Source organism: Roseibium aggregatum IAM 12614 (genome assembly GCF_000168975.1).
Classification (GTDB): Bacteria; Pseudomonadota; Alphaproteobacteria; order Rhizobiales; family Stappiaceae; genus Roseibium; species Roseibium aggregatum.
Map to the genome: position 1 here is coordinate 112,716 of NZ_AAUW01000015.1, position 56,026 is coordinate 168,741.

A 56,026-nucleotide genomic window follows, 5' to 3' on the forward strand; every position below is an offset into this window, starting at 1 on the left:
CTGGCTCGCGATTGCCTGCCTTGTCGTCACGCTGGTGATCGGCGTTCCGGCGGCCTACGCCCTTGCCAGAAATCCCGGCCGTCTGTCGCGCATGCTGGAAGAATTCATCTCGCTTCCCCTCGCCATTCCTGGCCTTGCGCTGGCGCTTGCGCTCTTGCAGCTTTACGGGACCTTGTCCGGCTTCCGCACGTCCTGGACCTTCATCCTGGTCGGCCACGTTCTCTACACGCTGCCGTTCATGGTGCGCTCTGTCCTGGCCGTTCTGATGGCCATGGATTTCCGCAGCCTGGAAGAAAGCGCGGCAACGCTCGGTGCGTCCGCCTTCACGCGGTTTCGAACGGTAATCGTGCCCAATGCCATGCCGGGCATCCTGGCAGGTGCGCTGACCGTGGTGACGCTTTCCATCGGCGAGTTCAACCTCACCTGGATGTTGCACACGCCTTATCTGAAAACCCTGCCCGTCGGCCTTGCCGACAGCTACGCCTCCATGCGGCTGGAGGTTGCCTCCGCCTATACGCTGGTCTTCTTCGCGATGATCGTGCCGCTGTTGATGGCCATGCAATGGGCCTCCGCCAGAGCGCAAAGGATCGCTCAATGACCCTGACAATCGAAACCGCCGCCAAGACGTTTGCTGACGGCACGCGGGCGCTGTGCCCGACCGACCTGACCGTCGGCCCCGGTGAAATCCTGTCCCTGCTCGGCCCCTCCGGCTGTGGCAAGACGACCCTTTTGCGCATCATTGCCGGACTGGAACGCCCAGACGCAGGCAGCCGGATCCGGTTCGACGAGACCGACGTCACCGGGCTTGCCGTGGAACACCGCAATGTCGGCATGGTGTTCCAGTCCTACGCGCTCTTTCCAAACATGAGCGTGCGCGCGAATGTCGGCTACGGCCTGAAGGTTAGAAAAGTCCCGGCGGACGAACGCCGGCAACGTGTAGACGAGGTGCTGCGCCTGTGCCGCCTCACCGACTACGCCGACCGGCCGACCCATGCCCTTTCGGGCGGCCAGCGCCAACGGGTGGCCCTGGCACGGGCCGTGGCACCGCGCCCGAAGATCCTGCTGCTGGACGAACCGCTGTCAGCCCTGGACGCTGCCTTGCGCGACAGCCTTCGCGACGAACTTGCCGCCATGCTGCGCCAGTTCCGGATCACGGCTGTTTTCGTGACCCACGACCAGAGCGAAGCCATGGCGATAGCGGATCGGATCGCGGTGATGTCGAGCGGAACAATGCTGCAGGTCGGCCGCCCTGAAGAGCTCTACCACGCACCGGCGAATACCTTCGTCGCCCGGTTCATCGGCAACGCCATGCCTCTGGCAGGACAGATGGAAAACGGTGTCCTTCACCTGCCAGGTGGACGCCTGGAGCTTCCGGCAAGCGCCGCCGGCAAAACGGCCTACATACGGTCGGAAAACATCCGGCTCGACCAGGCAGGATCACTGGAAGGAAAGGTGGAAACCGTCACCTTCTCCGGCGGTCATTTCCGTCTTGCCGTCGGTGGTGTCCTGCCGGACGGCAGCCTTCTCTATCTTCAGCACCCGGGCAGAACAGCCCCTGAAAGCGGCAGCACCGTGCGCCTCACCATCGACCCTTCCGACCTCATCTATCTCGCAGACCAGACATCGACACATTCATGACCAAGATCATTCAGATTTCCGATACCCATATCGTTCCCGAAGGGACCCTCGCCTACGACCAGGTCGACACTGCCGCAGCCCTTGCCGAGACAGTCGCCACAATCAATCGCCTGCTGCCCCGGATCGGGCCAGTCGATCTCGTGATCGTCACCGGTGATCTGACGGAACATGGAACACCGGAAGAATACGACCGCTTCAAAAACCTGATGGCGGATCTCGAACTGCCCTATCGGGTCCTGCCGGGCAACCATGATCGGCGCGAGCCGATGCGGGAAAGCTTCTCCGGCGAAAACTGGATGCCCCGGACGGGCCCCGTCAACTGGCAGATCGACCTTGAAGACTTTGCCGTAGTCGGGCTCGACAGTCTCACCGAGAATGCCGCACACGGCACCCTTGAAGCGGCAACCCTGTCGTTCCTTACGGATGCTCTGACAGACATTGGCGACAAACCGGCCCTTGTCGGATTTCATCACCCTCCCTTTGCCGTGGGCATCGAGGCGATGGACGCGCAGAACCTGCACGATGCGAACAGCCTCGGCAGCGCCCTCTCCCTGCACTCCGGGCAGGTCCGGCTTGTCTGCGGGCATCTGCACCGCTCCATCGCCGGGCTTTTTTCCGGCAGCCTGTGCCAGGTCTGTCCCGGCACTTCGCATGCGGTCACGCTGGACCAGCGTGCCAATGCCGGCAACAGCCTGACCAAGGAGCCAGGCGGCATGCTGCTTCACGAATGGCGTGACGGCGGATTTCTGACCCACCTCATTCCGGTCGGGACCTATCCGGGGCCTTATCCCTTCCTGGGTGTTTCCTGAGGGACTCCCGCAGAGATAATTCGACCTTCGCTCCGATGCCTCATGGCCCCGGAAACGTCGACCGCCAGCGGCGCAGAAACGTTTCCCGGGTCAGGGCATCGAGCGCGACCATGAGGGCGGGTGACAGCCCGATAGGTCGCAGCGCGGTCGAACTCAGCGCCTCGCCCTCGTTGCCTTCCTCCGTTTCCAGAAGCGGACTGATCAGCAAGGCCGTCCTGAGCGCAAGCGTACCTTCCGAAGACAGGAGGTAATCCAGAAACGCAGCTGCCTCTGCCTGATTTTGCGCCTGTTTCGGGATCATGAAGGTGCGTGACAGGACCAGCGTATAGTCGGACGGCAGCACGATGCCGATCCGGTCGTCGTTAAGCTGATAGCCCTGGGCGTAAGACCCCAGCACGTTGTAGGCAATCAGGTAGCGCCCCTCGGCCACCCCCCTGATAATGTCGACCGAGCAGCAGGTGGAAATCGCCTGCGACCGGCCGAAGGATTCCTGCAGCGCGCCGAATGTGGTCGCCTCCTGCGCGTCGGCGAACGCGAACAGATAGCCGAGCCCGGACTGCTCGATATCATAGGTCGCGACCCGCCCGGCATAGGGCGTGCCGGACGGTCTCAGAAGGTCGAGCAGGTCGAAGCGCGTTTGCGGAATATCCTCCACGGGCACGAGCTGGCGGTTATAGACGATCACCGCAGGTTCCCGGGTGATGCCCCACAATTCGTCGCGCCAGCGAAGGGCTTCGGGCAACTGTTCGGTCAACCGCGAGCGGTAGGACGCCGCGCAGGCTTCGTTGACGAGTTGCACCATCTGGTGAACGCCGGAGCTGATGACGATATCGGCACCGGCAACGCCGTCACGGCACTCCCGGCGTGTCAGCCGGTAAAGCTCGTTCGAGCCCCATTGTTCATAGCGTACCTGCAGCCCCGGCCGGGTGCGCAGGAAGCTTTCGACCACGGGCCCGAAGATGGCGATATCGGTAGTCGAGCGCAGCACCAGCACCCTGTTGGGGGTCTGGGGCCCGAAAACTTCCACCAGCTCCTGGGCCGAAACGGCCCGACCGGTGGTGAAGAGAACGGCCAGTGCGGCAAGGCACTTCAGGACAGGCACCAGCTTCATGTGCGTCCCTCCGGCAGGGCCGCAAAAACCAGGGCGGCGCGAAAACTGTTGCTGGTGGTTTTTTCCAATAGCAATTCACCATCGAAGGAATGGGCGACCGAATGCGCGATCGCAAGACCGAGACCGGAACTGCTTTGCCGTGACCGGGCGCCCTTGTTGAAGCGGGACCCCAGTTCGGCAAGAACACCATCCACCGGCCCGCCGCCTGCATCTTCCACCCAGATGCTGGCTCTCTCGCCTTCCAGGGAAGCCCCGATGCGCACCGGCGAGCGGCCGTATCTGAGCGCGTTGTTCAAAAGGTTCTTCAAGGCTTCCTTCAGGGACTGCGCATCGGCCAGCACTTCGACGGGGTCCTCGCCGATATCCAGGATGACGTCGAACTCCGGATTGAGAACCGCGTGATCGCCTTCCTCGAAAACATCGAGCGCAATATCGCGCAGGTCTACCCTCTCCCGCCGGGCGCTGTCACCCCGGTGGATCACCAGGGCCTGGCTGAGAAGCTGGTCAAGCAGACGGCCGAGACTGGCCGTGCGGGCCTGGATCCGCTCGACGATCTTTTCTTTGCGGGCAAGCTCCGGCTCGTCGGTAAAGAGTTCTGCCTGCGCCCTCAGGGCCGCCACCGGTGTCCTGAGCTGATGCGCGGTGTCGGAGATCAGATGCCGCATGGAATTCATCTGCCTGTCGAGCCGGGCCATGAAGCCGTTGAGGGCATTGATCATGACCGCCGTTTCCCGCGGCACCGAGGTATCGAGCGGCGTCAGGTCGTGCGGATCACGCGCGGTGAGGCCACCTGCGATCCGCTCCAGAGGCTGCAGCACCGAGCGCACGACGACCACCGACAAGAGCACCATCGCAAGCCCGGAGGCTGCCAGCACATAGAGCGCCTTGCGGGTGATGTCATAGGCCATCTCATTTCGTGCGCGCAGCGTCTGGCCGACAACCACCTTGACCGTGCCATTCAGCGTGCGTTCGGCGAACCGGCGAGAGACGACGGCAAACCGGGCCTGTTCGCCGAAGAACGCACCGTCGAAAAACCCGCCCCGGATATCCCGCCTGCCCGTGGGCAGGGTGATTTCGTCGTAGCCGGTCAGGGTTTCCCCCTCTACGCCGATGATGCGGTAGCCGATCCTGTCATCGGGAGCGAGGGCCAGCAGCTCGAACGCGGAGACCGGCAGCTCGATGACGGGCCTTCCATCCTGAACGGTGATGGATGAGGCAATGCCGGTCGCCGCGCCCAGCAGCAGCCGGTCATAAGCGCTTCGGGCAGCTTCCCGGCCATAGGCAAAGGCGGCGATGGAAACGATCACCCCGCCGGAGATCAGCAGAAAGGCGATACCGAAGGCGACACGCGCGGTGAGCGAGGAGGACGCCAGCCTGCGAATGAGATCAGTCATCGACTTCCAGCTTGTAGCCAAGCCCTCTCTGGGTCTCGATCCTGACAGACCCGCCCGAGAGTTTCTTGCGCAGCCGCGCAACATAAAGCTCCAGCGCGTTCATGCTGACATCGGTATCCTGAAAACTGAACACGCCCTCGAACAGACGTTCTTTGCTGACGGTCTTGCCGCGATTGCGGACCAGGATCTCCAGCAGCGAGAATTCACGCCGGGTCAGAGTGATCGGGCTACCGTCCTGCCGGACAACCCGCGCGGAGGCATTGAACGTCAGGCTGCCGAGCGTCAGTTCCTCCGCCTTGTCGCCCTGCTCACGGCGATAGAGCGCGCGGATGCGCGCTTCCAACTCGCGGTGGTCGAACGGTTTGACCAGATAATCGTCCGCGCCGGAATTGAGCGAGGAGACCCGGTCGTCGACGGAAAACTCGGCTGTCAGCATCAGCACCGGCGTGCGCTCGCCCCGGGCCCTGATCTCTTTCAAAAGCTCGGTGCCCAGACCATCCGGCAGATTGATATCGAGAACGATCACGTCGTAGCGCTGGACGGTGACGCAGGCCCGCGCCTCTTCCAGCGTCTTGGCCAGATCGCAGGCGACACCGGACCGGCCCAGCCGGATCATGATCGCCTCCGCCATATCAAACGTGTCTTCAACGAGCAAAAGACGCAAAGATTCTTTCCTCCCGGTCCAGTCTTGCCCCGCAATTTCGCCGCTTGCAAGCAATGTGCGCTCTGTTGACAGGTTGGTGACAGGGTTTGGCGCTAGGCTCCCTGTCACGTCCGTTGGGAGGGCCCGTACAAAGGCAGCACAACGGATATCAAGGGCTAACCAAAAGCCTTGCACATGTGGAGGAAACACAACATGGCATTCAAAACGACCCGCCTTCTGATGGCGGCCGCATTCCTTGGCGCGTCCGCGTTCGGCGCAACCGCTGCCGATTTCACACCGGAAAACCCGGAATGCATTGCACCGGCCAACCCGGGTGGTGGCTGGGACTTCACCTGCCGCCAGGTCGGCAAGTCTCTTCAGGACCTGAAGCTTCTCGACAAGACCATGCAGGTGGTGAACCTGGCTGGCGGCGGCGGCGGCGTGGCCTATGCTGAAGTGGTCAACAAGCGCGGCGACGACAACGACCTGATCGTGGCAGCTTCCTCGGCCACCGCGACCCGTCTCGCCCAGGGCGCTTACCCGGGCAACACCATGGACCAGGTCCGCTGGGTGGCTTCCGTCGGCGCTGACTACGGCGTCATCGCCGTTGCGGCCGACAGCCCGATCAACACGCTGCCGGAACTTCTCGACCAGATGAAATCCGATCCGGCCTCCATTTCCGTTGCAGGCGGCTCCGCCGTTGGCGGCTGGGACCACCTGAAGGTTCTGATCGCAGCCAACGCTTACGGTATCGAAGACGTCCGCACCGTGAAATACATCGCCTTCGATGGTGGCGGTGAAGCCGTGACCCAGCTTCTGGCCGGTTCCGTCCAGGCTTTCACCGGCGACATTTCAGAAGCCAAGGGCTTTGTCGACAGTGGCGACATCAAGGTGATCGCCGTTCTGGCGCCCGAGCGTCTGTCCGGTGAATTCGCCGACTTCCCGACCGCAAAGGAACAGGGTGTCGACGCGATCGGAGCCAACTGGCGCGGTTTCTACGCACCGGGCAACATGTCCGACGACGCCTACAACGCGTGGGTGTCCAAGATCTCCGAACTCTACGCAAGCGAAGAGTGGAAAGGCATCATGGCTGCAAACGGTCTGGCGCCGCTCGACCTGCAGGGTGAGGCATTCCAGGAATTCGTTGCCAACTCGGTTCAGCAGATCCAGGACATCTCCAAAGAAATCGGCATCATCAAATAAGAATGCCGCTTTTCCGACTGGGGGGCGCAGTCCATGTGCCCCCCTCTCTTTTACAAATTCCGACTGACCGATCCACATACACACCCTCATCCTGAGGTGCGGAGCAACGCGAAGCCTCGAAGGATGGGTCACGAGTTCGGCATCCGCCGCCCATGCTTCAAGACAGGCCTTCGGCCTTCATCAGCATGAGGGAGGTGGTGTGGCGCGTCAGAAAACCGGGTGGCACCGCAAGTGCCGTTTCCGATAGACCCCGTTTCAGGCGACCGCCGTCACCGGCAAGGACCGCCTGAAGGAAGGTATCCATGAGCGACCGTATCTTTGGCGCGGTCGGGCTTTTTCTCGCGCTGGGATATGCCTGGGCCGCTCTTGTCATCGAAGAAAGCTTTCTGTCCGACGCCGTCGGCCCGAAGGCCTTTCCCCTCATCATCGCGGCGGTTCTGGGCCTTGCCTCCGTTGCAATTTTCCTGAAGCCGGACACCGCGCCGGAATGGCCGTCGCTGCCGCGCCTTCTCGAAGTCGCCATGGCTGTGCTGGCGATGATCCTCTACGCGATCCTTCTGCCGGAAGCCGGTTTCATCCTGGCAACCGCCGTCGCCGCGGCCTACCTCACCTGGCGCCTCGGCTCATCGCCCATCGGCTCGCTTGTCACCGGCTGCCTGACGTCGGTCGGTATCTACGCCGTCTTCCATCTCGTTCTTGGCCTGTCTCTGGCCAAGGGCCCGTTCGGCTTTTAACGGAGCATCGCCATGGAAACTCTCTCTTCACTGGCCGACGGCTTCGTCATCGCGCTGACCTGGCAGAACCTGCTGCTGGCCCTGCTCGGCTGTTTTCTCGGCACCATCATGGGCGCTCTGCCGGGCCTTGGCCCGTCGAATGGCGTCGCCATCCTGATCCCGCTGGCCTTCACCCTCGGCCTTGGCGCCACGCCCTCGCTGATCCTGCTGACCTCGGTCTATTACGGCGCCATGTACGGCGGGCGTATCTCGTCGATCCTCCTGAACATTCCCGGTGACGAACCGGCGATGATGACCTGTCTCGACGGTTACCCGATGGCCCAGCAGGGCCGCGCCGGCGAGGCCTTGTCCCTGTCGGGCGTCGCCTCCTTCGTCGGTGCGTTCATCGCAACCTGGGGCCTGATCCTGCTGGCGCCTCAGCTCGTCAAGATCGCGCTTCTGTTCGGTCCGGCGGAATATTTCGCCCTGTTCACGCTGGCCTTCGCCACCCTGGGCGGCGTTGCCTCGACCAACCAGGCCAAGACCGCCTTTGCCGCGGCGCTCGGCATTGGCCTGGCCACCGTCGGTGTCGACACCCAGACCGGCGTGCCGCGCTTCACCTTCGGCGAAGTGCACCTTTACGACGGCATCGACTTTCTGGTTGCCATCGTCGGCCTGTTTGCCCTGTCCGAGGTCTTCCTGTTCCTGGAACACCGCCACGGCAATGCCGACGCCAACTCCAGCAAGATTTCCGTCGGCCGGCTGATGCCCAGCTTCGCGCTCCTGAAATACTGCACCCCGACCATGCTGCGCACCAGTCTGCTCGGTTTCGTGGCCGGTGTTCTGCCGGGTGCCGGCGCATCGCTCGGCTCGTTCATTTCCTATACGTTCGAGAAGAAACTCGTCGACAAGGAAGGCACCTTCGGCAAGGGCGACCCGCGCGGCGTTGCCGCCCCGGAAGCCGGCAACAACGCCGCCGCGGGCGGCGCACTTGTGCCGATGCTGGCGCTCGGCGTCCCCGGCTCGGGCACCACGGCCGTCTTGCTGGCGGTTCTTCTGGCGCTCAACATCACCCCGGGCCCGCTGTTGTTCACCCAGCAGCCGGATGTGGTCTGGGGCCTGATCGCGGCGCTGTTCATTGCCAACTTCATGCTGCTGGCCATGAACATTCCGATGATCGGCCTGTTCACCCGGGTGCTCCTGATCCCGCCGCGCATCCTGATGCCCATCGTTGCCATGGTCAGCTTCGTCGGCATCTACGGCATCTCCGGCTCCTCCTTCGACCTTATGGTCATGGTCGGCTTCGGCGTGCTCGGCTGGGTGCTGCGCAAGCTCGACGTGCCGCTGGTCCCCATCATCCTCGGCACGCTGCTCGGCAACGCCATGGAAAACAACCTGCGCCGCGCCATCAGCATCAGCAACGGCGACTGGTTCACCCTGATCGACAGCCCGCTCTCCATCGCGCTGTGGAGCCTGGCGGCCATCGGCTTCGTCCTGCCGATCCTCTTCGGCAAGGTCCTGAAAGCCCGCATGCGTCACATGAAAAAGGACGAAGAAGGCTCAACCATCGACTGATTGCTGCCAGTACTGCAAACAACCGAAAACGCCCTCTCCTGCCGGACGAGGGCGTTTTTGGTTTGCTCTTCTGCCTCTGACACTCCGTGCAACTGGAGAGCCAGACCCGCCCCCCGTACATCTGCTCGCACCGCAGGCGCATTCATTCTCAAAAACTTAGATCGCGAACCGCCTTTTCCCCTACCGCTAATTTCGACAGTTTTGCGGTGGCCCGAGTGAGACGTCAGGCGGCCACAGGCCTTCAGCTTGACTATCAACGGGTCTTCGGCCAGTGATGGCGCGAATACCAATGACAAGCCTTTATAATAACATCGGAATTTTTGAACCTGCTTCAGCAGCAGGCGGTAGATCAAGAGACGTGACGTGTTGAATTTCGAGAGTTTGACCGAGAATATGGTCGCTCTTCCCAGCGGCAGCCTCCTGTTGCGGGATGATCGGCTCGGGACATCCTGGACCGTCGATATCAAGCCCTTTTCAATCTGCCGCTATCCGGTCACCCGGACCTTGTTCGCGAAGGTGACGGGTGCCTCGCCATCATCGAAAGCAGCGGAAAATCATCCCGTCGACACGATCTCCTGGCTGGAGGCCGCGCAATTTTGCAATCGGCTGTCGGCGCTGTTCAACGTGCCCAACCACTATGTTTTTTCTGCAGACGGCCAGGAGGCAACTGCCGAGGCGACCAGTGATGGGTTCCGGCTGCCGAGCGAAGCGGAATGGGAATTTGCCTGCCGTGCCGGCACAAAGGAACCGCGCTACGGGCCGATCGACGACATCGCATGGTACAAGGAAAACTCTGGTGGCGGCTCCAGGCCGGTAGGCACCAAGCGCCCCAATGCGTGGGGGCTCCATGACATGCTGGGCAACGTCTGGGAGTGGTGTCAGGACATCTACGATCCGGCCGTCTATGGCACGTACCGCGTCTTTCGTGGCGGAGGCTGGGCCGACCATGAGCGCGGCTGTCTGGCAACAAATCGCCGACGAAGCCACCCGACGTTTGCAATCGATGATCTCGGGTTTCGCATCGCGAGAGCTTGCTCTTAGGGCTTGTGTCACCAAGGCCCTGCAAAGGCCCCAACAAAGACCAGGCATCACAATGCGCTGCCATTTGGGTCGTTCGCAGGAATTCGGCCTAATCTGCTAAGCGGTCGTATTCGTGGTCGTTCGGTATGTCGGCAATCTCTGACCCAATGGGCAGATCCGTTTGAAATAGACACTGGCTTGGCGTCGGGCTCAATGCTGGCTCCTGTCCGGACTCGGCTTTCGCGTCGCGACGGACGATGAATCTTGACTGGCCGATCGCTCACGCTGCGGAGTAGCGCGTGAAGACCTCCGTGCTGCCATCCCCGCGGATCAGGAACACCTCAAACGCGTCTCGTTCGTTTTCCGGCCCCATGCCAGGCGAGCCGTAGGGCATGCCGGGCACGGCAAGGCCGACGGCATCAGGACGTTCATCGAGCAAGCGACGAATGTAGGCCACAGGGACGTGACCCTCAATCATGTAGCCCTCGACGCGCGCGGTGTGGCAGGAGGCCATCTCCTGCGGGATGCCACTGTCCAGCTTGTAGCGCATGAGCGCGGTCCCGGCGCTCTGCTCGGTCGTGACCGCGAAACCATCATTTTCCAGGATCTCGATCCTGGCGGAGCAGCAGCCACAATTCGGATCCTTCATCACATGAATCGCCAGTCCGGCGCCTTGCGACAGCGCCGCCACGGGCGATGCAGCCAGCATTACCACCCCACCGATCAGGAGCGTGCGGCGGAAAAAGCTGTCTTGGATCATCTGATTTTCCTTTTGAGGTTGCATGTGTGTGGCAGGTCAGAGATCGACGCGTCTGAGCCGCAAGGCGTTGGTGATCACCGAGACAGAGGATAGGCTCATCGCCGCTGCCGCGATCATCGGCGAAAGCAGCAAGCCGGTGACGGGGTAGAGCAGTCCTGCCGCGATGGGGACGCCAAGAGCGTTGTAGGCGAAGGCGAAGAACAGGTTCTGCTTGATGTTGCACAGGGTGGCGCGGGCCAGTTTCCGAGCGCGCACGATGCCCATCAGGTCACCGCCCAGCAGGGTGATGCCTGCGCTTTCCACCGCAACATCGGCCCCGGTGCCCATGGCGATGCCGACATCGGCAGCGGCAAGCGCGGGCGCGTCGTTCACCCCATCGCCCGCCATGGCGATCTTGTGGCCGTCGCGGCGCAACTGGTCGATCAGGTCCTTCTTGGCCTCGGGCAGGATGCCCGCCCGCACTTCGTCTATCCCGAGCTTGCCCGCCACCGCCTGCGCCGTGCGTTCGTTGTCGCCCGTCGCCATGATCACCCGTAGTCCCTGCTCGTGCAGTTCGCGGATAGCCTGAGCTGTCGAGTCCTTTATCGGGTCGGCCACAGCCACGATTCCGACAAGCGCGTCATCGACGGCAATGAACATGGCCGTCTTCCCTTCGGCGCGCAAAGCATCGGCCTTTGCGTCGGCCGCACCTGTGTCCAGTCCCATCTCCCGCATCATAGCCGCATTGCCAAGCGCCACCGCGCGTTCGCCAACCCTGCCGCGCACGCCCTTGCCGGTGACGGCATCGAAGTCCGCAGCCTCCTGACGCGGAGCGCCCTGCGCCTCGGCGCCCTCTACGATCGCCTCGGCGAGCGGGTGTTCGGAGCCGCGCTCCAGCGCCGCGGCCAGCGACACCAGGTCCGTCTCGGTCAGAGCTCCGAGCACGACCGTATCCGTCAGTTTCGGCTTGCCCATGGTCAGTGTGCCGGTCTTGTCGACGATCAGCGTGTCGACCCCCGCCATACGTTCCAGCGCCTCGGCGTCCTTGATCAGCACGCCCGCTTGTGCGCCGCGCCCCGCCGCCGTGGTAATGGAGATCGGCGTCGCGAGACCGAGCGCACAGGGACAGGCGATGATCAGCACCGACACAGCCGAGGCGATGGCGAATACCAGCGCGGGCTCGGGGCCAACGATCAGCCAGACGACGAAAGCGACGATTGCGATGGCCACGACGGTTGGCACGAACACCGCCGACACCCGGTCGGCCAGACCCTGGATCGGCGCGCGGGACCGCCGCGCGTTTGACACCATCGCCACGATCTGCGCCAGCACGGTATCGGACCCGACCTTGCCCGCCTCGATCACGAGGGAGCCGTTCTTGTTGATCGTGGCGCCGGTCACGTCATCGCCCGGGCCTTTTTCGACCGGCATAGACTCGCCGGTCAGCATGCTTTCATCGAGAGACGAGCGGCCTTCCATTACCGTCCCGTCGACAGGGACGGCATCGCCCGGGCGCACGCGCAGACGGTCGCCCTTCATGATGTTCTCGAGCGGCGCGTCGTATTCCGTCCCATCGGGCAGGATCCGCCGCGCGGTCTTCGGCGCCAGATCCAGAAGCGCGCGGATCGCGTCGCCGGTGCGTTCGCGGGCGCGCAGCTCGAGAACCTGGCCCACGAAGACCAGCGCCACGATCACGACCGCCGCCTCGAAGTAGGTGCCGACGCCATGGCCCATCCGGTACTGTTCCGGAAACACGCCCGGAAGGAAGGTGGCGACCAAAGAATAGAGATAGGCCGCCGCCACGCCGAGGCTGATCAGGGTCCACATGTTGGGGCTGCGGTTCACGATCGAATCCCAGCCGCGCCGGAAGAATGGCAGCGCCGCCCAGAGGATGACCGGCGTGGCCAGCACGAATTCCAGATAACTGGCCGTCTGGTGCCCGATCCAGTCGCGCACCGGCAGCGCCACCAGTTCGCCCATCGTCAGGATGATGAGCGGCACCGCCGCGGCAGCCGAGATCCACATTCGGCGGGTAAAGTCGGTCAATTCCTCGCTGGGTTCATCCGAGGGTACCATCGGCTCGAGCGCCATGCCGCAGATCGGGCAGGATCCCGGCGCGTCGCGAACGATCTCGGGGTGCATCGGACAGGTGTACTGGACGTTGGCCGGAACAGCCTTCTTTCGCCCGGCCGCGCGGCCCGAAGCATAGAACCACGGATCCGCCTTGAAATTCGTCTGGCACTTCTCCGAGCAGAAATGGAAGGTCTCGTCCTGGAACTCGGCGTTACGCCCGTCCGGCTCGACCGCGACCGTCATCCCGCAGACCGGATCCTTCGCCGTCTCCGTACCCGCCGGGATGTCAGGCCCCCCGTGATGATGATCGTGCTCCATGGTCTGCCAGCCTTTCGATCTCTTGTTTCAGCTTGCGGCTTCCACTCGCTGGAAGCTCAAGCCCATTTTTATTGATGGTCGTGAGCGCCTTCCCGAACCGGATTGCGCGCCAGAAACACCCCGACGCCGAGGATTGGCACCAGCACGCTGTCCGGATCGCCGCCAAATGCCCGCAGCGTATAGGCGCTGAACGCGGTCACGATGGCGCCCACGACGAAGGAGAGCGGGAAGAGCGGCCCTGCAAGCTCGGCGATCTGTCCGGTCAAGGCGAAGATGCCCGCGCCGATCACGACCTGCACCGGCCCCCAGAGGCCCACGCGCGCGACAAGCATCTCCAGGCGCTCGCCGTCCATCAGGCCGCGCTGATCGGCCAATACTGCAGGCGCGAACTGCCAGACACTGAGCATGGCGATCCCGAGGATCGCCATCGCCACGAGAATGATTGCGCGCGGGCCCATCTCAGATCGCCGCGACGGCCTTCGCCAGAAGGTCGCGCACCGTGCCCGCGACGGCCGTCAAATCGGTGTTCTCGATCGCCTGCATCGATGCCACCGGGTCGATTGCGCTGACCTCGACGCCGCCCTCGACCTCGCGCAGGATCACGTTGCAGGGCAGCATCGCGCCCACCCGAGGTTCGATCCCGATCGCCTGATGCGCCATCTTCGGATTGCAGGCGCCAAGGATGCGATAGGCCGGCATCTCGACATCGAGCTTCTTCTTCATCGTCGCCTTGACGTCGATTTCGGTCAGGACACCGAAGCCATGGTCCGCTAGCGCCTTGCGCGTGCGGGTGTCGACATCGTCGAAACCGGTGTCCGGGATCATGCGATTGATTGTGTAAGCCATTGAGAAGTCCTTTCTCTTACTTTTGAAGATATTTGATCAGCGCCGCTATGGCCAAAACCACCAGCACGAGGATCAGCAGGCCGAAGAGCCAGCCAAACCCCATTCCGAAACTCATTCCGGAGCCCATGTCGTTCCAGTTCATCATCTCATCCTCCTGATTTTCACCCGTAGGGTACGCCTTTTGACCGGCCCTCACGACAACATGGGGCAGGACAGCATAGGATCGGTACCGGGACGTCGGGGCGCCCTGTCCTGACGCCCCACCCGGGTCAGGCCGATGCCGTGACCGCGAACTCGGTTATCATGCCGGTCGCAAGGTGCGGCATGTGATGGCAATGCAGCATCCAGCGCGCAGCCTCGCCGGCATCAAGGGCGACATCGACCATCGACATCGGCGACACGTGAACCGTGTCGCGCAGAGCCCCGGCGACGCGCCGCCCGTTCAGGCCGACGACCTGGAACACATGCCCGTGCAGATGCATCGGGTGGGCCATCATCGACATGTTGTGCAACGACAGCACGACCCGCTCGCCGCTGCGCACGATGATCGGCTGGTGCTGGCCCTTTTCGGTCATTCGTTCCGCCAGCAGCAAATGTCAGCTTTGGGCGGGGAGCGGTCGTTTACCGCGATTAGAACGAATGTCCGAAACGGGGCTGGATGCGGCCGGTCCGGTTCCGCATCCATTTTGAGGTAGGTCGCCGTTCGAGAGAACGAGAGTTAAGGTGGCCCGCCAAAGCTTCGGATTGCTATTGCTCGGGAGCGTGGCGGTTGCGCTGACGGAGTAGATCAACAACTCTTACAGTCGATCAGGAAAATTAATCGGATTCCACTACATGTCGGTAGCAAGAGCCGCGCGCACCTAATCGTTTGGAAATGATCAATGTTGTATGTTGTCCGGTTAGTGAATGCTTATCTCGGCGGCGCAATCGCCGTGCGAGATTCCGGCGGAGTCGAGTACAAGTTGGCGGTCTTCGCCGACGCAGTCGTTGAGGACTTCGCCTTTGCGGGCGATCACCTTTGTGTTCTGATCTCGCGCAAAGGCGGTATTGCGCTGCTCGATCTGCATCGGCGGGAAGTCGTCGCGCGAGCGCGTCTTTCCTTTCAGCCTGAGGGGATCGTCGTCTCGCCGGACGGCGGCCGTGCCGTCGCATGGGCCGCAAAACCTGGCAGGATCGGGGTCGTCGATCTGCCGTCGCTGACGGAGGCGCTGACGTTTAATCTCGCCGAACGCAGCGCCGATGGTGGCTACAACCTCGTCCATCGCACGGCTGAGGAGTTGCAAAAACAGCGTCTCCGGCTAGTCGACCTGCCTTATGTAGATGCGCCCCTGTGCCAGATGCGGTTCTCAAAGCGCTTGCGCCCAGCCTTTCGTGCCGATGGCCGCGTTGTCATGCCGATCGAATACAACGAAAGGGGTCCAGACTTCGTCTGGGAACACAGCGACGGGAAACCGCTGTCGTCCAGCTTCTTCCAGTGGACAGTCGGCATCGCCGAGCTCGACCTTGATGCCGCGCGCATCGACTTTCGTCCATTCCGTAACGTCATGGAGCAGATTTCGCAATGCCATTTCGAGGTTCGTGCCATCAGCCCCGACGGTCGGCTGGCGGTGTTACATTCGGCAAGCCCAATTGCCAGTCCGGCTAAAGACCGTCCTGAAGGTGGAGCACTGGCGCGAGTCTTCGGTCGCAGGGGCACTGAGCGTTCCTGGGCCTACGGGCTCGAACTTTGGGACATTGCCGGCAAACAGCCCATCCGCAAGGGCGTCACCACCTTTCATGCATTCCGCGACGACGGCATCATGCATCCGACGAGTGCCCGGCTCACGCCGGCAGACGCGGAGACGCTCTGGCCTGAGATCGACCTCGTCATGCCCGGTTTGCTCGCGGTCCTGTCCGGGCGCCGAGCGGAATGGCAAACCAGCGCCCAAAAGCGAGCCGAGGACGCCTACTTCGTTCCGCGTGAAACCGCGGCGACGCGGCCGGCTTTTCGACCGGGATTCGGCAGGGTCGCCGATCCTCTGCTCTTCGGTCCGGTGATGCGTCAGCTGCTTGAGGTGCAGCCTGGCACGCCACAGGAGATCCCCTGGGCCGACCTGTCTAACCGCCAGAAATGGTTCCTGAGCCATTTCATCAGAGGCTGGGGTTTTCACGCCAGGACGCCCGTCATGGCAGTGGTGTGGACCTCTGATCCCGACAGGGTCGTCGTGCTTGGCCGCAACGGCATTGTGCGCGAAATCTCTTTCGCACAAGGTCCTGGTGTGGCGTTCGAGGTCAGGGATCCACCGCACCCGAGTCACGGCTTTGATTGGAGCAGGCAGGACGCCCAGTTGATCCCGCTCGGAAACCGCTCCTTCGCAGTCGATTACTATTCAGCACGGTTCGAGTTCGATCTGCCCGAAAGCACCGACTTCGGTTTCCACAATCTGGAGGGAACTCGACAACTGCCGATCCGTGTGATCACCGACCACCAACAGTACGCGAAGGAATCGGCGTCCGCGGACCGCCTCACCCGCGCCATCCGACCAGGCTACATTACCATCGATGGACGCGCGCCTGCGCAGATCGTCGTTGGCCTCGAAAAGCTCGCGCCCGAATTGCGCGCGAACTTCGATGAGATCGTCGTCGACAACCGCTGGGCCCCGGCTCTTTTTCATCGTGGCAAGCCAATCGAGGAGATGGAGTTCTGCGATATCCTTGTCCGAGACGGCTCGCAGGCCGCGCGCACGGCGCTGGAAACGCTGCTATTAGCGTGGCTAGAGCGGACGAGCGGAACCGTGCAACCGGTCTGGCACCCCGACGACGAGACGCCGACCATGGGACCCGTTGCCCTCGCACTCGTCCAGCTTTGCGATCCGGTTCCGGACGTGGTCATGACGTTTTTCTCCCGAAGGGATCCAGACCACGACAATTGGACGCCGGAAGCCTGGCAAGCACTCGCCCTTTCACCTTACCGCCTAGCCCAGCCCGAGTTGCTTGCGCTTCGCATGCGACTGGCGCTGCAGGACATCTCGACCGGCAATATCGGCCCTGACCTGTTCGCGCTCTATAACCTCGACCAGGATCGTAAGAAACTGCGCGCCGACCTCTCCCAGGTGGAGACCTATGCGCATGTGGTCGCCGCCCAAATGAGGGGGCAGTGGCCCGATCTTGCCTCGGCCGGCAATTCACGAGGCGCATTTCTACTCGAGAGGATTGTCGGCGCGATGGACCTGACGGCCCCCGCTGAAGCCGCGCTCGTCGCGGCCCTGCGCGGGCAGCTACCTCACGCTGACTCACCGGTGTAGGTACCTTCGGTTTGAATAGCGTGGCCGACTGCTTCGGGCGCGGCCGCGAAATTCATGTCTGCTTTCAGACAGAAACAAAACTGACTGCAACGACCGTCTTTAGGACGCGAAGCCGCCATTGATTGAGAGCATGACCAATGGCAGGTTCGGGCCGGATTTGCATAAGGCGTGGCTTGTGGAATTATAGTTTCCAAACTCTGATATGAGCGCAACGGTTGCCTGCTAAGCGTCCAAACTGGAGACCGGCGGTATTGTCTGCGTATTAGGGATGCTGACGAAGCCCGGTACAGACTAAAACCTTTGATGGTCCATCTTCCTGGCACCTACGAGCACCCATGTCTGATAGCCTTCGGGGAAGACAAGGCTTCTCCAGTCGTCGTATCCAGGTTGTTCGACTTCCTGTCCGGTGCGGGCAATGTCGGTTGTCAGATCGCCGACGGGACTTGACGATGCTTTGGCGAATGCCAGGCCTCCCAAAGCGAACGTTTTGCCTAAAATTTGGCCGTTCATGGTTGGTTGTTTTCAGGGTTGGTTTCGGCTTCGAAGGCGATAAAGCCAACTCTCACGCAGAGCCACGCCGTAGGCCCCGAAATCAACGCCACCAAGACAAGCAGGAGCGGGCCGGACAGCATCAGGTACCCACCTATGGCCCACACCATCAGGAAGGCGAATACGAGGATCAGAGTGTTAATGAGTATGGTGGCGCACGCCACGCTGAACAGACTGCTCGCAGTGATTACCCGGCGGCGGTCGACGAAATCTTCATCTTCGAATTTCAGGGACATGATCTTCAATCCAGATCCGGCCGCGGCCTGGGCGGGCCGGAAAGACACCGTGGCGATCGCCTGGAGCGAGCTGAGCACCAGCGCGGTCGCTGTTCGGATCGCTGCTGATCGTATGCGTTCCACAACCGCTGGCAACTAGACTAAAAATATTTATTCGGCGACAACTTTCGCCTCAAAAGCGCCGTGTTTGCTTCCTGCACCTCAGAAAAAGGAGAAAATATTCTTAAATTATCTTATATACCTGAGCGTTTCTAATGAAAAAATTTAGACCGTGCTTGAGGTCTACTTGTAATGTCAAAATTCGCGCCCTACCTGCCTTCCGCGCGATCCAGGCGCACGCTGCACGGCAAACCAGCCTTGTTCCGTGCTCGGTGTCAGACGTTGGCGCTGGCGGAACACCAATCATGAACCTGTTGCTGAGCGAGGTGATGGGTGAAGCGGTATGGATGTGGGGAGTCTTCCTCGCGCTCGTGCTCGCTTTGCTGGCCTTCGACTTGGGCGTGCTCCATCGCCGCCCCCACGAGATAGGCATACGGGAAAGCCTGCTCCTTTCAGCGTTCTACATAAGCCTCGGATTGCTCTTCAGCCTATGGATCTGGCTGATGCTCGGTGCGCGTGAAGCCGCCATGTATCTAACGGGTTTCGTCGTCGAAAAGAGCCTGTCTCTCGACAACGTCTTCGTCATCGCCGTCATCTTTTCCTTCTTCGCGATCCCCAAGCAGTACCAGCACAGGGTCCTCATTTACGGGATCCTGGGTGTCATCGTGCTGCGAGGGCTGATGATTGGCGCCGGCACGGCAATCGTTTCCAGGTTCGAATGGGTCCTCTACCTGTTTGCGGCATTCCTCGTCTTTACCGGCGTGAAAATGCTGTTCAATTGCGAGCGCGAATGTGACGTGGCCGCAAACCCGGTCCAGCGAATGCTGCGCAAATGGCTTCCTCTGACCGCAAGTCTTCATGGAGACCGGTTCTTCGTGCGGTCCGGTTCTCGGTTCCTGGCAACGCCGCTGCTCCTGGCTCTGGTGACCGTTGAATTCACCGATCTGATTTTCGCGGTCGACTCGATCCCCGCCATCTTCTCGATCACCACGGACCCCTATATCGTCTACACATCCAACATCTTCGCGATCCTTGGTCTTCGGGCTCTCTATTTCGTTCTGGCCGTGATGATGGATCGGTTCACCTATCTGAAATACGCGCTGTCCCTGGTGTTGGTCTTTATCGGCAGCAAGATTTTTGTTGCCGATCTCTTCGACTGGGAGAAATTCCCGCCGTCTCTGTCACTTGCAATCACACTCCTCCTCATCTGCGGGGGCATGTTGATATCCCTGTTTGTACCGCGAGCGAGCACGCCGCAGCCGACTGTGATCGACCTGCCACCTCATCCCACAACCGGCATCTCAAATTGCCGGACTGTTCCGAAGGTGCCGCGGCGTTCGTGATCGGCGATAAAGAGGTCAATTCCCGAGATGTCAGACTTTCTTCTCTTCGTGGCCGTTGGTTTCGCCGCGCAGCTCATCGATGGCGCCATCGGCATGGCCTACGGCCTCGCGAGCACGGCCGTGCTCCTCGGACTCGGATTTCCGCCGGTGACGGCCAGTGCCAGCGTGCACGCGGCGGAAGTGTTCACGACCGGGGCTTCAGCGCTTTCGCATTGGCGGTTTGGAAACGTGCGATGGAACATGGTCGCCCGGCTCGCCATCCCTGGTGCGATTGGCGGCTTTTGCGGCGCCATGGTCCTTTCCTTCATTGACGGCGACAAGGTGAGACCGGTCATCGCCATTTACCTCGCGATCATGGGTTTATGGATCGTGGCCAAAGCCGCGTTCCGCAAACAACGGCCTCCCGCTGAGCCACGTATGCTGCCAGCGCTCGGTCTTGCCGGCGGACTTCTTGACTCGATCGGTGGGGGAGGGTGGGGCCCGATCGTTACCTCGAGCCTGATCGGTCAGGGCGGCGCCGCGCGCACGGCGATCGGCTCGACGAACGCGAGCGAGTTTCTGGTCACGCTCGCAATCTCCGGCACCTTTGTGCTGACGGTCGGGCTGGAGCTCTGGCCGATCATCCTGGGTCTGATCGTCGGCGGTGTGCTCGCCGCGCCCCTGGCGGCGCTTGTTGTCAAGCACATGCCCGACCGCCCGATAATGCTGATGGTTGGTGCTTTGATCCTGCTCCTGTCGGTGCGCGAGCTCGCGCAAATGATCGGGCTTTGAGAGGGGCAAGTAAGCGGTAGATGGGTTGTGCTGGTTCGAACCTGGATTCGCAGAATCTGGCAGACAACTGTCTTTGCAGACGCAGCGAATGGCGACTTCAACGGGTTGCGTCGCAGCATTCTATCAGCGGGTGAATGTCGGCTAATGGGATGTACCGGCTGCTTCACCCAGCAGGTTAGGCTTGGCCTATTTCTGCATGATGGAGAAGTAGCATGGCGAAGACAGACTTTGATGAGCTGATGTCGATTGGCATCGATATTGGCAAAGACACGTTTCACGTCGTTGGTTTCGATACGGACGGGCAGCTTGTTTTGCGAAGGCAGATCAAACGCCTGGCGTTAATTGCGGTATTCGAGAAGCTGCCGCGATGTATCGTCGGGATGGAGGCGTGCCTGAGCGCCCATTTCGTGAGCCGGTCTCTGCGTAAGATGGGCTTCGAACCTCGGATCATTCCTGCGATCTACGTGAAGCCTTTCATCAAAGGGCAGAAGAACGATTACAACGATGCGGAAGCGATTGCCGAAGCAGCATTGCGTCCCAACTTGACCGTCGTTCCTGAGAAGAGTCAGGAGCAGCTCGACTTGCAGGCGCTCCATCGCGTTCGTTCGCGTCTGGTGTCGCGCCGGACGGCAACGATCAACCAGATCCGCGCCTTTTTGATCGAGCAGGGCATCACGGTGCGCAAGGGTTTGCGCGCCCTGAAAAACTCCTTCGAAGCGATCCTGAAGGAACGCGAGGACGAGATTTCACCGCGCATGCGCACGATTTTAATCGGGCTCTATGGCGATTGGCTATGGCTGGACGAGCGGATCGACACGGTTTCGAAGGAGATCGAACAAATCAGCCGAACCGAAGAGAACTGCGTCAACGTCATGACCATCCCCGGCATTGGCCCAATGATCTCGACGGCTATGGTTGCAGCTGTCGGCACAGGTGAAGCATTTGAGCGAGGTCGCGACTTTGCGGCCTGGGTTGGGCTAGTGCCTCGTCAATACAGTACCGGTGGGCGAACGGTCCTCGGACGTATCACCAAACGAGGCAGCCGATACCTTCGAATGCTCTTCGTCCAAGCCGCCAAGGTCATTCTGATGAGAACAAACAGGTGGCCGGATTTCAGTTTCGGCGGGTGGTTGACCAAAGCGGCGGAGAGGATGAACCGAAACAAGCTCGCGGTCGCTCTGGCGAATAAGCTGGCCAGAATGGCTTGGAGCATCCTGAGACACAAATCGGCGTTTGATGCGCCAAGAGACGAGGTCGCCATCGGCGTTTAGGCCGGATCGGCCCAAAGGAGTTCGCGATAGATAGAAAGCATGGAACGGAATAATTACGCCCCCAGAGTCTGACGGCCCTTTCGGTCAACTTGGACCTTGCCGCTAATTAGATCAAGGCGCGTGCGTAACCCCAACAAGGCCACGACCCGCGTGTCGATCAATAGGCCGGATACATATGAGCGACTTCCGAGAACATGCTAAAAAGATCCTATGAGAGCGGCTCTGGCTCTCGGATAGGCTGACCGCGTTAATTTGATACGGGAGGCACACTATGGATCAGTATCACGACGCAAACTCGACGGCCTACGTAGCGATTGAGCTCAGCAAGCGCAGCTGGATCGTCGGCATCGCCCATCCGGACCGCGACAAGCCGTCGATACATCGACTTTCTGGTGGTGACACGAAGGGGCTTCTTCGACGACTGGCCGCTACACACAGCAGTGGGCGTATGATCATTTGCTTTGAGGCCGGGCATGACGGTTTCTGGCTTGCCCGCTTTCTGATCGCCCAAGGCTTTGATGTTCGCGTGCTCGATCCAGCAAGCCTGCAGGTCAATCGCCGGGCGCGACGGGTCAAGACGGATCGTATCGATGCTTTGGCGATGCTCAGGGCGCTGGCAGCACTTGATCGCGGGGAACGTCATGTCTGCGCGCAAGTGCGCATATTGAGCGTCGAAGAAGAAGACGCACGCAGGTCACATCGCGAGCGGGACAGGCTCATCCATGAGCGCACAGCCCACGTCAACCGGATCAAGGGGCTGCTCTTTGCCCAGGGCATTCGTGACGTTGAACCAAGGCAGCGCCGAAACCGCATTGACTTCACCCAACTCCAGACAGCGGAGGGACACAGGCTCCCACGACGTCTTCTCGCGGAATTAAAGCGCGAATATGCCCGCCTGATCATGGTCGAAGATCAACTGCGTGAGGTCGAGAAGGAGCGCGACACAGCCGATGCGCAGTCCCCAGCAGTCGAACAGAAGCGACTGGATCTTGAGCAGCTTCATGGTATCGGCGGAACAGCCTCCGCCATTCTTGCCCGCGAAGTCTTTGCACGAACGTTCGCATCGCGCCGCCATTTGGCGTCGTATCTTGGCCTGACACCGAGCGCATACGACAGCGGAACTGTGACCAAATGCCAAGGCATTTCCAAGGCTGGCAACGCGTGGGCACGGCGCATTCTGATTGAGATCGCCTGGCTCTGGATCAAATATCAGCCAGACAGTCCCCTTTCGCGCTGGTATCTGACTCGAACACAAGGCCAGGGCGGCCGCATGCGCCGGATTATGCTGATCGCACTGGCCCGCAAGCTTGCCATTGTGCTGTGGCGCTACGTGGAAACAGGCGTTCTGCCAGAGAGGGCACGACTGTCACCAACCATGGCATAAACTGAAGAACGAAAGAGCTTCAGACCTCCGGCCAGAGGTCTGAGGGCGGGATGACGGGCGTCGTGTCAACGATTGGCGCACCCTCGGAGCGCCGGCAAAAAGTGTGAACCCGTCCCCGATCCGTCCGCGTGAATGCAAGATTGTGGTCAGCCGTCATGGAGCTACCGGATATAAGTTGATGCGGGCATATCCGCATGACCGTCGCGCAACGATCGAACCGTCCGAACTATAACGTATTAGCACTCGCGCTCTGCGGGTGATGGTGCTTTGCAACCCTATTGACAGAAACGGCCTCATATAAATCATTTGCGAACAGCAGCCGGTACATACATTGGGCCGTTAGCGATAGTGCGTCCAATTTGCGTGAACGTCTGCTTTTTTGTCGAACGAACCGAAACCCGCCAGTCCACTCCCAGCCCCTAGGCAGCTATCCCTGCCACAGTCCAGAGAGCAAGAGAACGCCCCTTCTCTCCCTCAGATCTCCGTCCGCATCCGGTAGCCGGGGGCGAAGATCAGGCGGACGTGGGTGATCGGCAGGGGGCCGGTCCAGGTGATGCGTTCCATGGCGAAGAGGGCAGCGCCCGTGGAGGCGTCCAGTTTGCGGGACAGGGTCTTGTCGGCATTGACGGCGAAGAAGGAAATGTCGCCGTGGCTGTAGGGCGCGTTGTGGACCAGCCATTCGTTGGCGCTGACGTCCTCGAACGTCATGTCGCGGGCCGCGGGGGCCGCTTCCAGGTTGATGTAGCGTTCCTCGAAGACGTAAGGCCGGTCATCGGCAAAGTGCAGCGTCTTTAGAAACAGGACGTCCGCACCGAGGCTGACCTGGAACGCGCCGTGCAGCATCGGCGGCAGGGGGCGAAAGTCCCGTTCCAGCAGGCTGTGCCGGTAGGTGCGGCCGAGGGCTTCGACTTCCTCGCGCAGGATCGGGATGGTGAGTGTTGCGCGCTGGGGCGGGTTGAGTGCGACCCGCGTTCCCGCCCGGCGCTTGCGCACCACCAGGCCGCTTTCAGCCAGATCCCTGAGGGCCCGGTTGACGGTGGTGCGGGCGCAGCCGAACTCTTCGGCAAGATCGGCCTCGTGGGGGATCTGCTCTCCCGGCTGCCAGATCCGGTCATGGATCCGGCGAAGAAGCTCTTCGCGTATCCCCGTCCAGGAATTTGTGTCCGCCAGCGTCAAGTCGTCTTACCTGTTCAAGTCGTTCTTCAAAGCCAGTCTTTAAAGCCGGGCGCGCAGCGAAGCCATGGTGGCCCGGTATTTCGCGCGGATGGCGTTGCCTTTTACATGGTTTCCGCCGGAAACAACATGCCGGCCGGCAGACCAGACGTCCGCGACCATCCGGTCGTCACCGGCAAAGATCCAGGCATCCAGAATTTCATCGCCGTCCCGACCTTCCAGGTCGATGGCGCTGCCATCCAGCGCGACGAGATCGGCGAGCGCACCTTCCGAGATGCTGCCTGCCTGACGCCCCGCGGCCTGCGCACCGCCAGCAACCACGCCATCGAACAAGACCCGGCCGGTGGATTTTTCCTTTGTCGCGACAGAAGCCCGACAGGTGTCGCGCAGGCGCTGGGAATATTCCAGCGTGCGCAGCTCTTCGGAAAGCGCGATGCGGATGTTGGAATCCGAACCGACACCGAACCGTCCGCCGGCGGCCAGATAGTCGACACCGTCGAAGATCCCGTCGCCAAGGCTGGATTCGGTGATCGGGCAAAGCCCCGCAACGGCCCCGGTCGCGGCAAGGCCGGCGGTCTCCTGCGGGGTCATCTGCGTGCAGTGGATCAGGCACCAGTTTTCGGAAACGGCGTGGTTGGCGAGCAGCCATTGCACCGGGCGCTGCCCCGTGGCCGCCAGAACCTCGTCCACCTCCGGGATCTGCTCGGCAAGATGCATGTGCAGCGGATTGCCACCGGCAAGGGCAACGGCCTTCTTCAGACTGTCTGCGTCCACGGCGCGGAGCGAATGCGGGGCAACGCCGATGACCGCGTCCTCCGGCAGGGCCTTGAGCGCATGAGACGCAAGCTCGTGCAGTTTCTGGAAACGATCGAAATCATTGCCGAAACGGATCTGCCCGGCAGCCAGCGGGCGCCCGTCGCAGCCGCCGTACTGATAATGAACCGGCAGGTGCGTAAGGCCGATGCCGGTGTCGCTTGCCGCCGCCATGATGCGTTCGGACATTTCCGCCAGATTGGCGTAGGGCGCACCGCCCGGCTGATGGTGCAGATAGTGGAACTCGCCAACGGCGGCATAACCTGCCTCCAGCATTTCCATCTGCACGAAGGCGGCAATCGCCTCCACGTCTTCCGGCGTCAGGGCGTCCAGAAAGCGGAACATGATCTGGCGCCAGGTCCAGAAGCTGTCGCGGCCTTCGCTGCCGCGCCGCTCGCTCATGCCGGCCATCGCCCGCTGAAAGGCATGGCTGTGCAGGTTGACGGGGGCCGGCAGAAGAATGCCGACGCGCGCGCCCTTCGGCTGGGCGCCGCGTTCAACGGAGCCGATCCGGCCGTCCGGCCCGATCGAGACAGCGACATTTTCCACCCAGCCATCGGCCAGAAGCGCCTTTTCCGCAAAAACCGTCGCGCCCGAAACTGTCGACATACCGTCTTTTCCTCCGTTGACACGTTAATATGTGCATGCATATTATCTTATAACGCAATCTAATCAAGCCGGAGATGGACGTGCTGAAACGCCTCCTCACGAACGCCAAGCTGGCAACGCTCACCGCCAACGGAGAGCCCTACGGCCTGATTGAGGACGGCGCTCTGGTGATTGAGGGCGGCCGGATCTCCTGGATCGGCAAGGCCGCCGACCTGCCGTCGCACTACGCCTCGCTCAACGCGGATGACCTCGACGGCCGGCTGGTGACCCCGGGGCTGATCGATTGCCATACCCACGTTGTTTTCGGCGGCGACCGGGCACGCGAATTCGAAATGCGCCTTGAGGGCGCAAGTTACGAGGAAGTCGCCCGCGCCGGTGGCGGCATCGTTTCCACGGTCAAGGCAACGCGCGCTGCCAGCGAAAAGCAGCTTCTGGAAGCCGCCCTGCCCCGCGTCGATGCGCTGATCGCAGAGGGCGTCACCGCCATTGAAATCAAGTCCGGCTACGGCCTCGACCGGGAAACCGAGCTGCGCATGCTGCGTACCGCCCGCAAGATCGGCAAACTGCGCCCGATCACCGTGAAGACCAGTTTCCTGGGCGCCCATGCCATTCCGGCCGAATACAAGGACAAGGCCGACCTCTATCTGGAAAAGGTCTGCCTGCCGGCGCTGGAAGCCGCCCACGCCGAAGGTCTGGTGGATGCGGTCGACGGGTTTTGCGAAGGCATCGCCTTTTCACCCGAACAGATCGGCAAGGTGTTCGACAAGGCCAAGCAGATCGGCCTGCCGGTGAAGCTGCATGCAGAGCAGTTGTCCAACCTGAACGGCGCGGCGCTGGCCGCTTCCTATGGCGCACTATCCGCCGACCATCTGGAGTATCTGGAAGAAGCAGGCGTCAAGGCGATGGCCGAAAGCGGGTCTGTTGCCGTGCTTTTGCCGGGCGCCTTCTACACTTTACGCGAAACGCAGTATCCGCCGCTCGATCTGCTGCGCAAGCACAAGGTGCCCGTTGCCCTTGCTACTGACTGCAATCCGGGATCCTCGCCGCTCACATCGCTGCTCCTGACCATGAACATGGGCTGCACCTTGTTCCGCATGACACCGGAGGAAGCGCTGGCCGGTGTCACCCGCGAAGCCGCCCGGGCGCTTGGTCTTGATGATCACGGCACGCTGACCCCCGGCAAGCGGGCGGATCTCGCCGTGTGGAACGTCAGCCACCCGGCTGAGCTTTCCTATCGGATCGGCTTCAACTCCCTCTTCAAACGCATATTCGGAGGCTCTGAATGAGCGCCCTCACCCTGACACCGGGCTCCGTGACCCTGGCGGATCTGGAACGCATCTACCGCGAAGAGCTGCCGGTGCGCATCGACCGTGCGGCGGAAGCTGCAATCAACCTTGCCTCCGAACGTGTCGCCAAGGCCGCGCAGGGTGGCGACGCTGTCTACGGCGTCAACACCGGCTTCGGTAAATTGGCCAGCGTCAAGATCGCCCCGGAAGACACGGCAACCCTGCAACGGAACCTGATCCTCTCCCATTGCTGCGGCGTCGGCGAACCGCTCGACAAGACCACCACCCGCCTGATGATGGTGCTGAAGCTGCTCTCGCTCGGCCGCGGCGCTTCTGGCGTGCGCTTCGAAGTGATGAAGCTGATCGAGGATTGCCTGGAAAGGAACGTCAGGCCAATGGTGCCCTCGCAAGGCTCCGTCGGCGCATCCGGCGATCTTGCCCCGCTGGCCCACATGACCGCCGTCCTGATTGGTGAAGGCGAAGCCGACTTCGATGGCACCCGCATGCCCGGCGGCGAAGCCCTTGCCAAGGCGGGATTGACCCCGGTCGTGCTTGGCCCAAAGGAAGGTCTCGGCCTGATCAACGGCACGCAGTTTTCGACCGCCTGCGCGCTCACCGGCCTGTTCGACGCCTGGCGCCTGGCCGAAGCAACCCTGATGACCGCCAGCCTTTCCACCGACGCCATCATGGGCTCGACGGCGCCGCTGTTGCCGGAAATTCATGAACTGCGCGGCCATCGCGGCCAGATCGAGGTGGCAAGCGCCATGCGCGCCATCATGGACGGCTCGGAAATTCGCGAAAGCCACCGGGAAGGCGATACCCGCGTGCAGGACCCATACTGCATCCGCTGCCAGCCGCAGGTGGCCGGCGCCTGTGTCGACCTTTTGCGCATGGCGGCCCGCACGCTTCAGATCGAGGCCAATGCGGCAACCGACAATCCGCTGGTGCTGATCGATGCCGACCGGATCGTTTCCGGCGGCAACTTCCACGCCGAGCCCGTCGCCTTTGCCGCCGACCAGATTGCACTGGCGATTGCCGAACTCGGCGCGATTTCCCAGCGCCGTGTTGCGCTGATGGTCGACCCGACGCTGTCGTTCGACCTGCCGCCGTTCCTGGCCAAGGATCCGGGCCTGAACTCCGGCATGATGATCGCGGAAGTCACCACCGCCGCCCTGATGAGCGAGAACAAGCATCTCGCCAATCCGTGCTCGACGGATTCCACCCCAACCAGCGCCAACCAGGAAGACCATGTCTCCATGGCAGCCCACGGTGCCCGCCGCCTTGCCCGCATGAACGCCAACCTCAGCCAGATCCTGGGAGTTGAACTGCTGTGTGCCACCGAAGGCATCGAGCACCGCGCCCCGCTGAAGACCAGCGCGTGCCTGCAAACGGTGATGAATGCTCTTCGTAGCGTCGTCCCCTCGCTGGAAAAGGACCGCTATATGGCACCGGACCTTGAAACGGCCGCCGGCCTGATCCGCAGCCGCAAGCTGGTCTCGGCAATTTCAGCAGGCCACATGATCACACTGGGAGACACCCATGCAGCCGGTTGACGTCATTCGCGGAGACGGCCCGGTCGTCCTCGGGGTGCCCCATGCAGGCACCTTCGTTCCGGACGACATCAGGGCCCGCTTCAACGACACCGGCCTGAAACTGGCCGATACCGACTGGCATGTGGACCGGCTTTATTCCGGCCTCCTGCCCGGCGCGACCATGGTGAAGGCCAACTTCCACCGCTACGTGATCGACGCCAATCGCGATCCGGAAGGTGTCAGCCTTTATCCTGGGCAGAACACCACGACCCTTTGCCCGACAACCGATTTCGACGGACGTCCCATCTACCACGCCGGCAAAGAACCGGAGACCGACGAGATCGAAGCGCGGCGCCTTGCCTGGCACGCCCCTTACCACGCTGCCCTTCTGGCGGAACTGGAACGGGTGCGGGCCAGACACGGCGTTGCCATTCTCTACGATTGCCACTCGATCCGTTCGGTCGTGCCGTTCCTGTTCGAAGGCACGCTGCCGGACTTCAACACCGGCTCCAACAATGGCACGACCTGCGCCAGTGCCATTGAAGCTGCCGTCGTTAGCCGGACGGAAGCAGCGGAAGGTTACACGTCGATCCTCAACGGCCGCTTCAAGGGTGGCTGGACGACACGGCATTACGGCCGGCCGGCTGAAGGCTTTCATGCCATCCAGATGGAGCTCACCCAGAAGACCCATCTCGCAACCGAAGACACGCCCTTTGCCTATGACGAGACTAAGGCCGACCGGCTTCGGGTCCATCTCAAGGACATCCTGAGCGCGCTGGAAACCCTCGCGCCCGCCTTATTCCAGAACAACACCCAGGGAGCGAACAATGACTGATCGCCGCCACAACGCCCGCGACGTTTTCCCGCCCACCGGCACAGAGCTCAACACCAAATCCTGGTTGACCGAAGCTCCGCTGCGCATGCTGATGAACAACCTTCATCCGGATGTGGCTGAGAACCCGCACGAGCTGGTCGTCTACGGCGGTATCGGCCGCGCCGCGCGCACCTGGGACGATTTTGACCGCATCGTCGCAAGCCTGAAGACCCTTGAGGAAGACGAGACGCTGCTGGTGCAGTCCGGCAAGCCTGTCGGTGTCTTCAAGACCCACAAGGACGCTCCGCGCGTTCTGATCGCCAATTCCAACCTGGTGCCGAACTGGGCCAACTGGGATCATTTCCACGAGCTGGACAAGAAGGGCCTGGCCATGTACGGCCAGATGACCGCCGGGTCCTGGATCTACATCGGCACGCAGGGCATCGTGCAGGGCACCTATGAAACCTTCATGGAAGCCGGCCGCCAGCACTACGAAGGCAACCTGAAGGGCCGCTGGATCCTGACCGGCGGTCTCGGCGGCATGGGCGGGGCCCAGCCGCTGGCAGCCGTCATGGCAGGCGCTTGCTGCCTTGCCGTCGAATGCGACGAGAAGAGCGCCGACTTCCGCCTGCGCACCCGCTATGTCGATGAAAAGACCCATTCCCTCGACGAGGCCCTCGCCCTGATCGACCGCTGGACCAAGGCAGGCGAAGCCAAGTCCGTGGCCCTCATCGGCAACGCCGCCGATGTGTTTTCCGAACTGGTGAAGCGCGGCGTGAAGCCGGACATCGTCACCGACCAGACCTCCGCCCACGACCCGCTCAACGGCTACCTGCCGCAGGGCTGGACCGTTGCAGAATGGCGCGCCAAGGCCGAGACCGATCCGAAGGCCGTTGAAAAGGCCGCGCGTGCTTCGATGAAGGTGCATGTCGCTGCCATGGTAGACTTCTGGAACATGGGTGTGCCGACGCTCGATTACGGCAACAACATCCGTCAGGTGGCCAAGGAAGAAGGCCTGGAAAACGCCTTCGCCTTCCCGGGTTTCGTTCCAGCCTACATCCGCCCGCTGTTCTGCCGCGGCATCGGCCCGTTCCGCTGGTGCGCACTCTCCGGCGATCCGGAGGATATCTACAAGACCGATGCCAAGGTGAAGGAACTGATCCCGGACGATCAGCACCTGCACAACTGGCTGGACATGGCGCGCGAGCGTATTTCCTTCCAGGGCCTGCCGGCACGCATCTGCTGGGTCGGCCTTGGCCAGCGCCACCGCCTCGGCCTTGCCTTCAACGAAATGGTCCGCAACGGCGAGCTGAAGGCCCCGATCGTGATCGGCCGCGACCATCTGGACAGCGGCTCGGTCGCTTCGCCCAACCGCGAGACCGAAGCCATGAAGGACGGCTCCGACGCCGTCTCCGACTGGCCGCTTCTGAACGCCCTGCTCAACACCGCATCCGGCGCAACCTGGGTTTCGCTCCACCATGGCGGCGGCGTCGGCATGGGCTTTTCCCAGCACTCGGGGATGGTCATCTGCTGTGACGGCACGGAAGATGCCGACCGGCGGATAGGCCGGGTGCTGTGGAACGATCCGGCAACGGGCGTGATGCGTCACGCGGATGCCGGCTACGAGATCGCGCTCGACTGCGCGAAAGAACAGGGGCTTAACCTGCCGGCTATACTGGGTCATCCTGCGTCCTGATGGACGCAGAAAGATGACCCGGCAATTATCGTGCGTTCAACTTTCTGCTTTCCTGTTCAAACATGAAAGCATGTTGATCCTGGGAGAATAACCAAGCACGGCGGGACACTCCGATCCATTCCTTTGACTGAGGGGTAATACCATGAAGAGACGTGATTTTCTGAAAGCCGGCGCCACCGGCACCGCCGCCGTTGCGGCCTCCACCCTGGCCGCGCCTGCCATCGCACAGGACGTGCACCAGTGGCGCATGGTCACCGCATGGCCGAAGAACCTGCCGGGACCGGGCGTCGCCGCCCAGATGCTGGCTGACCGCATCACCGCGCTGTCGGGTGGCCGCATCGAGGTGAAACTCTTTGCCGCCGGCGAAATCGTGCCGGGCAACGGCGTGTTCGATGCCGTCGGCCAGGGCACGGCCGAGCTTTACCACGCGGTTCCCTCCTATTGGGGTTCCAAGTCCAAGGGCATCCTGCTGTTCGGTTCGCAGCCTTTCGGTCTGACTGCTCCAGAACAGGCCGGCTGGATGATCCATGGTGGCGGCCAGGCGCTCTATGACGAAATCTATGCCCGCTTCAACCTGAAGCCATTCCTCTGCGGCAACTCCGGTCCGCAGTGGGCGGGCTGGTTCCGCAACGAGATCAACAGCGTCGACGACCTGAAGGGCATGAAGTTCCGCTCTACCGGTCTGGCTTCGGAAATGTGCTCCAAGCTCGGCATGGCGGTTCAGGCCATGAGCGGCCCGGCCATGTTCCAGGCGCTTCAGTCCGGCGCACTCGATGCCGGCGAGTTCATCGGCCCGTGGACCGACAGCGCGCTCGGCTACTACCAGATCGCCAAGAACTACTACTGGCCGGGCGTCGGCGAGCCGTCTTCCGCGGAAGAATGTGCTGTCAACCTGGAAGCCTACAACGCTCTGCCGGACGACCTGAAGGAAGCCGTGCAGCGTGCCTGCGCCAGCCTCTACAACGACGTTCTGACGGAATACAACACCAAGCATGCCCAGGCGCTGACCCAGTTGGTCAACGATCACGGCGTGATGGTGAGGAAGCTTCCGGACGACGTCATTGTCGCCATGGGCAATGCCGCCGGTGAAGTCATCGCCGACCTGCGTGCGGACGAAGACGAACTGGTGAAACGCATCACCGAGAGCTTCCTCGCCTACCGCAAGCTGATGCGCGAGTACATGCCCTACGCCGACAACGGCCAGATGAACGCGCGGATGCTCGACTACAACTACGACTGATCGGGCACTCGTCACACCCACATCGGGGAAACGTGCTTTCCCCGATGTGGCGGCGTTTTATCATCCCTTTCGTTCGCCTGAGGGGAACCAGTGGCCTGTCTGGACAGATCGTCACCTTTGTTCCGGCACGTGTGACCGATCCTTCGAGACAGCGCTTCGCGCTTCCTCAGGATGAGGCTGTGGGTGGGGATGGGGATGGGTCTTCCTCGTGACTTGGCAAATGGACAAATCACGTTGCCCCTGCTTTCGTCATCCCATGGCTCGACCATGGGATCCATTCCGTTTCCTCTCCACCCCTGAGGTCGTTTCGAGGTAACGGCATGGTTTGCAGGGTCGAGCCCTGCAATGACGAATATCCGAGAGGTTTGAAACTGTGGAGAGGCCAGGAGGTTTGAAGGTGCCCATCAATGGCACCCCTCCACTTGACATCCCGGACGGAGCGAAGCGCAGATCCGGGATCCAGTATACCGCAGCCGAGCGGTGTTCAGCATTGAGGTCAACGGTTACTGGTTCCCCGCCTTCGCGGGGATGACAATAACAGAGACTTCGACACCTACCCCGCAGGCGGCAGCGGGGCCGCAAGCGGATCGAGAAAGCAGGACAGATTGCGATGGAAAAACTGGCGGGCGCGCTGGAGCGTGTCAATTCGGTGATAGGCAACACGCTGTGCTGGGCAGCACTGTTGATGCTGCTGCTGCAATTCACCATCGTTCTGATGCGCTATGTCTTCGGCTACAGTTTCATCTTTCTGGATGAGGGCGTGCTGTATTTCCACGCGGCGATCTTCATGCTCGGCGCTGGTTATACCTTCCTCGTCAACGCCCATGTCCGGGTCGACATCTTTTATGCCAGGAACAGCGAACGCGCGCAGGCGTGGATCGATGTCTTCGGCCACCTGTTCCTGCTGACACCGGCGCTCGTCGTTCTGATCTGGTTTTCCTGGCCGTCCGTGCGCGGCAGCTGGGCCATTCTGGAAGGTCCGATTTCCGTTGGCGGTATTCCCGCCTCCTTCCTTTTGAAATCCCTCATTCCAGCCTATTGCGTGCTGCTGCTGATCCAGGGTGTGGCCGCCTTCATCCGCGATGTTCAGAAGCTGAAAGGCGTCAGTGCATGAGCCTTCCCCTCGATCTCATCATGTTCGGCGCGCTGATCGCCTTCATCCTGCTGGGCTATCCGGTTGCCTTCACCATCGCGGGCGTTGCCACGGGCTTTGCCCTGCTCGGCTGGATGATGGGTGACTTCAACATTCAGCTCATGGGCGCCATGGGTCAGCGTTTCTTCGGTGTTCTCACCAACCCGGTGCTGACCGCGATCCCGCTGTTCGTCCTGATGGGCGTCATCCTTGAAAAGAGCCGCATCGCCGAAGATCTTCTGGAAACCATGGGCCGCCTCTTCGGCCGCATGAAAGGCGGCCTCGGCGTTTCGGTGATGCTGGTCGGCGCTCTGCTGGCTGCTTCCACCGGCATTGTCGGCGCAACGGTGGTTGCCATGGGCCTGATCGCCCTGCCGACCATGCTGCGCAACGGCTACGACCCGAGACTTGCCTCCGGCATGGTTTGCACCGCTGGAACGCTCGGCCAGATCATCCCGCCGTCGACGCTGCTGATCATCCTGGCCGATGTCATGTCCAATGCCTTCCAGCAGGCGCAATACGCGCAAGGCAAGTTCACCATCGAGACGATCTCGGTCGGCCAGACCTTTGCCGCAGCCATGATCCCCGGCCTGCTGCTTGTCGCGGTCTACTGTGCCTATATCGTCGGCCGGGCCTACCTGTTCCCGAATGACGCACCGGCCATGTCGGAACATGTCGACCAGCCGTCGGGCCGTGAGATTGCTGCGGCCATCGTGCCGCCGATCCTCTTGATCATCGCCGTACTCGGCTCGATCCTCGGCGGCATCGCCTCGCCAAACGAGGCGGCTGCGGTCGGCGCTGTCGGGGCGATCCTGCTGGCAGGGCGCCGTCTCGGCGTTTCCACAAAGCTGATCGTGCTGGCAACCGCCGCACTGCTGACCCTTGCCGTCGCCGCGTCGCTCCTGCCGATACGCCTGCAGCGCTCCGATATCAGCACCGGTGGCTACATCATTGCAGCCGTCTATGCGGGTCTTGCGCTGTTTTCCATGGGCGTAGTCCTGCATATTCTGAAGAAGGCTTTCGCGGACGGACTGTTGAAAGCCTCCATGCTCTCGACGCTGACCGTGACCTCGATGATCTTCGCCACGATCCTGATGGCCAGTTTCTTCTCGCTGGTCTTTGTCGGCCTCGGCGGCGAAGACCGGGTGCACGCCATTCTTCAGGAAATGCCGGGCGGCCCAACAGGCGCGCTCATCTTTGCAATGCTTTTCGTCTTCGTCCTCGGCTTCTTCCTGGATTTCGTCGAGATCTCAGTGATTTTGCTGCCGGTCCTGATCCCGCCGCTGATCCTGATGGACATCGATCCGATCTGGCTGACGGTGCTGATCGCCATCAACCTGCAGACCTCGTTCCTGACCCCGCCATTCGGCTTCTCGCTGTTCTATCTCAGGGGCGCGGCACCGAAGGAAATCACCACCGGTCAGATCTACCGGGGTGTCGTGCCCTTCATCGTTTTGCAGATTGTTGCCGTCGCCATCCTCTGGACCTTCCCGATGTTCGCGACCTGGCTACCACGCTGGCTTTACTAGGATTTCCGCGCGCCGGTAAAAATCTCTAGCCCGCATAAAAGCCGCAGCGCAGCCCGCTGCGGCTTTTTTGTGCCTATCCATGTCGGACATGGAGTTTCATTCTCTGGCGTTTTACGTTATTTTTTCCCAAAGCGAGGGAGAAATACAAAGAATGGACAGCTTCTGGGGCGCATTTTCCGGTGCTCTTGGCCTGGTTATCGCGCTGGATCCGGATCTGATGGAGATCATCGGCCTGTCCATGCGGGTCACCCTGACGGCTGTCTTTCTGGCCTGTCTGATCGGCCTGCCCCTCGGCGCCGCGGTCGGCACTTTCAAGTTTCCCGGAAGAGCGCTTGTGGCCGTCATCCTGAACGCGCTGATGGGTCTTCCGCCCGTCGTGGTCGGGCTGCTCGTCTACCTCGTGCTGTCGGCCTCGGGCCCGCTCGGTCCGCTGCGTCTGCTTTACACACAGACGGCCATGATCATCGCCCAGATGGTGCTGGTGACGCCGATCGTCGCCGCGCTGACCCGCCAGGTGATCGAGGATCTGAACCGGGAATATGCGGAACAATTCGCCTCGCTCGGCGTCGGCGCCCTCGACCGGCTGACAGCCATGCTCTGGGACGCCCGTTACAGCCTGCTGACGGTCGCTCTGGCCGGCTTCGGCCGCGCGGTAGCCGAAGTGGGTGCGGTCATCATCGTCGGCGGCAACATCAACCACGTCACCCGCGTGATGACCACGACCATCGCGCTGGAAACCTCCAAGGGCAATCTCCAGCTTGCCCTGGCGCTTGGCGTCATCCTGCTGATGATCGCCTTTGCCGTGAATGCCGGTGTCATGGCCCTGCGTGCCTCAGCCGCGAGGGCTGCCTATGCGTGACGCTGCCTTCGACACGCCAGGCTCCGCCTCCACACTGTCCCGCAGCCCGGTAGTGAACGATCCCTTGCTGGATGTCAGAAGCCTCGGCTTTTCGGCAGGTGGCGAAAAGCTGCTGCACGGCGTCGACGTCGCCATCCGCCGTGGATCGCGCACCCTGATCATGGGCCCGAATGGAGCCGGCAAGAGCCTCTTGCTGCGGTTGATGCACGGTCTGCTTCAGCCGCTGGAAGGCGCCATCCTGTGGCAAGGTGGCCGGATGAACGCCAGCGCCCGGCGCGCTCAGGCCATGGTCTTCCAGCGCCCCGTGCTGCTGCGCCGGTCGGTGATCGCCAACCTCAAGTTCGCATTGACCGTGCGCGGCATGCGGGGCGCGAAGCGGGCCGACAAGGTCAGGAGCGCTCTGGAAACGGCAGGCCTCAGCCACCTCGCCCGGCGTCCGGCCCGCGTCCTGTCCGGCGGCGAACAGCAACGCCTGTCTCTGGTGCGCGCGCTTGCCTGCGATCCGGAACTCCTGTTTCTCGACGAACCCACCGCCAATCTCGACCCGGCCTCCACCGCCGCCATCGAAGCCCTCATTCTGGATGCCAATGCCCGCGGCGTCACCATCGTTCTGGTGACCCATGACGCCGGCCAGGCAAAACGCCTCGGTGAGGATCTGGTGTTTTTGCAGGATGGCACCGTTGTTGAAACGGGGCCTGTTGAGACGGTGCTGACCAACCCCAGAAGCGAACCCGTTCGCGCCTGGCGCGACGGCCGTCTTTACCTTGGACCCAACACCCAGTCCCTGAATAATTACCCCGGGAGAAAAAATTGATCAGAAGAGCATTTCTGGCGCTTGCCGCCGTAGTCCTGACGACCGTATTCGCCGGTCAGCCGAGCTTCGCGGAAGACAAGTTCATTGTCGTCCAGTCCACCACCTCGACCCAGAATTCGGGTCTGTTTGACTATCTCCTGCCGATCTTCAAGGAAAAGACCGGCATCGAGGTGCGCGTGGTTGCCGTCGGCACCGGCCAGGCCATCAAGAACGCCGCCAATGGCGACGGCGACGTCCTGTTCGTTCATTCCAAACCGTCTGAAGAAAAATTCGTCGCTGACGGCCTCGGCGTGTCTCGTTCCGACGTGATGTACAATGACTTCGTCATCGTCGGCCCGGCCGATGATCCGGCAGGCGTTGCCGGCTCGAAGGACGTTGTCGCCTCCCTGAAGAAAATCGCAGATGCAAAGGCCCCCTTTGCCTCTCGCGGCGATGACAGCGGCACGCACAAGGCAGAGCTTCGCCTGTGGAAGACTGCCGGTATCGACCCTGACGAAGGCTCGGGCGACTGGTACCGGGAAACCGGCTCCGGCATGGGCGCAACCCTCAACACCGGCACTGGCATGGGCGCCTATGTCATGACCGACCGCGCTACCTGGATCTCTTTCGGCAACAAGGGCGACTACAAGGTTGCGGTGGAAGGCGACCCGATCCTGTTCAACCAGTACGGCGTCATTCTGGTCAACCCGGAAGTGCATGCCCATGTGAAGGCTGAACTCGGCCAGGAATTCATCGACTGGGTCCTCTCCAAGGAAGGCCAGCAGGCTATTGCCGATTACAAGGTCGACGGCCAGCAGCTGTTTTTCCCGAATGCGGACAAGGGCTCGAGCTGAGCCAACTAAGCCGTCACCTCAACTTCGAAGTGGGCGGAGCCAGATAAATTTCTGTGTCGCATGCTCCGCTCAGACCTTCCCCCTTCTCTCACGAGGAGGGGGATTTTTTTATGGCCTGGCCAAAGGCAGATGGACCTGCCGAAGGGTTCAGCGTCACCCGGAGCGAGCGCATGCGAAGATGCGGGGCCTACTCGTATATCCAATTACGAAAAGGCTGAAGCAATCTTCGGAAGCCTTCAACGATGGCCTATCTCTGGGAATGAGTGGACCCCGGATCGGCGCTTCACTTACCGGTGCGACATCGTGGGGAGGTTTTGGAAAGTACACCTGAGGAAGGTGACGCTCATGCGCCTTAATCAACCCACTGTGCAGAGAGGCTGGCAGCGGGAGCCTCCTATACCAGTCGAAGTCGGGATTTCCGTTATTCCCCCAGCCGCACGGACGAACTCGACGTGAAGTCGGCGCTTGAGAAGCGCAGATGTTCCAGAACCTGATTGGCACCGATGGCAATCACGATGATGGCGGCAAACGCGATGAGCATGGTTTTCATTGGGTATCTCCTTCGGATGGCGCCGCCGCCGATTTCAGATAGTCTATCAGGTCGTCGCGGTCTTGCTGTTCCACAATCCGCTGCATCGGCATCTTTGAGCCAGGAATATAGTGGTCCGGTCCGTCGAGGAAAAGTTGATCGATCGTCGTTTCCGACCAGACAATATCAGATCCCGACAGGGTCGCCGAATAGGGATAGTCCGGCACCGTGCCCGCACGCCGGCCGAAGATGTTGTGAAGCGTAGGCCCGGCCTTGCGCGCGGTGTCGCCGGTCAGGGCATGACAAATGGAGCATTTGCGCGCGAACTGCCGCTCGCCGTTGGACATTTCTTCCGGCTTCTTCAGGAATTTCGGTGTCTCGGTCGCCATCGGATCGGACGTGGCAAGATCCGCCAGAGGCCAGGAATAGACGATGTTCTCGATGCCGCCCGCATGCAACACGTCGCCGTCTTTCGAAAAGGCAAGCGCCCAGATGGGCCCTTTCAAGGCGGCCCGAAAGTCCGTTTCCAGCGCCCAGGACTTTGTGTCGAACACGGTAATGTAGCCATGGCCGTCACCGGTCGCGAGGCGGGAGCCGTCCGGGCTGACGGCCATGGCCAGTATCGGGCGGCGCTCGAAGGTGAAATCGTGCAGCCGCTCGCCGGTTTCGATATCGACGACCCGCGTCACTCCGTCCTGAGAGCCATAGGCAATCCAGCTTTCCCGCTCGCCCTCGCCGCCAACGGCAATGACGTTGATGCCGAACCCGTTGCGATCGATGACCCGCTTTTCACTGCCGGTTGCCAGATCCCAGAGCTTGATAGATCCGTCGACCGAAGCAGAATAGAGCTGGTGCCCGTCCCGTGAAAAAGCAACGGCGTTCACACCGGCTGTGTGCCCGGCCAGATAGAGCGGTGCGCCGCCGTCGACGGGCCAGAGGCCCACACGCGCATCCCAGCTTGCGCTGGCAATCGTCCTCTTGTCCGGCGAAACCGCAAGACCCATGATCTTGGCCGTATGTCCTTCCAGGACTTGATGGGAACCATCGCTGGTGCTCCAGAGGATGAGGTCGTTATCGTCTCCCCCCGAAACCAGATGACCGCCGTCGAGAAACTGCACCACCTTGACCGCCGCCGCATGACCTTCCAGCCATTGCGGTGTCCGGCCTGTCCAGAGACCGACCGAATTGTCGAAGCTGGCGGTCGCTACCTGCCCGGTCTGGAGCGACACGTCGATATCCATGACCGGGCCCCCATGACCTTTCAGGGTCTGGAAGTCGGCAGCAAAACCCGTTGTTGAAAGGGCGAGCGAAACAGCCAGTGCGGACAACAGGCGATGAAGGCATCCGGGCCCCCGCTTTCGCGGGGATGACAGCCCGGAAGTTGCGCCACCGCACGGATCGTCCCCAGCCTCGCGGCCGGAGCGTCCGCGCGGCAGGTTTTGCGTTCCAGCCGACCGTTCCTTCCTGCAGACCGATCCGATCATCTCAGGCTGGGCCTATTCGGCCGGCACCGCTTTGTCACCGCCAGAATGTTTGGCGGCAGCGAGCTTTTCCGCTTCTTTCATTTCCTCCACCCACAGGCCGTGGTGTTCCTTCGCCCATTGCAGTTCGACCTCGCCGGAGCCCATGGCGTCATAGGCGCCTTCCATGCCGATGGAACCGATGTAGATATGCGCCAGGATCAACGCCATCATCACGAAGGCAACGATGGCGTGCCAAAGCTGCGCGAACTGCATTTCCTCATGCGGCGCAAGTTCGGTCGGCAACGTGCCGAGCCCGACCAGTTGGGGCAGTCCGAGGGCGTTGAGCTTTTCGAAGGTGGCCGCGAACATCGGCATTTCGAAGGGGAACAGCAGCGACAGCCCGGAAACAGAAATCGATGCACCCAGCACGATCACGCCCCAGAACACCAGCTTCTGGCCGAAGTTGAATTTCTTGGCCGGCGGATGCACGCCCTTCTTGAACAGCCCGCCACCGACCGCGATCCACTTCAGGTCCGTCTTGTTGGGAATATTATGGGCCACCCACATCACGAACACCATGATCAGGCCCAGCATGAAGGCCCAGGCGACGTTGTTGTGGATCCACTTGGAGAAATGCGCTGCAGGCGCGAAAGCCTCCTTGCCGATCAACGGGATGATCACGAAGCGTCCAAAAAGGGTCAGCAGACCGGTGATTGCAAGCAGGACGAATGAGCCCGCCAACAGCCAGTGCCCGAAGCGCTCGATGGCCTTGAATCGCGTGATGGTGCGGCCGGTTTTCTCGCCGTCTATGCGGATGCGGCCGCGAATGAGATAGAAAAGAGCCAGCAACACAATGGTTCCGCCAAGCAGCCAGGCGCCATAGGTTGCGAGCGGCCCCTTGCGCCATTCCAGCCAGCGCATGCCGCCGTCCTGCATCAGCACGGTCGCCGCGAAGCCGCCGGACGTTGTGGTCACGTCGGCAGAGCCGTATCTCAGCGCGCGCCAGAGTTCCGGATCAGAAACGCCGCCAAGCGTGCCGAGCTGCGAGGACATGGCCGCCGCATCGTTCGCATCGCCGGTGTTGTTGCGGCGGAAGTCGTAGTCGACCTTCTCGCCGCGCTGGCGTTTCATGATGTCTTCCAGGGTCTGCGCGCCGCCGGTCGCAGACCGGTCGGCGGACGTATCCTGGGCAAGCCCGGTCCCCAGACCTGCCCCGAGAAAGGCCAGAAGAACAAGCAAAGCCATAGTCACGCGTTTCATGACCGCAAACCTCTTTGTCGATTGCAACCGGAGACGAGCAGGGCGGCCTTAAAGCCGCCCCGCCTACGTTTCTTTCCGGCATGACCCGATACGTGATGGACGGTCCGGCGAACCGGACTGTCCTCACCCTTCAGGATCAGCCGCCTTTCTGGCCGTAAGCGGTGCCCCAGCCCCAGGCGCCCGAGCCGAAGCCGCGAGCCACCACACGTTCACGGTAGATGGCCGACACGACGTCCCCATCGCCCGCGAGCAGGGCCTTGGTGGAGCACATTTCCGCGCAGAGGGGCAATTTGCCTTCCGCGATACGGTTGCGGCCGTATTTCGCGAACTCTGCGGTGGAGTTGTTTTCTTCCGGACCGCCGGCGCAGAAGGTGCATTTGTCCATCTTGCCGCGCGAACCGAAATTACCCGCTTGCGGGAACTGCGGCGCACCGAACGGACAGGCGTAGAAGCAGTAGCCGCAGCCAATGCACAGGTCCTTCGAGTGAAGAACCACGCCTTCTTCGGTCTGGTAGAAACAATCCACCGGGCACACCGCCATACAGGGTGCGTCCGAGCAGTGCATGCAGGCCACGGAGATCGACCGTTCGCCCGGCTTGCCATCGTTGATGGTCACCACCCGGCGGCGGTTGATGCCCCACGGCACCTCGTGCTCGTTCTTGCAGGCCGTGACGCAGGCATTGCACTCAATGCAGCGTTCGGCGTCACAAAGGAACTTTGATCTTGCCATTTGTTGTCCTCCTTACGCTGCCGAGATCTTGCAGAGAGTGGCCTTGGTCTCCTGCATCTGTGTCACCGAGTCATACCCGTAGGTCTGCGCGGTGTTGGAGCTTTCCCCAAGCACGTAGGGGTCGGCACCTTTCGGATACTTGGACCTGAGGTCCTCGCCCTGGTAATGACCACCGAAGTGGAACGGCATGAAGGCAACGCCTTCGCCGACACGTTCGGTCACCATTGCCATGACTTTGACCTTGCCGCCTTCCGGGCCTTCGACCCAGACCTGTGCGCCGTCCCGCACCCCGAGATTGTTGGCATCCCGCGGATTGATTTCGACGAACATGTTCTGCTGGAGTTCGGCCAGCCACGGGTTCGACCGGCTTTCGTCCCGCCGCCCTCGTATTCGACCAGACGGCCGGACGTGAGGATGATCGGGAAGTCCTTGGAGAAGTCGTTCTTCTGGATCGACGCATAGAGCGTCGGAACGCGCCAGAACGACTTGTCGGCATAGGTCGGATAGTCCGCGACCAGATCCCGCCGGTTGGAGTAGAGCGGCTCGCGGTGCAACGGCACCGGATCCGGGAAGGTCCACACGACGGCACGGGCCTTTGCGTTGCCGAAAGGCGCGCAGCCGTGCTTGATCGCCACCCGCTGGATGCCGCCCGACAGGTCGGTCTTCCAGTTCACGGTACCGATCTTGTCTGCAGATCCGGCAACAGCCTCGATCGACTGCCGTTCTTCCGCCGTCAGGTCGCCGTCCCAGCCGAGATCCACCAGCATCTGCATGGTGAATTCCGGATAGCCGTCCTGAATTTCTGCACCCGGGTTGGAGACGCCCTCTGCCAGAAGGTTCTGGCCGTCACGCTCCACACCGAAACGGGCACGGAAGCACAGACCGCCTTCGGCGACCGGCATGGACATGTCGTAGAGGTTGGCGGTGCCCGGGTGTTTCATTTCCGGGGTGCCCCAGCACGGCCACGGCATGCCGTAGAACTCGCCGTCGTTCGGGCCGCCAACCGCCCTCAGGGTGGTGCGGTCGAAGGTGTGCTGGTTGGCCATATGCGACTTCAGCCGCTCCGGCGACTGGCCAGTATAGCCGATGGTCCACATGCCACGGTTGAACTCGCGCGTCAGGTCCTCGATGTTCGGCTCGTCGCCATCCATCGAAATGTTCCGGAAGATGCGGTCGTCGAAACCGAACTTCTTGGCGAACATGGCCAGGATGACGTGGTCGGGCTTGGATTCGAACAGCGGGGCAACCACCTGCTCGCGCCATTGCAGCGACCGGTTGGACGCGGTTACCGACCCGCGGGTCTCGAACTGGGTCGAGGCCGGCAGCAGGTAACAGCCGTCGGTGCGGTCATGCAGGATTGCCGAAACGGTCGGATAGGGATCGACCACGACCAGCAGGTCGAGCTTTTCCATAGCCTGTTTCATTTCCGGCAGACGGGTCTGGGAGTTCGGGGCATGGCCCCACAGAACCATCGCGCGGGTATTGTCCGGCTGCTCAAGGTTTTCCTTGGCTTCCAGCACACCGTCGATCCAGCGGCTGACCGGGATACCCTTCAGGTTCATCATGGCCTTGTCTTTGCCGTCGGCACCCTTGATGGTGTCGAAGCGTCCTTGCAGCCAATCCAGATCTTCTTCCCAAACGCGGGCCCAGTGTGCCCAGGAGCCGGCCGTCAGACCGTAGTAACCCGGCAGCGTGTCGGCGAGAACACCAAGGTCGGTCGCGCCCTGCACGTTGTCGTGGCCACGGAAGATGTTGGTGCCGCCACCGGCGGTACCCATGTTGCCGAGCGCAAGCTGCAGGATGCAGTAGGCACGGGTGTTGTTGTTGCCGTTGGTGTGCTGGGTACCGCCCATGCACCAGATCACGGTGCCCGGACGGTTGTTGGCCAGCGTCCGCGCCACGCGCTTCACCTGGCTTTCCGGCGCACCGGTCACACGCTCGACTTCCTCGGGCGTCCAGTTGGCGACTTCCTCGCGGATCTGGTCCATGCCCCACACGCGGGTGCGGATGAACTCCTTGTCTTCCCAGCCGTTTTCAAAGATATGCCAGAGAATGCCCCACACGAGGGCAACGTCCGAACCCGGACGGAAGCGGACATATTCGTCGGCATGGGCCGCGGTGCGGGTGAAACGCGGATCGCAGACGATCAGCGGAGCGTTGTTCTGTTCCTTGGCGCGCAACACGTGCAGCAGGGAGACGGGGTGTGCCTCCGCCGGATTGCCGCCGATGATGAAGATCGCCTTGGAATTGTGGATGTCGTTGTAGCTGTTGGTCATGGCGCCGTAGCCCCATGTGTTGGCTACGCCGGCAACCGTCGTGGAGTGGCAGATACGTGCCTGGTGGTCGACGTTGTTCGTCCCCCAGTAGCCCGCGAACTTGCGGAACAGATAAGCCTGTTCGTTGCTGTGCTTGGCAGAGCCGAGCCAGTAGACGCTGTCCGGACCGCTTTCGTCGCGGATCTGCAGCATCTTGTCGCCGATCTCGTTGATCGCCTCTTCCCAGCTGATCCGCTTCCACTCGCCGCCTTCCTTTTTCATCGGATATTTAAGGCGGCGCTCGCCATGGGCGTGTTCGCGGACGGAAGCTCCCTTGGCACAATGGGCGCCCAGGTTGAACGGGCTGTCCCAGCCGGGCTCCTGCCCGATCCAGACACCGTTGGAGACTTCGGCGATGACGGTACAGCCAACCGAGCAGTGTGTGCAGATCGATTTAACGGTCTTCACGGCGTCGCCGGTGGATTGTGCCTTGGCTTTGGTGACCGTTCCTCCGGTCACGGTAATGGCGGCCAGGCCGCCTGCGGCAAGACCGGATCCCTTAAGGAACGTACGGCGGTCAACCGACTTGTGTGCAGCGTCTTTCAGGATACTTGCACCTTGGGGGCGTCGCGCAACCCCATTGGTCTTTTTCCTAAGCATATTGCCCTACCTTGCTTGCATCAGAACCTGATACGGCTGGGTTATCTGTGAACCGGCGTCCGGGCGTTTCGCAACCATGGCCGGGTAAATCGTAACAAGGTCCAGTTAGAACCGGGCGCTGTCGTAGTAGGCACGGGTGTGAACCGTGTCCTGCATCTTGTTGGAAGCCAGGTCGGGCTCAGCCGCTTCAGCGGTCGTTCCGGCGGCTACCGTGGTCACGGCAACCGGGGCGGAAATCGCCGCCAGCTTCAGGAAGTCCCGGCGGCCTGTCCCCTCTTTCGGGTGTGCCGTTTCGGGTCGTTTCATTGTCGCATTCCTCCTCTATCAGAGAGATGGCGAAGCCACCCCGTTTCAGATGCAACCGTCAGTTCGAGATCATGTCGAAGCCCTGTGCCTCGATTTCCATGAACTGGCGCCCCAACGATCCGACAGCGCCGTAGAACACGGAGGTTCCGGCCGCTTCCAGATCGGTAAAGAAGTGTATCGCCCACGGTTCGATGTGAGCGTTGAAGAACGTTTTCTGCTCGCTGAGGGATGTCACCTTGCCGAAGCGGCCGAGGATCATGCCGGCCATCATCTCCATCAGCGAGGCGATGTTGTCTTCCGGTTCGTGCTTGTCCTCAGCCCGCTCGATCCCGCGCTCGGCCATATCCTGACGGAGCCTGGCCAGCGGCTTTTCGTTGAGAAATCCGGTCAGATAATAACTGGCGTAGGGCAGCAGTTCTCCGCGCCCAAGCCCGATGAACAGGGCATTGAACTCACGCTCGGCGGTTTCCGGCGTCGTTACCGCGGCAACTCTGGCGAGCGCGCCAAGGGCATTGCCAAGCGGCGTGTCGCCACCCTGCAATCCGGCAATCTGCTCAAGCAGCTCAGCCCCGGCCGGGCGCGCGAGCACCAGTGCCAGAAAATCGTATAATTCGGACCGGGCCTGGTCTTCCGGCTCGATAATGAATTCCCTCGCCACAACGGCCATTCTAGCCTTTATCCTCCCACACACACGGTGCTTATCTGGCGCAATATCTTCTTAGACTTTAGTATTAATCGAAGTCGAACCGCATCCGGCGCCGTTTCGGCACGCGCTCTTCTTCGGTCTCGACCAGTGCTGTTTCATCGGCCACAATAGTTCCAATTTCACTAATTTGCACCGCGTCGTCTGTTTGCGTCAATCGAATAGATGTTTTTCCATTTTCGTCATCAGTATGTTGCATTGCGTCAAGTTCTTCTTGCTGCGCCGCAGCAGAGTCACTTTGCTCGCAAAGCATTTCACTGCTCGCGGCCGATGAGGTCTCCGGATTTTCTGACGTAGCGGTTTCAGCGGCTTTTTTCAAAAATCCACGGCCGACCTGATAGGCGGTCTTCACCACCTGACCGGCGGTTGCCGCATCGGTATAATCGTCTTCGTAGTCGTTGAGGCCGTCGAGATTGGCAAGGACGGGATTGGACAGCCAGAGACGGCGCAGGGCCCGCCGGCGCAGCCGCTCCGGCACGGTCTTGGCAAGGAAGCGGGTAAAATCGTCATCCATCTGAAGACTGTCCGGATCAGGCAGGCCCAGCTCTTCCAGGATTTCCGCGTCAGTCTTTTCTTCCAGTTCGACGCGCTTTGCGGTTTCAAGCTCCGCATCGCGACGCTCGACCTCGGCAGCTTCGGCTTCGCGCACCGCAGCCTTGCGCCTCGACCAGAAATCCAGTGGCTTGTCGTCGCCGGAACTCACTGCAAGGTATCCTTCTTGCGGGCCCCCGGCGCCCGGTAAACATCGGCAAGCTGGCGGATGCGCGGATCACCGATACCCTCTTCCTCAAGATCGATACGGTGCATGTCGCGCTGGCGCTTGTAAAAGATTTCCTCTTCGTGGTGCATATCCACGAATTCCCGGATCCAGGCAATCAGTCCCGGCGGCATCGGCACCTTTTCAACGAAAACCTCGGCGGAATCCGTATAATCCAGGCCTTCATGGGCCGACGCCGTCATATGAAGCACTTCGACGGGGATCGCCGGTTCCAGTTCCGGCGCGGACCGCATGACCACATAGACCGAGGGAACCTTGTCGGACAATGCGATCAGATAGGCTTCGGTCTGGGTGTGGTGCAGTTCCAGGCTCAAGGTGACAGCATGGTATTCAACCGTGTCGCCCTCGGCCCGCAGCATTTTCCAGTCCGCTGGCGCTGCCCCCGGCAACAGGGACACAGGCAGCCAGGTCCATTTCTGCCAGCGTGTCACGCCAGGCCGCCTGCGCACCACCACGCCAACGGGCATGACGCGCGTTCTTTCCCTCGTCACGGACAACCTACCTTCCCGTCCACCGGTTCGCTCCGGCCCTCTTCTGAAGTTCCTTAAGATGCTGTAGCACGCAACATTAATTTCAAGCCCCGCGGAAGTCGAACTTGACGCACGCGCTTCAGCACCCTTGATATGTTGTTCGGATATGTCTGACAAATCACTGAAGAATCGGTTTGGGACAATCCGGGGGAGAGGACGCGCACGCTATGACGCAACCAAGGCTTCTGCTTTGCGATTGCCTGAACACACAGGCTATCGACGCCGGGCAGATCGAACAGGCGACAGGACTGTCCTGTTCAAAGATCCACACAGAACTTTGCCGCGGCGAAGCCCCGCAGGCCGCCGAGGCGCTTCAGGCGGGCAACGTGATCATCGCCTGCCAGCAGGAACGCCTGGCGTTCGAGGACCTGGCAGCCGACATCGAAGCGGAAGAACCTCTTTTTGTCGACCTGCGCGACCGCGCCGGCTGGACGTCCGATGGCCGCAGCGTCTCTCCCAAGATGGCCGCGCTGATCGCCGAGGCTATCCTGCCCTCCCCCGGCGCAAAGGTCATCGACGTCACCTCTGAAGGCACCTGCCTGATCCTGGGCGACGCGGAAGCAGCGCTCGCCGCAGCGGACCATCTGTGCGAGCTCCTGAGTGTCACCATGCTGCTGAACCCTGCCGACGAACCACCCCTTGCCGACGACCGACGTTTCGACATCGTTCGCGGCCGGGTGACAACGGCGACCGGGGCGCTTGGCAAGTTCAAGATCGGTTTCGACGCCTTGCAGGAGCGCATTCCCGGTGGTCGGGGCGCCTTCAACTGGACCGATCCCAAGAGCGGCGGACGCACGGAATGCGACATCCTTCTGGATCTTCGCCGGGCGCAGCCGCTTTTCCCCGCACCGGAAAAGCGCGAAGGCTACCTGCGGGCAGACCCGGGCAATGCAGCTGCGCTCACCAAGGCGCTGCTTGAAGCCTCCCAACTTGTCGGCACTTTCGAAAAACCACTTTACGTTCGCCTGGACGAGCAGCTTTGTGCCCATTCCAGAGCCCGGAAAACCGGCTGCACGCGCTGTCTCGATCTCTGCCCCACCGGTGCCATCACCCCGGACGGCGACCATGTGTCGGTCGATACGATGGTCTGCGCCGGATGCGGAAGCTGTTCGGCCGTCTGCCCGTCCGGCGCCATCAGCTATGACGCGCCGCCGGTCAGCAACACCTTCCAGCGACTGCAGACGCTGGCAGCCACCTGGCGGAAACTGAGCTCCGATAGCCCACGTCTTCTCGTTCACGATGCCAGCCACGGCGCGGAATTGATCCGCCTCGGCGCGCGATATGGCAAGGGCCTGCCGGCGGATGTCATTCCGCTGGAAATGGAGGCTCTCGCCAGCTTTGGCCATGCGGAAAGTCTTGCGGCACTTGCCTGCGGGTTCAGCGATGTGACCCTGTTGCTGTCACCCGCCACGGAAAAGGAAGGCATGCCCTTCCAGGCCGACCTCGCCAATAAAATCGCCGGCAATGAACGCGTCACGCTGATTTCCCCCACCGATCCGGACGAGCTGGAAGAGTTCCTCTACCGCGACCGGCAACCGGTTGCGGCGGCACAGCCGATCCTGCCGCTGGGGTCCCGCCGGCAGATCACGCGCCTTGCGGCCAAGGCCCTGAACGAGCCGGCCCAGGTCATTCCGCTTCCCACGGGTGCCCCCTATGGGACGGTCGAACTGGATCAGGACGCCTGCACGCTCTGTCTGTCCTGTGTCTCGCTCTGCCCGTCCGGGGCGTTGAAGGAAAACCCGGACGCGCCGCAGTTGCGCTTTCAGGAAGACGCCTGCCTGCAATGCGGCATCTGCACGACGATCTGTCCGGAAAAGGCCCTGTCTCTGGACCCGCGGCTGGACCTTTCGGACGACGCCTTGCGGGCCAGGATCCTGAAGGAAGAAGAGCCGTTTAACTGCGTGGAATGCGGCAAGCCCTTCGGCGTCCGCTCGACCGTGATGCGGCTGACGGAAAAGCTCGCCGGCAAACATGCCATGTTCCAGGACAACAAGGCCGTCCAGCTCATTCAGATGTGCGACGACTGCCGCGTGAACGCCGTCTATCACTCGGAAAACAACCCGTTTGCTTCCGCGGAGCGCCCGCGTGTGCGTACGACGGACGACTACATCAGCAAGCGGCGCGATCATTGAACCGGATGAGACAGGATCACTGGTACTGGATCGGCGCTCCGAGGTCCGCTGGTGGAATGCGGGAGACAAACGCCAGGATCGCATCGAGGTCTTCAAGCGTCATCTCCACCGGCACGATGGGCGATGGCCGGGAAATGTCGAAGGGTTCGGTCACACCTTCGATCACCGTGAAAGCCGGATGCGGGTTGAGAGCGAAAAACGCCTCGAACCGCATTTGCCAGTCGGTGAAGCTGCGCATCACCGCGAAGGACGGCGACGAGCCGATGGTCGACAGGCGTGTTGCCTCATTGACCATGTGGCACCGTCCGCAATGGAGCACGGCCAGCTGTTCGCCGCGAATGGCATCGCCGGAGAGCAGCACCGGTCCGGAATCATCGTCCTGCTTCAGCGCGGCGGTGAAGACCTGCTTGCCGTTCGCCTCAAAGGCATCGACCGTTCGCCGGCCGATGTCGCCGGTCAGCCAGTCCCGAAAGCGGACCGCGTGTTCGTTTGGCTCGTCAGGGGTGGTAAGAACCCAGGTCTTGCCCAGGCCGGAGAACACTGCTCGTCCCGATGCACCTTCGGAAAGGCGCAGCTCGGAGGGGGCGGTGTCACCGACGATTTCGATGCGGATACCGGTCTTGAGCGAGAAGCGCGGCAACAGATATTGGAGGAAGCCGGTTTCGGCAATCACATCCGGCACCCCCAGCCGGAAGGACCGCGACTGGGCGATCCCCGGGGTGTGGAACAGGATACCGGACAACAGGGCAATGGCGAGTACGATCAAGGCACGGCAGCCCACGCGCTCCTCCCTCACGTTGCTGGCCACATGCGCTAGGGTAGGTTTCAATCGGGCGCGCAGTCAATGCGCACCGCATTCAACAGGAGAACAAGATGAGCGACGATTTCAACATGTCCATGCGCAAGTTCCTGAAGCAGGTCGGCGTGACCTCGCAGCAGGCAATTGAAAAAGCAGTGCGCGAAGCTGGCCCCAGCGCCGGAAAAACCTACAAGGTGAAAGCCGTGGTCACGATCGAGGAACTCGGTCTGGAGCATGTTGTCACCGGTGAAATAGAAGGGCAGGACTGACGTGCCGCTGACGCGTGAAGCCGCCCTGTCGGTTCTGAAAACGATCAAGGACCCGGCCAGCGGCGAGGACATTGCCGCCTCCGGCATGATGCGCGCTCTGCAGGTAAACGGCGGTGCGGTCCGCTTCGTTCTGGAAATCGACCCGCGGCGCATGGCCGAGATGGAAGCTCTGAAGACCGAGGCGGAAACGAAGCTCGGAGCACTGGAAGGCTGCGAAAGCGTTCAGGTGATCCTGACCTCCCATTCGGACCAGCCGGCAGCACAGCCCGCACAACCCGCTGCGCCCAGGCCGAGTGAACCGCAGCCGATCCGCGTGAAACCGGCGGCCCCGGGTGCTACCGGACCGCAGAAGGTGCCAGGTATCGACCGGGTGATCGCCGTTGCGTCGGGCAAGGGCGGTGTCGGCAAATCGACCGTTGCGGCCAATCTTGCCTGCGCACTGGCCGCCGAAGGCCGCAAGGTGGGTCTGCTGGATGCCGATGTCTACGGCCCGTCGCAGCCCAAGATGCTGGGCATCTCCGGGCGGCCGACCTCACCGGACGGCCAGATGATCCTGCCGCTGCGCAACCACGGCGTCACCATGATGTCCATCGGCCTGATGACTTCGGGCGACGAGGCCGTCGCCTGGCGCGGGCCGATGCTGATGGGCGCATTGCAGCAGATGATGACCCAGGTGCAATGGGGCGCGCTCGATGTGCTGATCGTCGACCTGCCGCCCGGCACGGGCGATGTCCAGATGACGCTCTGCCAGAAGTTTGCCGTCGATGGCGCGATCATCGTTTCGACACCGCAGGACGTTGCCCTGATCGATGCACGCAAGGGCATCAGCATGTTCAACCAGATGCAGGTGCCGCTCATCGGCATGATCGAGAACATGTCGACCCATATCTGCTCCAACTGCGGCCACGAGGAACATGTCTTTGGCCACGGCGGCGTAGCCGAGGAAGCAGAAAAGCTTGGCGTTCCCCTGTTGGCCGAGGTGCCGCTGCATCTCAACATCCGCCTTGCCGGCGATGGCGGCACGCCGATTGCGATCAAGACACCCGAGGCCCCGGAAGCTTCCGTGTTCCGTCAGCTCGCCCGAAACCTGATCGCGGAGGGTAGCGCATGATCAACGTGCAATTTCCGCCGCTGTTTCAGGGGGAAGCGCTGACCGGACAGGCTGATCCGTTCGAACGTGCCCTGGCGCTTGCCATCACCGGAACGGACCCTGGCACTGTTGTCTATAACCTTGGCGGGGAACGCCTGCGGGCCGCGCTGATCTTCGCGCCGGAAGTGCCGCTGGAACAGGCCATGGCCGTCCTGCCGGTCTGCGGTCTGGGATTTCAGGCAGCCCTTGGCACGCTTGCACCGCCGGAGGTTGCCGTTCACCTGGAATGGGATGGCCGGATCCGCGTCAATGGCGCGGTGTGCGGACGCATGCGCGTGAAGACCTCATCAAAGGATCCGGGGGGCACCCCGGACTGGCTGATCCTCGGTCTCGAACTCAACATGACCAGCCGGAAATCAAGTCCCGGCAAGGATCCGGAGCGGACTTGGCTGTCCGAAGAAGGCTGCGGCGAGATCACTGCCGCCCAGCTTCTGGAGTGCTGGGTGCGCCACAGCCTCTACTGGCTCAACCGCTGGCTCGATGACGGCCCGCGCCCTGTTCACGCCGAGTGGCGCGGCCTTGTCTGGGCCATGGGCGAAACTGTGGAAGTCGACGGAACCTCCGGCACATTCGTCGGTGTCGACGAAAATTTTGGTATGCTGCTGCGAACGGATGAGGACACGGTCCTGATCCCGCTTTCCAGCCGTGTTGAGGAATAATCGGATGAAACTCGCCCGCGCCATTCACCTGGATGACAGCGACCGCAACGTCTTCTTTTCACCGGCCCGCACCGGCGAATGGTGCCTGTCCGGCGGTTTCGAGTTTTCCGACTGGACCGAAGCCGACCTGACCGGCAAGGCGCGTCAGGCCTTCGCCAACGGCTGGCTGGGGCTGGAGACTTTCGGCAGGGCAACCTTCGTCGCCGTCACGCCAATCGAGGAAAGCGAGTTTGCCACCCTTGCCGAGCGGCTCGCGCAGCATTTCGTCGATATTTACGGCGCGCCTTCCGTGGAGGCGGCACTCGGTGTTGCCCAGCAGGAACTGGCCTATATGGCGGAACTCTGCGAGGAGCATCCGGAAAACACGCTGATTGCCGTTCAGCGGGACCTGACCGAAGACGGCGTTCGGGAAGCCTTCAGAACCATTGCCGCTCCGGAAGCAAAGCTGGATATGGTCGCCGTTCACGGCGACATCGACTAGGGTGTGGCCTGCTTCCCGGAGACGGTTGCTTAACCAAGAAGTTTCAACACACACAGATTACACGTCGGTAAGTTGATCTGCCTGGTGCGTTTCGCGCATCATGCAGACGCTTGTTTTCATTTCAGTATCCCCCAAGGAATTTGCACATGTCCCGGCACACACTCTCCCGCCGCCTTTTTCTCGGCACTGCGACCGCCGCCCTGACCGCCCTGCCGCTGCGTGGGTTTGCGCAGGAGCTTTCCCCCGCACAGACACCTGGTGTCGAAGCCTCGCCCGAGCAGATCGCCAAGGCCATCGCCGAGATCGACGCAATCGTTGCCGATGTGCTGGAGCGCAGCAATATTCCGGGACTGGCCGTTGCTGCCGTTCACCGCGGCGATACGGTCTACGCCAAGGGCTTCGGTGTGCGCCGCCTTGGCGGATCTGACCCCATCACGCCGGACACGGTGTTTCAGCTTGCGTCCCTGTCGAAACCGGTGGGGTCGACCGTTGTCGCGCGCCAGGTCAGCAAGGGCGTTGTCACCTGGGACAGCCGGATGCGCGATTTGCTGCCCTGGTTTGAATTGTCCGATCCTGACCGCACCGAAAAGCTGACCATCGGCGACCTCTACAGCCATCGCTCCGGCCTACCCGACCATGCCGGCGACGATCTGGAAGATCTCGGCTACGGCCGCAAGGAAATCCTGCAGCGCTTGAGACTTCTGCCGCTGGCACCGTTCCGTATTTCCTACGCCTATACCAACTTCGGTCTGACCGCCGCCGCCGAAGCCGTTGCTGAAGCCTCCGGCACCGACTGGAGCAGCCTGTCGGAAGAAGCGCTCTACCAGCCGCTCGGCATGACCTCGACCAGCTCCCGCTTTGCCGACTACATGGCGGCCGCCAACCGCGCCATCCCTCACAGCCGCGACGGCGACGGTTTTGCCCCGCTGTTCCAGCGTGACCCGGACGCACAGTCACCGGCGGGCGGGGTCAGCTCAACTGTGAACGATCTGGCCATCTGGCTGAAGATGCTGCTGGCAAACGGCGAACATGCCGGAACGCAGGTCATCGCACCTGAAGCGCTTCTGCCGGCCATCAGCCCGCAAAGTTTTTCGGACCGCCCCCACAGCCCCGATGCAAGGTCAGGCTTCTACGGCTACGGCTTCAATGTCGGCACAGACCCGTCCGGCCGTGTCCGGATCGGCCATTCCGGTGCATTCCTTCTGGGTGCGGGCACCTGCTTTGCGATGATCCCCTCGCTCGACCTCGGCATTGTCGTCCTCACCAACGCAGCCCCGGTCGGGGCCGCCGAAGCCATCGCCGCCTCGTTCACCGATCTGGCCCAGCTCGGGTACATCACACGGGATTGGTACGATGGATATTCGAGCAGGTTCGAAGGCTTCTACACCAAGCTCGGCAGCACCGTGGGTCAGGACCGTCCGACAGATGCAGCCCCGACGCCCCCGCAAGACCGTCTCACCGGCACCTATTCCAACCCCTATTTCGGCAAGGTCGAGGTCAAGGCGGAAGGCGAAAAAATGGTGCTGACGATAGGACCGAAACAGATGCTGTTTCCCCTGCAGCCCTGGAACGGGCCGGTGATGGTGTTCGATGTCACCACCGAAAACGCGCCCGCTGGCTCCCGCTCGACGATCGTCTTCAACGATATTTCGAATGGCCCGGCCGAATCCATCGAGGTCGAACTCTTCAGCGAAACGGGGCCCGCGCTCTTCGAAAGGGTCTGACGTCACACCAAGTCAGCGGGTTTCACAGATGAAACACGCCCGTCAGCCGCAAGGCCGCGTAGCCACCGACGGAAACGCCGGTGACCTCGCCTCCTGCCGTGCTCAAGACCGTTCTGACAATGCTGGGCCGGCCCATTTCGACACCCTGCTCGGCCACCAGAACCGCCTGCCCGCCACTTCCCGGCAGAAGTTTTTGCACCCGAACCAATTCGCAGGCCAGCGCGCCATTTGTGGTCCCGCTGGCCGCCTCCTCCGGATCGCCGACACCGTGGCAGAGATCCCGCAGACGAACCTTCGCCTTGCCCAACCCGTGCCCCGTCCGGCACCAGACACCCATCGTGTCGATGGACCGTTCCTGGCTGAAACGGCGCAAACCGTCATCATCCGGGCGAAGGGCTGCCAGAGCTTCGGTGTCTGCCACTTCGATGAAAACATGGCGAAGGGCTGTTGAGGACGCCGCAACGCTGAGAACACCTTCCAGCTCAATGCCGAGCAGCGGCGCAATCTCGTCTGCGGTTGCCTCGTTCAAGCCGAACTTCGGCAAGGGCTGATGCAGGGTGACCGCACCATCCGAAGCAACATCGACGTTGATCTCGCCCGCTGGCGTTTCCTGAACGTAGCTTCCAGGCCCGATCCGTCCATCCGCCAGCATTGCCGCGAAGATCGCGACAGTCACATGGCCGCACATATCCATTTCCGCCCGCGTCGAATGAAAGCGGACTTCGATCCTCGTTTCCGATGTCTGCCGGACAAATCCCGTCGTCGGCGCACCAAGATCAGCCGCGATCCGCTGACGGGCATCCGGCCACAGCGGCGTATCCTCGAAGACAACGCCGCCGATGTTGCCACCCCGTTCGTCGGCTGCAAAAGCGGCATAGAGGCGGACGGGTAACTTATCCATTTCGGAAGTCTCACACTGCGGGTGCTGCAAGGAGGGCGCATCGGACCACGCTGGAGAAGGTGGAGCAACACCGGTGGCGTGTTATCCAAAGATAGCAAGCAGCCAATGCGAGACGTCAATTTTTCATCACGAATTCGTCACGCAAGACCCGCGCCATTTTATTTCCATGTGATCGCGTTCGGAGCCAAGTATCTGCCAGCAGAAAAGCCAGTCTCAGGAAAGTGATCCCGTCATGAATACGATTTCCGTTCAGAACCAAACCGCCGGGGCCCTGCCCGCCTTGAGCGCTCAAACGCTCGGCCTGATGTTCATCTCGGGGTTCTTTGCAACCAACGCCTTCGACCTCTGGGGCCAGATGATCAGCCCGGCTCTCGGATTTGCGACCCTGTCGCCGCATGGCCTCGCCAAGAGCCTGCTCGGCAGCTTCGGACTGCCGAACGGCGATTTCGCCGGATACTTCGTCCATTTCTACGCCGTCGGCCTGATCGGCTATCCGGTTGGCTGGATGTTCATTTTCGCACCGCTGTGGCAACGCTTTGTCGGCACCACCCATTGGCTTCTGCCGTCCGCAATTTACGGCTTCGGTCTCTGGGTCTTCGCCATCGGCGGCATCACATCGGTGGCCGGTCTGCCTTTCTTCCTGAATTTCACTGGCATCGTCTGGGTCGCCCTTGTCGGACATGTCCTGTACGGCATCGTGCTTGTCGCGGTGCTGAAACTGATTGCGGGCCGGCAAGGCGCCTGACCGCAACACAATAGACGGATCGGCAATCTCCCACGGCCACATGCGCGGGAGATTGCCGCCAAGCCTTCAGTTTGCAGTCTTCAGATCCGTCCGGAACGCTTTCAGGATCATCTCTGCCATCTCCTCGTGAAGCGCCGCACGGGGCCGGCCACCGCCGTCAGTGCACAGTCTGTCCGGTTCGCCGATGGACTTCATGAAGTCCATCGCATCGGCCTTGCACACGGGCAGGAAGCTGAAATGAACGGCATCCGCGATGTGATCCAGTTCGGCGTCCGGGGCAGCCTCAGCCAGATGTGCGGAGCGCACACCGGCATCGATCTGACCTGCTTTGCCAAGGTTGATGAAATACAGTGGAATGCCGATGCCGGCAAGGCTCTCTTCCTGAAAAGCGGCGGCAAGCGCCGGATCGACGGCGACAACCGATGTGATCCTGGCGTCCTGCCTTGCCTGTTCGAACAGCGTTTTGTCGACCGTCCTCAGATCTAACGGCTCGACCCTGATTTCCTCCCTGTCGCGAAACGCCCTGCCACCCTTGAACCATTGGCAATCCGGCATTTGCGGATTGGTGTCGCAATAGTCTGCATAAGCCTCCAGACTGGCGGT

The 56,026-nt window shown here is 61.7% G+C and carries 52 protein-coding genes and 2 pseudogenes (2 of these 54 only partly in view); 29 read left to right on the plus strand and 25 right to left on the minus strand.

Annotated elements, in window-relative coordinates:
* The 3 genes in view from SIAM614_RS19900 to SIAM614_RS19910 are tightly spaced (each overlapping or abutting the next) and all read left to right on the plus strand, a layout consistent with a single transcriptional unit that may run on beyond the window.
* On the plus strand, positions 1-598 hold the 3' portion of the coding sequence (locus tag SIAM614_RS19900) for an ABC transporter permease (RefSeq protein ID WP_040440647.1). 194 nt of this gene lie to the left of the window's left edge; only the last 598 of its 792 coding nucleotides appear in the window; its start codon lies off the left edge, out of view; its stop codon occupies positions 596-598.
* On the plus strand, positions 595-1,638 hold the full coding sequence (locus SIAM614_RS19905) for an ABC transporter ATP-binding protein (protein ID WP_006937318.1): 1,044 nt from the start codon (positions 595-597) through the stop codon (positions 1,636-1,638). The genes SIAM614_RS19900 and SIAM614_RS19905 overlap by 4 nt, the downstream gene beginning before the upstream one ends.
* A complete protein-coding gene (locus SIAM614_RS19910; RefSeq protein ID WP_006937319.1) occupies positions 1,635-2,447 on the plus strand; it encodes a phosphodiesterase in 813 nt (270 codons plus the stop codon). Before SIAM614_RS19905 ends, SIAM614_RS19910 begins: the two co-directional genes overlap by 4 nt.
* 40 nt (positions 2,448-2,487) lie before the next feature.
* Here SIAM614_RS19910 and SIAM614_RS19915 read toward each other — a convergent pair whose 3' ends face one another.
* The 3 genes from SIAM614_RS19915 to SIAM614_RS19925 are packed head-to-tail and all read right to left on the minus strand — an operon-like array spanning position 2,488 to position 5,616.
* Positions 2,488-3,558 (minus strand): ABC transporter substrate-binding protein, encoded by a 1,071-nt coding sequence (locus tag SIAM614_RS19915; protein ID WP_006937320.1) that lies wholly within the window; start codon positions 3,556-3,558, stop codon positions 2,488-2,490.
* On the minus strand, positions 3,555-4,952 hold the full coding sequence (locus SIAM614_RS19920) for a sensor histidine kinase (RefSeq protein ID WP_006937321.1): 1,398 nt from the start codon (positions 4,950-4,952) through the stop codon (positions 3,555-3,557). Before SIAM614_RS19920 ends, SIAM614_RS19915 begins: the two co-directional genes overlap by 4 nt.
* A complete protein-coding gene (locus SIAM614_RS19925; protein WP_040440648.1) occupies positions 4,945-5,616 on the minus strand; it encodes a response regulator transcription factor in 672 nt (223 codons plus the stop codon). The genes SIAM614_RS19920 and SIAM614_RS19925 overlap by 8 nt, the downstream gene beginning before the upstream one ends.
* 192 nt (positions 5,617-5,808) lie before the next feature.
* Here SIAM614_RS19925 and SIAM614_RS19930 point away from each other — a divergent pair, with 192 nt between their 5' ends.
* Positions 5,809-6,798: a Bug family tripartite tricarboxylate transporter substrate binding protein gene (locus SIAM614_RS19930; RefSeq protein ID WP_006937323.1), complete on the plus strand. Its 990-nt coding sequence runs from the start codon at positions 5,809-5,811 to the stop codon at positions 6,796-6,798.
* Positions 6,799-6,955: 157 nt separating this feature from the next.
* Here the strand turns inward: SIAM614_RS19930 and SIAM614_RS32075 are convergent, their stop codons facing one another.
* A complete protein-coding gene (locus SIAM614_RS32075; RefSeq protein ID WP_006937324.1) occupies positions 6,956-7,102 on the minus strand; it encodes a hypothetical protein in 147 nt (48 codons plus the stop codon).
* Here SIAM614_RS32075 and SIAM614_RS19935 point away from each other — a divergent pair.
* The 3 genes from SIAM614_RS19935 to SIAM614_RS19945 all read left to right on the plus strand — a co-directional run bounded on the left by SIAM614_RS19935 (position 7,101) and on the right by SIAM614_RS19945 (position 10,127).
* Positions 7,101-7,532, plus strand: coding sequence for a tripartite tricarboxylate transporter TctB family protein (locus SIAM614_RS19935; RefSeq protein WP_006937325.1), 432 nt, complete (start codon positions 7,101-7,103; stop codon positions 7,530-7,532). The two genes, SIAM614_RS32075 and SIAM614_RS19935, sit on opposite strands and share 2 nt — an antisense overlap.
* 12 nt (positions 7,533-7,544) lie before the next feature.
* Positions 7,545-9,086, plus strand: a complete 1,542-nt coding sequence (locus SIAM614_RS19940) for a tripartite tricarboxylate transporter permease (protein WP_006937326.1) — start codon at positions 7,545-7,547, stop codon at positions 9,084-9,086.
* Positions 9,087-9,449: 363 nt separating this feature from the next.
* Entirely contained in the window at positions 9,450-10,127 is a 678-nt protein-coding gene (locus tag SIAM614_RS19945) for a formylglycine-generating enzyme family protein (protein ID WP_208984050.1), read from the plus strand.
* A 259-nt stretch (positions 10,128-10,386) separates the two neighbouring features.
* Here the strand turns inward: SIAM614_RS19945 and SIAM614_RS19950 are convergent, their stop codons facing one another.
* From SIAM614_RS19950 to SIAM614_RS19970, 6 genes and pseudogenes are all read right to left on the minus strand, one after another.
* The gene (locus tag SIAM614_RS19950; protein WP_050789435.1) at positions 10,387-10,866 is read right to left on the minus strand and encodes a DUF411 domain-containing protein; all 480 of its coding nucleotides are present in this window, start codon (positions 10,864-10,866) and stop codon (positions 10,387-10,389) included.
* 36 nt (positions 10,867-10,902) lie between these two features.
* Positions 10,903-13,236 (minus strand): heavy metal translocating P-type ATPase, encoded by a 2,334-nt coding sequence (locus SIAM614_RS19955; protein ID WP_006937330.1) that lies wholly within the window; start codon positions 13,234-13,236, stop codon positions 10,903-10,905.
* Positions 13,237-13,304: 68 nt separating this feature from the next.
* On the minus strand, positions 13,305-13,694 hold the full coding sequence (locus tag SIAM614_RS32505) for a hypothetical protein (protein WP_006937336.1): 390 nt from the start codon (positions 13,692-13,694) through the stop codon (positions 13,305-13,307).
* A 1-nt stretch (position 13,695) separates the two neighbouring features.
* Positions 13,696-14,082 (minus strand): DUF302 domain-containing protein, encoded by a 387-nt coding sequence (locus SIAM614_RS19965; RefSeq protein ID WP_006937337.1) that lies wholly within the window; start codon positions 14,080-14,082, stop codon positions 13,696-13,698.
* A gap of 16 nt (positions 14,083-14,098) precedes the next feature.
* Entirely contained in the window at positions 14,099-14,227 is a 129-nt protein-coding gene (locus tag SIAM614_RS33320) for a hypothetical protein (RefSeq protein ID WP_267871944.1), read from the minus strand.
* Between the two features lie 124 nt (positions 14,228-14,351).
* Positions 14,352-14,645, minus strand: a pseudogene (locus SIAM614_RS19970) (multicopper oxidase domain-containing protein); the annotation flags it as partial.
* A 318-nt stretch (positions 14,646-14,963) separates the two neighbouring features.
* Between SIAM614_RS19970 and SIAM614_RS19975 the strand changes: the two are divergent.
* Positions 14,964-17,366 carry a YncE family protein gene (locus SIAM614_RS19975; protein ID WP_157139972.1) on the plus strand — a complete coding sequence of 801 codons (2,403 nt, stop codon included), beginning with the start codon at positions 14,964-14,966 and terminating at the stop codon, positions 17,364-17,366.
* 506 nt (positions 17,367-17,872) lie between these two features.
* On the opposite strand, the gene SIAM614_RS19985 is transcribed toward SIAM614_RS19975, so the two are convergent.
* Entirely contained in the window at positions 17,873-18,151 is a 279-nt protein-coding gene (locus SIAM614_RS19985) for a hypothetical protein (RefSeq protein ID WP_006937342.1), read from the minus strand.
* 404 nt (positions 18,152-18,555) lie between these two features.
* Between SIAM614_RS19985 and SIAM614_RS19990 the strand changes: the two genes are divergently transcribed.
* The 4 genes from SIAM614_RS19990 to SIAM614_RS20005 all read left to right on the plus strand — a co-directional run bounded on the left by SIAM614_RS19990 (position 18,556) and on the right by SIAM614_RS20005 (position 23,019).
* Complete coding sequence (locus SIAM614_RS19990; RefSeq protein ID WP_006937344.1) at positions 18,556-19,593, plus strand: TerC family protein; 1,038 nt, start codon at positions 18,556-18,558, stop codon at positions 19,591-19,593.
* Positions 19,594-19,620: 27 nt separating this feature from the next.
* Positions 19,621-20,364 (plus strand): sulfite exporter TauE/SafE family protein, encoded by a 744-nt coding sequence (locus tag SIAM614_RS19995; RefSeq protein ID WP_006937345.1) that lies wholly within the window; start codon positions 19,621-19,623, stop codon positions 20,362-20,364.
* 212 nt (positions 20,365-20,576) lie between these two features.
* Positions 20,577-21,635, plus strand: coding sequence for an IS110 family RNA-guided transposase (locus tag SIAM614_RS20000; protein ID WP_006937346.1), 1,059 nt, complete (start codon positions 20,577-20,579; stop codon positions 21,633-21,635).
* Between the two features lie 271 nt (positions 21,636-21,906).
* Entirely contained in the window at positions 21,907-23,019 is a 1,113-nt protein-coding gene (locus SIAM614_RS20005) for an IS110 family RNA-guided transposase (protein ID WP_006931135.1), read from the plus strand.
* A 474-nt stretch (positions 23,020-23,493) separates the two neighbouring features.
* Here SIAM614_RS20005 and SIAM614_RS20010 read toward each other — a convergent pair whose 3' ends face one another.
* Together SIAM614_RS20010 and SIAM614_RS20015 are read right to left on the minus strand one after the other, a co-directional pair.
* Positions 23,494-24,195: a GntR family transcriptional regulator gene (locus SIAM614_RS20010; protein ID WP_006937347.1), complete on the minus strand. Its 702-nt coding sequence runs from the start codon at positions 24,193-24,195 to the stop codon at positions 23,494-23,496.
* A gap of 39 nt (positions 24,196-24,234) precedes the next feature.
* Positions 24,235-25,614, minus strand: coding sequence for a formimidoylglutamate deiminase (locus SIAM614_RS20015; protein WP_006937348.1), 1,380 nt, complete (start codon positions 25,612-25,614; stop codon positions 24,235-24,237).
* Between the two features lie 74 nt (positions 25,615-25,688).
* On the opposite strand from SIAM614_RS20015, the gene hutI reads away from it, so the two are divergent.
* The 10 genes from hutI (at position 25,689) to SIAM614_RS20065 (ending at position 37,349) form a co-directional block, all read left to right on the plus strand.
* Positions 25,689-26,900 carry an imidazolonepropionase gene (gene hutI, locus SIAM614_RS20020; RefSeq protein ID WP_006937349.1) on the plus strand — a complete coding sequence of 404 codons (1,212 nt, stop codon included), beginning with the start codon at positions 25,689-25,691 and terminating at the stop codon, positions 26,898-26,900.
* On the plus strand, positions 26,897-28,453 hold the full coding sequence (hutH, locus tag SIAM614_RS20025; RefSeq protein ID WP_006937350.1) for a histidine ammonia-lyase: 1,557 nt from the start codon (positions 26,897-26,899) through the stop codon (positions 28,451-28,453). Before hutI ends, hutH begins: the two co-directional genes overlap by 4 nt.
* Positions 28,440-29,267, plus strand: a complete 828-nt coding sequence (hutG, locus tag SIAM614_RS20030; protein WP_006937351.1) for an N-formylglutamate deformylase — start codon at positions 28,440-28,442, stop codon at positions 29,265-29,267. The genes hutH and hutG overlap by 14 nt, the downstream gene beginning before the upstream one ends.
* A complete protein-coding gene (gene hutU, locus SIAM614_RS20035) occupies positions 29,260-30,942 on the plus strand; it encodes a urocanate hydratase (RefSeq protein ID WP_006937352.1) in 1,683 nt (560 codons plus the stop codon). The genes hutG and hutU overlap by 8 nt, the downstream gene beginning before the upstream one ends.
* 142 nt (positions 30,943-31,084) lie before the next feature.
* A complete protein-coding gene (locus SIAM614_RS20040; protein ID WP_006937354.1) occupies positions 31,085-32,182 on the plus strand; it encodes a TRAP transporter substrate-binding protein in 1,098 nt (365 codons plus the stop codon).
* A 610-nt stretch (positions 32,183-32,792) separates the two neighbouring features.
* Complete coding sequence (locus tag SIAM614_RS20045) at positions 32,793-33,296, plus strand: TRAP transporter small permease subunit (RefSeq protein ID WP_006937355.1); 504 nt, start codon at positions 32,793-32,795, stop codon at positions 33,294-33,296.
* Positions 33,293-34,843: a TRAP transporter large permease gene (locus SIAM614_RS20050; protein WP_006937356.1), complete on the plus strand. Its 1,551-nt coding sequence runs from the start codon at positions 33,293-33,295 to the stop codon at positions 34,841-34,843. The genes SIAM614_RS20045 and SIAM614_RS20050 overlap by 4 nt, the downstream gene beginning before the upstream one ends.
* A gap of 151 nt (positions 34,844-34,994) precedes the next feature.
* Entirely contained in the window at positions 34,995-35,702 is a 708-nt protein-coding gene (locus SIAM614_RS20055; RefSeq protein ID WP_006937357.1) for an ABC transporter permease, read from the plus strand.
* Entirely contained in the window at positions 35,695-36,516 is an 822-nt protein-coding gene (locus tag SIAM614_RS20060) for an ATP-binding cassette domain-containing protein (RefSeq protein WP_006937358.1), read from the plus strand. Before SIAM614_RS20055 ends, SIAM614_RS20060 begins: the two co-directional genes overlap by 8 nt.
* On the plus strand, positions 36,513-37,349 hold the full coding sequence (locus SIAM614_RS20065) for a substrate-binding domain-containing protein (RefSeq protein WP_006937360.1): 837 nt from the start codon (positions 36,513-36,515) through the stop codon (positions 37,347-37,349). Before SIAM614_RS20060 ends, SIAM614_RS20065 begins: the two co-directional genes overlap by 4 nt.
* A gap of 421 nt (positions 37,350-37,770) precedes the next feature.
* Here the strand turns inward: SIAM614_RS20065 and SIAM614_RS33325 are convergent, their stop codons facing one another.
* From SIAM614_RS33325 to SIAM614_RS20105, 9 genes and pseudogenes are all read right to left on the minus strand, one after another.
* Positions 37,771-37,899 carry a hypothetical protein gene (locus SIAM614_RS33325; RefSeq protein WP_006937362.1) on the minus strand — a complete coding sequence of 43 codons (129 nt, stop codon included), beginning with the start codon at positions 37,897-37,899 and terminating at the stop codon, positions 37,771-37,773.
* Positions 37,896-39,362: a c-type cytochrome gene (locus SIAM614_RS20070; RefSeq protein WP_006937364.1), complete on the minus strand. Its 1,467-nt coding sequence runs from the start codon at positions 39,360-39,362 to the stop codon at positions 37,896-37,898. The genes SIAM614_RS33325 and SIAM614_RS20070 overlap by 4 nt, the downstream gene beginning before the upstream one ends.
* A 12-nt stretch (positions 39,363-39,374) precedes the next feature.
* Entirely contained in the window at positions 39,375-40,601 is a 1,227-nt protein-coding gene (locus tag SIAM614_RS20075) for a formate dehydrogenase subunit gamma (RefSeq protein WP_040440650.1), read from the minus strand.
* A gap of 136 nt (positions 40,602-40,737) precedes the next feature.
* Positions 40,738-41,331 carry a formate dehydrogenase FDH3 subunit beta gene (gene fdh3B / locus SIAM614_RS20080; protein ID WP_006937368.1) on the minus strand — a complete coding sequence of 198 codons (594 nt, stop codon included), beginning with the start codon at positions 41,329-41,331 and terminating at the stop codon, positions 40,738-40,740.
* A gap of 12 nt (positions 41,332-41,343) precedes the next feature.
* Positions 41,344-44,246, minus strand: a pseudogene (locus tag SIAM614_RS20085) (formate dehydrogenase subunit alpha).
* Between the two features lie 105 nt (positions 44,247-44,351).
* Positions 44,352-44,552, minus strand: coding sequence for a hypothetical protein (locus SIAM614_RS20090; RefSeq protein ID WP_006937374.1), 201 nt, complete (start codon positions 44,550-44,552; stop codon positions 44,352-44,354).
* A gap of 58 nt (positions 44,553-44,610) precedes the next feature.
* Entirely contained in the window at positions 44,611-45,219 is a 609-nt protein-coding gene (locus SIAM614_RS20095) for a TorD/DmsD family molecular chaperone (protein ID WP_006937377.1), read from the minus strand.
* A gap of 64 nt (positions 45,220-45,283) precedes the next feature.
* Positions 45,284-45,958, minus strand: a complete 675-nt coding sequence (locus tag SIAM614_RS20100; RefSeq protein WP_006937379.1) for a DUF3306 domain-containing protein — start codon at positions 45,956-45,958, stop codon at positions 45,284-45,286.
* A complete protein-coding gene (locus SIAM614_RS20105; RefSeq protein ID WP_006937392.1) occupies positions 45,955-46,500 on the minus strand; it encodes a DUF3305 domain-containing protein in 546 nt (181 codons plus the stop codon). The genes SIAM614_RS20100 and SIAM614_RS20105 overlap by 4 nt, the downstream gene beginning before the upstream one ends.
* A gap of 230 nt (positions 46,501-46,730) precedes the next feature.
* Between SIAM614_RS20105 and SIAM614_RS20110 the strand changes: the two genes are divergently transcribed.
* Positions 46,731-48,695, plus strand: a complete 1,965-nt coding sequence (locus SIAM614_RS20110; protein WP_006937393.1) for a 4Fe-4S binding protein — start codon at positions 46,731-46,733, stop codon at positions 48,693-48,695.
* A 16-nt stretch (positions 48,696-48,711) separates the two neighbouring features.
* Here SIAM614_RS20110 and SIAM614_RS20115 read toward each other — a convergent pair whose 3' ends face one another.
* Positions 48,712-49,476 carry a hypothetical protein gene (locus SIAM614_RS20115; protein WP_208984053.1) on the minus strand — a complete coding sequence of 255 codons (765 nt, stop codon included), beginning with the start codon at positions 49,474-49,476 and terminating at the stop codon, positions 48,712-48,714.
* Between the two features lie 92 nt (positions 49,477-49,568).
* Here SIAM614_RS20115 and SIAM614_RS20120 point away from each other — a divergent pair, with 92 nt between their 5' ends.
* The 5 genes from SIAM614_RS20120 to SIAM614_RS20140 all read left to right on the plus strand — a co-directional run bounded on the left by SIAM614_RS20120 (position 49,569) and on the right by SIAM614_RS20140 (position 53,777).
* Complete coding sequence (locus SIAM614_RS20120; protein ID WP_006937395.1) at positions 49,569-49,763, plus strand: DUF6494 family protein; 195 nt, start codon at positions 49,569-49,571, stop codon at positions 49,761-49,763.
* A 1-nt stretch (position 49,764) separates the two neighbouring features.
* Entirely contained in the window at positions 49,765-50,874 is a 1,110-nt protein-coding gene (locus SIAM614_RS20125; RefSeq protein ID WP_006937396.1) for an Mrp/NBP35 family ATP-binding protein, read from the plus strand.
* Positions 50,871-51,572: a biotin/lipoate--protein ligase family protein gene (locus tag SIAM614_RS20130; RefSeq protein ID WP_006937397.1), complete on the plus strand. Its 702-nt coding sequence runs from the start codon at positions 50,871-50,873 to the stop codon at positions 51,570-51,572. Before SIAM614_RS20125 ends, SIAM614_RS20130 begins: the two co-directional genes overlap by 4 nt.
* A gap of 4 nt (positions 51,573-51,576) precedes the next feature.
* Positions 51,577-52,053 carry a DUF6505 family protein gene (locus SIAM614_RS20135; protein ID WP_006937398.1) on the plus strand — a complete coding sequence of 159 codons (477 nt, stop codon included), beginning with the start codon at positions 51,577-51,579 and terminating at the stop codon, positions 52,051-52,053.
* 146 nt (positions 52,054-52,199) lie between these two features.
* Positions 52,200-53,777 carry a serine hydrolase domain-containing protein gene (locus tag SIAM614_RS20140; RefSeq protein ID WP_006937399.1) on the plus strand — a complete coding sequence of 526 codons (1,578 nt, stop codon included), beginning with the start codon at positions 52,200-52,202 and terminating at the stop codon, positions 53,775-53,777.
* 22 nt (positions 53,778-53,799) lie between these two features.
* Here the strand turns inward: SIAM614_RS20140 and SIAM614_RS20145 are convergent, their stop codons facing one another.
* Positions 53,800-54,678, minus strand: coding sequence for a PhzF family phenazine biosynthesis protein (locus SIAM614_RS20145; protein ID WP_006937400.1), 879 nt, complete (start codon positions 54,676-54,678; stop codon positions 53,800-53,802).
* Positions 54,679-54,910: 232 nt separating this feature from the next.
* Here SIAM614_RS20145 and SIAM614_RS20150 point away from each other — a divergent pair, with 232 nt between their 5' ends.
* Entirely contained in the window at positions 54,911-55,423 is a 513-nt protein-coding gene (locus SIAM614_RS20150; RefSeq protein ID WP_006937401.1) for a hypothetical protein, read from the plus strand.
* Positions 55,424-55,489: 66 nt separating this feature from the next.
* Here the strand turns inward: SIAM614_RS20150 and SIAM614_RS20155 are convergent, their stop codons facing one another.
* Positions 55,490-56,026, minus strand: partial view of an alpha/beta hydrolase family protein gene (locus SIAM614_RS20155; protein WP_006937402.1) — the end only. It continues 537 nt past the right edge of the window; only the last 537 of its 1,074 coding nucleotides appear in the window; its start codon lies beyond the right edge, outside the window; the stop codon is at positions 55,490-55,492.

Bases quoted from the DNA above. Each gene is read 5' to 3' on its own strand.
- SIAM614_RS20095 (WP_006937377.1), bottom strand. From the start codon at position 45,219: ATGGCCGTTGTGGCGAGGGAATTCATTATCGAGCCGGAAGACCAGGCC.
- SIAM614_RS19910 (WP_006937319.1), top strand. From the start codon at position 1,635: ATGACCAAGATCATTCAGATTTCCGATACCCATATCGTTCCCGAAGGG.
- SIAM614_RS19985 (WP_006937342.1), bottom strand. From the start codon at position 18,151: ATGTCCCTGAAATTCGAAGATGAAGATTTCGTCGACCGCCGCCGGGTA.
- SIAM614_RS20135 (WP_006937398.1), top strand. From the start codon at position 51,577: ATGAAACTCGCCCGCGCCATTCACCTGGATGACAGCGACCGCAACGTC.
- SIAM614_RS32075 (WP_006937324.1), bottom strand. From the start codon at position 7,102: ATGGATACCTTCCTTCAGGCGGTCCTTGCCGGTGACGGCGGTCGCCTG.
- SIAM614_RS20040 (WP_006937354.1), top strand. From the start codon at position 31,085: ATGAAGAGACGTGATTTTCTGAAAGCCGGCGCCACCGGCACCGCCGCC.
- hutI (WP_006937349.1), top strand. From the start codon at position 25,689: ATGGACGTGCTGAAACGCCTCCTCACGAACGCCAAGCTGGCAACGCTC.
- SIAM614_RS19915 (WP_006937320.1), bottom strand. From the start codon at position 3,558: ATGAAGCTGGTGCCTGTCCTGAAGTGCCTTGCCGCACTGGCCGTTCTC.
- hutG (WP_006937351.1), top strand. From the start codon at position 28,440: ATGCAGCCGGTTGACGTCATTCGCGGAGACGGCCCGGTCGTCCTCGGG.
- SIAM614_RS20110 (WP_006937393.1), top strand. From the start codon at position 46,731: ATGACGCAACCAAGGCTTCTGCTTTGCGATTGCCTGAACACACAGGCT.
- fdh3B (WP_006937368.1), bottom strand. From the start codon at position 41,331: ATGGCAAGATCAAAGTTCCTTTGTGACGCCGAACGCTGCATTGAGTGC.
- SIAM614_RS19920 (WP_006937321.1), bottom strand. From the start codon at position 4,952: ATGACTGATCTCATTCGCAGGCTGGCGTCCTCCTCGCTCACCGCGCGT.
- SIAM614_RS19965 (WP_006937337.1), bottom strand. From the start codon at position 14,082: ATGGCTTACACAATCAATCGCATGATCCCGGACACCGGTTTCGACGAT.
- SIAM614_RS20145 (WP_006937400.1), bottom strand. From the start codon at position 54,678: ATGGATAAGTTACCCGTCCGCCTCTATGCCGCTTTTGCAGCCGACGAA.
- SIAM614_RS20005 (WP_006931135.1), top strand. From the start codon at position 21,907: ATGGATCAGTATCACGACGCAAACTCGACGGCCTACGTAGCGATTGAG.
- SIAM614_RS19950 (WP_050789435.1), bottom strand. From the start codon at position 10,866: ATGATCCAAGACAGCTTTTTCCGCCGCACGCTCCTGATCGGTGGGGTG.
- SIAM614_RS20105 (WP_006937392.1), bottom strand. From the start codon at position 46,500: ATGCCCGTTGGCGTGGTGGTGCGCAGGCGGCCTGGCGTGACACGCTGG.
- SIAM614_RS19990 (WP_006937344.1), top strand. From the start codon at position 18,556: ATGAACCTGTTGCTGAGCGAGGTGATGGGTGAAGCGGTATGGATGTGG.
- SIAM614_RS19935 (WP_006937325.1), top strand. From the start codon at position 7,101: ATGAGCGACCGTATCTTTGGCGCGGTCGGGCTTTTTCTCGCGCTGGGA.
- SIAM614_RS33325 (WP_006937362.1), bottom strand. From the start codon at position 37,899: ATGAAAACCATGCTCATCGCGTTTGCCGCCATCATCGTGATTGCCATC.
- SIAM614_RS20130 (WP_006937397.1), top strand. From the start codon at position 50,871: ATGATCAACGTGCAATTTCCGCCGCTGTTTCAGGGGGAAGCGCTGACC.
- hutU (WP_006937352.1), top strand. From the start codon at position 29,260: ATGACTGATCGCCGCCACAACGCCCGCGACGTTTTCCCGCCCACCGGC.
- SIAM614_RS20045 (WP_006937355.1), top strand. From the start codon at position 32,793: ATGGAAAAACTGGCGGGCGCGCTGGAGCGTGTCAATTCGGTGATAGGC.
- SIAM614_RS19905 (WP_006937318.1), top strand. From the start codon at position 595: ATGACCCTGACAATCGAAACCGCCGCCAAGACGTTTGCTGACGGCACG.
- SIAM614_RS19940 (WP_006937326.1), top strand. From the start codon at position 7,545: ATGGAAACTCTCTCTTCACTGGCCGACGGCTTCGTCATCGCGCTGACC.
- SIAM614_RS20150 (WP_006937401.1), top strand. From the start codon at position 54,911: ATGAATACGATTTCCGTTCAGAACCAAACCGCCGGGGCCCTGCCCGCC.
- SIAM614_RS19955 (WP_006937330.1), bottom strand. From the start codon at position 13,236: ATGGAGCACGATCATCATCACGGGGGGCCTGACATCCCGGCGGGTACG.
- SIAM614_RS19930 (WP_006937323.1), top strand. From the start codon at position 5,809: ATGGCATTCAAAACGACCCGCCTTCTGATGGCGGCCGCATTCCTTGGC.
- SIAM614_RS20140 (WP_006937399.1), top strand. From the start codon at position 52,200: ATGTCCCGGCACACACTCTCCCGCCGCCTTTTTCTCGGCACTGCGACC.
- SIAM614_RS33320 (WP_267871944.1), bottom strand. From the start codon at position 14,227: ATGATGAACTGGAACGACATGGGCTCCGGAATGAGTTTCGGAATGGGG.
- SIAM614_RS19975 (WP_157139972.1), top strand. From the start codon at position 14,964: ATGTTGTATGTTGTCCGGTTAGTGAATGCTTATCTCGGCGGCGCAATC.
- SIAM614_RS32505 (WP_006937336.1), bottom strand. From the start codon at position 13,694: ATGGGCCCGCGCGCAATCATTCTCGTGGCGATGGCGATCCTCGGGATC.
- SIAM614_RS20015 (WP_006937348.1), bottom strand. From the start codon at position 25,614: ATGTCGACAGTTTCGGGCGCGACGGTTTTTGCGGAAAAGGCGCTTCTG.
- SIAM614_RS20070 (WP_006937364.1), bottom strand. From the start codon at position 39,362: ATGATCGGATCGGTCTGCAGGAAGGAACGGTCGGCTGGAACGCAAAAC.
- SIAM614_RS20050 (WP_006937356.1), top strand. From the start codon at position 33,293: ATGAGCCTTCCCCTCGATCTCATCATGTTCGGCGCGCTGATCGCCTTC.
- SIAM614_RS20120 (WP_006937395.1), top strand. From the start codon at position 49,569: ATGAGCGACGATTTCAACATGTCCATGCGCAAGTTCCTGAAGCAGGTC.
- SIAM614_RS20075 (WP_040440650.1), bottom strand. From the start codon at position 40,601: ATGAAACGCGTGACTATGGCTTTGCTTGTTCTTCTGGCCTTTCTCGGG.
- SIAM614_RS20055 (WP_006937357.1), top strand. From the start codon at position 34,995: ATGGACAGCTTCTGGGGCGCATTTTCCGGTGCTCTTGGCCTGGTTATC.
- SIAM614_RS20000 (WP_006937346.1), top strand. From the start codon at position 20,577: ATGGCGAAGACAGACTTTGATGAGCTGATGTCGATTGGCATCGATATT.
- hutH (WP_006937350.1), top strand. From the start codon at position 26,897: ATGAGCGCCCTCACCCTGACACCGGGCTCCGTGACCCTGGCGGATCTG.
- SIAM614_RS20060 (WP_006937358.1), top strand. From the start codon at position 35,695: ATGCGTGACGCTGCCTTCGACACGCCAGGCTCCGCCTCCACACTGTCC.
- SIAM614_RS20090 (WP_006937374.1), bottom strand. From the start codon at position 44,552: ATGAAACGACCCGAAACGGCACACCCGAAAGAGGGGACAGGCCGCCGG.
- SIAM614_RS19995 (WP_006937345.1), top strand. From the start codon at position 19,621: ATGTCAGACTTTCTTCTCTTCGTGGCCGTTGGTTTCGCCGCGCAGCTC.